General features: G+C 55.2%; 55 protein-coding genes and 1 pseudogene (2 of these 56 cut by a window edge). 30 read left to right on the top strand and 26 right to left on the bottom strand.

Going from position 1 to position 57,015, the window contains the following annotated elements:
* Both N512_RS0104435 and N512_RS0104430 read right to left on the bottom strand, forming a co-directional pair.
* On the bottom strand, positions 1–1,940 hold the 5' portion of the coding sequence (locus N512_RS0104435) for a hypothetical protein (protein ID WP_028779542.1). 772 nt of this gene lie to the left of the window's left edge; only the first 1,940 of its 2,712 coding nucleotides appear in the window; its start codon is at positions 1,938–1,940; its stop codon lies off the left edge, out of view.
* Between the two features lie 176 nt (positions 1,941–2,116).
* Entirely contained in the window at positions 2,117–4,846 is a 2,730-nt protein-coding gene (locus N512_RS0104430; RefSeq protein WP_028779541.1) for a hypothetical protein, read from the bottom strand.
* A gap of 278 nt (positions 4,847–5,124) precedes the next feature.
* Here N512_RS0104430 and N512_RS0104425 point away from each other — a divergent pair, with 278 nt between their 5' ends.
* From N512_RS0104425 to N512_RS0104400, 6 genes are all read left to right on the top strand, one after another.
* Positions 5,125–6,411, top strand: coding sequence for an acetyl-CoA hydrolase/transferase family protein (locus tag N512_RS0104425; RefSeq protein WP_028779540.1), 1,287 nt, complete (start codon positions 5,125–5,127; stop codon positions 6,409–6,411).
* 95 nt (positions 6,412–6,506) lie between these two features.
* The gene (locus tag N512_RS0104420) at positions 6,507–9,755 is read left to right on the top strand and encodes an nSTAND1 domain-containing NTPase (RefSeq protein WP_028779539.1); all 3,249 of its coding nucleotides are present in this window, start codon (positions 6,507–6,509) and stop codon (positions 9,753–9,755) included.
* A 23-nt stretch (positions 9,756–9,778) separates the two neighbouring features.
* A complete protein-coding gene (locus tag N512_RS0104415; RefSeq protein ID WP_028779538.1) occupies positions 9,779–10,135 on the top strand; it encodes a DP-EP family protein in 357 nt (118 codons plus the stop codon).
* Between the two features lie 117 nt (positions 10,136–10,252).
* Positions 10,253–10,993 (top strand): DP-EP family protein, encoded by a 741-nt coding sequence (locus N512_RS23685; RefSeq protein ID WP_051472651.1) that lies wholly within the window; start codon positions 10,253–10,255, stop codon positions 10,991–10,993.
* Between the two features lie 248 nt (positions 10,994–11,241).
* A complete protein-coding gene (locus N512_RS22240) occupies positions 11,242–12,174 on the top strand; it encodes a sensor domain-containing diguanylate cyclase (protein ID WP_051472650.1) in 933 nt (310 codons plus the stop codon).
* A gap of 10 nt (positions 12,175–12,184) precedes the next feature.
* Entirely contained in the window at positions 12,185–12,469 is a 285-nt protein-coding gene (locus N512_RS0104400; protein ID WP_028779536.1) for a hypothetical protein, read from the top strand.
* On the opposite strand, the gene N512_RS22235 is transcribed toward N512_RS0104400, so the two are convergent.
* The gene (locus N512_RS22235) at positions 12,439–13,047 is read right to left on the bottom strand and encodes a histidine phosphatase family protein (protein ID WP_037474210.1); all 609 of its coding nucleotides are present in this window, start codon (positions 13,045–13,047) and stop codon (positions 12,439–12,441) included. The genes N512_RS0104400 and N512_RS22235 overlap by 31 nt on opposite strands.
* 1,379 nt (positions 13,048–14,426) lie before the next feature.
* Positions 14,427–15,986: a POT-type proton-dependent oligopeptide transporter gene (locus N512_RS0104385; RefSeq protein ID WP_028779535.1), complete on the bottom strand. Its 1,560-nt coding sequence runs from the start codon at positions 15,984–15,986 to the stop codon at positions 14,427–14,429.
* Between the two features lie 237 nt (positions 15,987–16,223).
* Here N512_RS0104385 and N512_RS0104380 point away from each other — a divergent pair, with 237 nt between their 5' ends.
* The 3 genes from N512_RS0104380 (at position 16,224) to tsgA (ending at position 19,452) form a co-directional block, all read left to right on the top strand.
* The gene (locus N512_RS0104380; RefSeq protein WP_028779534.1) at positions 16,224–17,396 is read left to right on the top strand and encodes a DNA glycosylase AlkZ-like family protein; all 1,173 of its coding nucleotides are present in this window, start codon (positions 16,224–16,226) and stop codon (positions 17,394–17,396) included.
* A gap of 159 nt (positions 17,397–17,555) precedes the next feature.
* The gene (gene deoD, locus N512_RS0104375) at positions 17,556–18,254 is read left to right on the top strand and encodes a purine-nucleoside phosphorylase (protein WP_028779533.1); all 699 of its coding nucleotides are present in this window, start codon (positions 17,556–17,558) and stop codon (positions 18,252–18,254) included.
* Positions 18,255–18,279: 25 nt separating this feature from the next.
* Positions 18,280–19,452 (top strand): MFS transporter TsgA, encoded by a 1,173-nt coding sequence (gene tsgA / locus N512_RS0104370; protein ID WP_028779532.1) that lies wholly within the window; start codon positions 18,280–18,282, stop codon positions 19,450–19,452.
* Positions 19,453–19,482: 30 nt separating this feature from the next.
* Here tsgA and N512_RS0104365 read toward each other — a convergent pair whose 3' ends face one another.
* Positions 19,483–20,166: a Crp/Fnr family transcriptional regulator gene (locus N512_RS0104365; RefSeq protein ID WP_025011747.1), complete on the bottom strand. Its 684-nt coding sequence runs from the start codon at positions 20,164–20,166 to the stop codon at positions 19,483–19,485.
* Positions 20,167–20,323: 157 nt separating this feature from the next.
* Between N512_RS0104365 and N512_RS0104360 the strand changes: the two genes are divergently transcribed.
* From N512_RS0104360 to mnmD, 5 genes are all read left to right on the top strand, one after another.
* Positions 20,324–20,728: a hypothetical protein gene (locus N512_RS0104360; RefSeq protein ID WP_028779531.1), complete on the top strand. Its 405-nt coding sequence runs from the start codon at positions 20,324–20,326 to the stop codon at positions 20,726–20,728.
* 104 nt (positions 20,729–20,832) lie between these two features.
* On the top strand, positions 20,833–22,878 hold the full coding sequence (locus N512_RS0104355) for a protein-disulfide reductase DsbD family protein (RefSeq protein ID WP_231473514.1): 2,046 nt from the start codon (positions 20,833–20,835) through the stop codon (positions 22,876–22,878).
* Positions 22,875–23,402, top strand: a complete 528-nt coding sequence (locus tag N512_RS0104350) for a protein disulfide oxidoreductase (RefSeq protein WP_028779529.1) — start codon at positions 22,875–22,877, stop codon at positions 23,400–23,402. Before N512_RS0104355 ends, N512_RS0104350 begins: the two co-directional genes overlap by 4 nt.
* Before the next feature lie 11 nt (positions 23,403–23,413).
* Complete coding sequence (locus N512_RS0104340) at positions 23,414–24,151, top strand: DsbA family protein (RefSeq protein ID WP_051472648.1); 738 nt, start codon at positions 23,414–23,416, stop codon at positions 24,149–24,151.
* A gap of 92 nt (positions 24,152–24,243) precedes the next feature.
* Positions 24,244–24,954, top strand: coding sequence for a tRNA (5-methylaminomethyl-2-thiouridine)(34)-methyltransferase MnmD (mnmD, locus tag N512_RS0104335; RefSeq protein ID WP_028779528.1), 711 nt, complete (start codon positions 24,244–24,246; stop codon positions 24,952–24,954).
* Here the strand turns inward: mnmD and rarD are convergent.
* The 4 genes from rarD to fumC form a co-directional block, all read right to left on the bottom strand.
* Positions 24,940–25,833, bottom strand: a complete 894-nt coding sequence (rarD, locus tag N512_RS0104330; protein WP_028779527.1) for an EamA family transporter RarD — start codon at positions 25,831–25,833, stop codon at positions 24,940–24,942. The genes mnmD and rarD overlap by 15 nt on opposite strands.
* A gap of 85 nt (positions 25,834–25,918) precedes the next feature.
* A complete protein-coding gene (locus tag N512_RS0104325) occupies positions 25,919–26,479 on the bottom strand; it encodes a GNAT family N-acetyltransferase (RefSeq protein ID WP_028779526.1) in 561 nt (186 codons plus the stop codon).
* Between the two features lie 669 nt (positions 26,480–27,148).
* Positions 27,149–27,697, bottom strand: coding sequence for a DUF2799 domain-containing protein (locus tag N512_RS0104315; protein WP_028779525.1), 549 nt, complete (start codon positions 27,695–27,697; stop codon positions 27,149–27,151).
* Positions 27,698–27,797: 100 nt separating this feature from the next.
* On the bottom strand, positions 27,798–29,189 hold the full coding sequence (gene fumC / locus N512_RS0104310; protein WP_028779524.1) for a class II fumarate hydratase: 1,392 nt from the start codon (positions 29,187–29,189) through the stop codon (positions 27,798–27,800).
* Positions 29,190–29,328: 139 nt separating this feature from the next.
* Here fumC and N512_RS0104305 point away from each other — a divergent pair, with 139 nt between their 5' ends.
* Entirely contained in the window at positions 29,329–30,309 is a 981-nt protein-coding gene (locus tag N512_RS0104305; protein WP_037474134.1) for a catalase family peroxidase, read from the top strand.
* A 115-nt stretch (positions 30,310–30,424) separates the two neighbouring features.
* On the opposite strand, the gene N512_RS0104300 is transcribed toward N512_RS0104305, so the two are convergent.
* Complete coding sequence (locus N512_RS0104300) at positions 30,425–30,658, bottom strand: transposase (RefSeq protein ID WP_025011755.1); 234 nt, start codon at positions 30,656–30,658, stop codon at positions 30,425–30,427.
* A 508-nt stretch (positions 30,659–31,166) separates the two neighbouring features.
* Between N512_RS0104300 and N512_RS0104290 the strand changes: the two genes are divergently transcribed.
* From N512_RS0104290 to N512_RS0104280, 3 genes are all read left to right on the top strand, one after another.
* Entirely contained in the window at positions 31,167–31,829 is a 663-nt protein-coding gene (locus tag N512_RS0104290) for an OmpA family protein (RefSeq protein WP_025011756.1), read from the top strand.
* Positions 31,830–32,018: 189 nt separating this feature from the next.
* The gene (locus tag N512_RS0104285; protein ID WP_025011757.1) at positions 32,019–32,810 is read left to right on the top strand and encodes a molybdate ABC transporter substrate-binding protein; all 792 of its coding nucleotides are present in this window, start codon (positions 32,019–32,021) and stop codon (positions 32,808–32,810) included.
* Between the two features lie 169 nt (positions 32,811–32,979).
* A complete protein-coding gene (locus tag N512_RS0104280; protein ID WP_025011758.1) occupies positions 32,980–33,363 on the top strand; it encodes a hypothetical protein in 384 nt (127 codons plus the stop codon).
* 118 nt (positions 33,364–33,481) lie between these two features.
* Here N512_RS0104280 and mgtE read toward each other — a convergent pair whose 3' ends face one another.
* From mgtE to N512_RS0104220, 12 genes are all read right to left on the bottom strand, one after another.
* The gene (gene mgtE, locus N512_RS0104275; protein ID WP_028779521.1) at positions 33,482–34,846 is read right to left on the bottom strand and encodes a magnesium transporter; all 1,365 of its coding nucleotides are present in this window, start codon (positions 34,844–34,846) and stop codon (positions 33,482–33,484) included.
* 83 nt (positions 34,847–34,929) lie between these two features.
* Positions 34,930–35,205, bottom strand: coding sequence for an HPr family phosphocarrier protein (locus N512_RS0104270; protein WP_025011760.1), 276 nt, complete (start codon positions 35,203–35,205; stop codon positions 34,930–34,932).
* Entirely contained in the window at positions 35,192–36,046 is an 855-nt protein-coding gene (gene rapZ, locus N512_RS0104265; protein ID WP_028779520.1) for an RNase adapter RapZ, read from the bottom strand. Before rapZ ends, N512_RS0104270 begins: the two co-directional genes overlap by 14 nt.
* Positions 36,043–36,486 carry a PTS IIA-like nitrogen regulatory protein PtsN gene (ptsN, locus tag N512_RS0104260; protein WP_025011762.1) on the bottom strand — a complete coding sequence of 148 codons (444 nt, stop codon included), beginning with the start codon at positions 36,484–36,486 and terminating at the stop codon, positions 36,043–36,045. Before ptsN ends, rapZ begins: the two co-directional genes overlap by 4 nt.
* Before the next feature lie 2 nt (positions 36,487–36,488).
* On the bottom strand, positions 36,489–36,776 hold the full coding sequence (gene hpf, locus N512_RS0104255; protein ID WP_025011763.1) for a ribosome hibernation promoting factor: 288 nt from the start codon (positions 36,774–36,776) through the stop codon (positions 36,489–36,491).
* Between the two features lie 31 nt (positions 36,777–36,807).
* Positions 36,808–38,271: an RNA polymerase factor sigma-54 gene (locus tag N512_RS0104250; protein ID WP_028779519.1), complete on the bottom strand. Its 1,464-nt coding sequence runs from the start codon at positions 38,269–38,271 to the stop codon at positions 36,808–36,810.
* A gap of 95 nt (positions 38,272–38,366) precedes the next feature.
* Complete coding sequence (gene lptB, locus N512_RS0104245) at positions 38,367–39,095, bottom strand: LPS export ABC transporter ATP-binding protein (protein ID WP_025011764.1); 729 nt, start codon at positions 39,093–39,095, stop codon at positions 38,367–38,369.
* The gene (gene lptA / locus N512_RS0104240; protein ID WP_028779518.1) at positions 39,092–39,625 is read right to left on the bottom strand and encodes a lipopolysaccharide transport periplasmic protein LptA; all 534 of its coding nucleotides are present in this window, start codon (positions 39,623–39,625) and stop codon (positions 39,092–39,094) included. Before lptA ends, lptB begins: the two co-directional genes overlap by 4 nt.
* A complete protein-coding gene (gene lptC, locus N512_RS0104235; protein WP_025011766.1) occupies positions 39,612–40,172 on the bottom strand; it encodes an LPS export ABC transporter periplasmic protein LptC in 561 nt (186 codons plus the stop codon). The genes lptA and lptC overlap by 14 nt, the downstream gene beginning before the upstream one ends.
* Entirely contained in the window at positions 40,169–40,720 is a 552-nt protein-coding gene (kdsC, locus tag N512_RS0104230; protein ID WP_025011767.1) for a 3-deoxy-manno-octulosonate-8-phosphatase KdsC, read from the bottom strand. Before kdsC ends, lptC begins: the two co-directional genes overlap by 4 nt.
* Positions 40,720–41,697: a KpsF/GutQ family sugar-phosphate isomerase gene (locus N512_RS0104225; protein WP_028779517.1), complete on the bottom strand. Its 978-nt coding sequence runs from the start codon at positions 41,695–41,697 to the stop codon at positions 40,720–40,722. Before N512_RS0104225 ends, kdsC begins: the two co-directional genes overlap by 1 nt.
* Positions 41,698–41,727: 30 nt before the next feature.
* Entirely contained in the window at positions 41,728–42,690 is a 963-nt protein-coding gene (locus N512_RS0104220) for a calcium/sodium antiporter (protein WP_028779516.1), read from the bottom strand.
* Between the two features lie 285 nt (positions 42,691–42,975).
* Between N512_RS0104220 and mlaF the strand changes: the two genes are divergently transcribed.
* From mlaF to N512_RS24495, 8 genes and pseudogenes are all read left to right on the top strand, one after another.
* Complete coding sequence (mlaF, locus tag N512_RS0104215; RefSeq protein WP_028779515.1) at positions 42,976–43,803, top strand: phospholipid ABC transporter ATP-binding protein MlaF; 828 nt, start codon at positions 42,976–42,978, stop codon at positions 43,801–43,803.
* Entirely contained in the window at positions 43,790–44,575 is a 786-nt protein-coding gene (gene mlaE / locus N512_RS0104210; RefSeq protein WP_028779514.1) for a lipid asymmetry maintenance ABC transporter permease subunit MlaE, read from the top strand. The genes mlaF and mlaE overlap by 14 nt, the downstream gene beginning before the upstream one ends.
* A 43-nt stretch (positions 44,576–44,618) precedes the next feature.
* Positions 44,619–45,092, top strand: a complete 474-nt coding sequence (gene mlaD / locus N512_RS0104205) for an outer membrane lipid asymmetry maintenance protein MlaD (protein WP_025011770.1) — start codon at positions 44,619–44,621, stop codon at positions 45,090–45,092.
* A gap of 10 nt (positions 45,093–45,102) precedes the next feature.
* Complete coding sequence (locus tag N512_RS0104200; protein ID WP_028779513.1) at positions 45,103–45,759, top strand: MlaC/ttg2D family ABC transporter substrate-binding protein; 657 nt, start codon at positions 45,103–45,105, stop codon at positions 45,757–45,759.
* Entirely contained in the window at positions 45,756–46,043 is a 288-nt protein-coding gene (locus tag N512_RS0104195) for an STAS domain-containing protein (RefSeq protein WP_028779512.1), read from the top strand. The genes N512_RS0104200 and N512_RS0104195 overlap by 4 nt, the downstream gene beginning before the upstream one ends.
* A gap of 7 nt (positions 46,044–46,050) precedes the next feature.
* Positions 46,051–46,308, top strand: a complete 258-nt coding sequence (locus N512_RS0104190) for a BolA family protein (RefSeq protein WP_025012084.1) — start codon at positions 46,051–46,053, stop codon at positions 46,306–46,308.
* A gap of 9 nt (positions 46,309–46,317) precedes the next feature.
* Entirely contained in the window at positions 46,318–47,577 is a 1,260-nt protein-coding gene (murA, locus tag N512_RS0104185) for a UDP-N-acetylglucosamine 1-carboxyvinyltransferase (protein WP_028779511.1), read from the top strand.
* A gap of 151 nt (positions 47,578–47,728) precedes the next feature.
* Positions 47,729–47,908, top strand: a pseudogene (locus tag N512_RS24495) (IS4 family transposase); the annotation flags it as partial.
* Positions 47,909–47,967: 59 nt separating this feature from the next.
* Here N512_RS24495 and N512_RS22225 read toward each other — a convergent pair.
* The 4 genes from N512_RS22225 to N512_RS0104165 all read right to left on the bottom strand — a co-directional run bounded on the left by N512_RS22225 (position 47,968) and on the right by N512_RS0104165 (position 54,060).
* Entirely contained in the window at positions 47,968–48,531 is a 564-nt protein-coding gene (locus N512_RS22225; RefSeq protein ID WP_028779510.1) for an imm11 family protein, read from the bottom strand.
* 74 nt (positions 48,532–48,605) lie between these two features.
* Positions 48,606–50,279 (bottom strand): hypothetical protein, encoded by a 1,674-nt coding sequence (locus N512_RS0104175; RefSeq protein WP_028779509.1) that lies wholly within the window; start codon positions 50,277–50,279, stop codon positions 48,606–48,608.
* A 12-nt stretch (positions 50,280–50,291) separates the two neighbouring features.
* Positions 50,292–52,643 (bottom strand): PEGA domain-containing protein, encoded by a 2,352-nt coding sequence (locus tag N512_RS0104170; RefSeq protein ID WP_028779508.1) that lies wholly within the window; start codon positions 52,641–52,643, stop codon positions 50,292–50,294.
* A 10-nt stretch (positions 52,644–52,653) separates the two neighbouring features.
* Positions 52,654–54,060, bottom strand: a complete 1,407-nt coding sequence (locus tag N512_RS0104165; RefSeq protein WP_051472647.1) for a glycerophosphodiester phosphodiesterase — start codon at positions 54,058–54,060, stop codon at positions 52,654–52,656.
* A 369-nt stretch (positions 54,061–54,429) separates the two neighbouring features.
* Between N512_RS0104165 and N512_RS0104160 the strand changes: the two genes are divergently transcribed.
* The 4 genes from N512_RS0104160 to N512_RS0104145 form a co-directional block, all read left to right on the top strand.
* Complete coding sequence (locus N512_RS0104160; protein WP_037474204.1) at positions 54,430–55,194, top strand: cobalamin-binding protein; 765 nt, start codon at positions 54,430–54,432, stop codon at positions 55,192–55,194.
* Positions 55,195–55,457: 263 nt separating this feature from the next.
* Complete coding sequence (locus N512_RS0104155) at positions 55,458–56,720, top strand: efflux RND transporter periplasmic adaptor subunit (RefSeq protein ID WP_025008866.1); 1,263 nt, start codon at positions 55,458–55,460, stop codon at positions 56,718–56,720.
* Positions 56,721–56,730: 10 nt separating this feature from the next.
* Positions 56,731–56,979 (top strand): hypothetical protein, encoded by a 249-nt coding sequence (locus N512_RS0104150; protein WP_028779505.1) that lies wholly within the window; start codon positions 56,731–56,733, stop codon positions 56,977–56,979.
* A gap of 35 nt (positions 56,980–57,014) precedes the next feature.
* Position 57,015 carries a 1-nt sliver of an ABC transporter ATP-binding protein gene (locus N512_RS0104145; RefSeq protein WP_028779504.1) on the top strand. 722 nt of this gene lie beyond the right edge of the window, so just 1 of its 723 coding nucleotides falls inside the window; the start codon is cut by the window's right edge — 1 of its three bases falls inside, at position 57,015; its stop codon lies beyond the right edge, outside the window.

The following is a 57,015-nucleotide window of genomic DNA, read 5'->3' as shown; positions in this document are numbered from 1 at the left end:
GCAGTTTCATCGCAATAGCCGAGGGCATCCAACAGCTTTTGTTGAGCCAGCCAATGGCTGCGGCCTATCATGCTGTTATCTTCGGGATCGCCTTCGGCAAAGCTTGCCAATCGCTCCAGGTAACGTTGCCAGAAGCGCTCGTTGGCCGGCGCATAGCGCGCGATACGCCTGTCTTGCAGCAAAGTATGGGCATCCAGCTGCGCCTCGCTGACTCCCAGTACCAGCAGCTTTTGATGCAGGCTCTGCTCTGTCTGCGGATCATCTATGGCGGCATATCCTTCATAGTTTGCGTAAAACTGACTGATGCGGCTGATAAGCACCATAGGCGCCAGTTTCAAAAGCAGTTGCCAGTGGCGCTTGGCCAGGATCTGCAGTTCGGTGTGGGCCTGTGGTAGTTGGCTATTTAACAGGAAAAACAGGCTGAGCAGGCCGCGCTGGAAACCATCGTCCGGGAAAAACAACCAGTAGGCCGCTTGATGCTGGCTTATCTGGCTTCCACGGGTTCCGCCATCCTTGCCGAGTAGCGATTCGGCAACGGCGGCCATAGTGTCAGCATCCTGCTGCTCCTTGGCCTCAGTGAGCCAGGCCTTGAGTGTCAAATGCTGCGGATTATCATTATTGAAGCGGCCACCATGCCGATTGAAGACACGCATATAGGCAGTGAGGAAATGCTGCTCCAGCCAACCAAGCAGAGCCTGGGTTTCTGCCGCTGTGCACTCGGGGCGGCCGAGCCGATAGGCGGCATAGGCGACGCCTCCCAGATGGGTCGGCAACTTGTCCAGTGCCGCCGGCAGACGATCGGCAATGGCTGCATCCAACTGTGCGAAGTCACTTTGCTTGCAGGTATGGCTAAGCAGGAAAAAAGGCAGCTCTTCCAAGCCGGGTAGTTGGCAGTCGCCTTGAGTTTGCCCGGAGCTCTTGCCACTTTCCTGCTCTGCCTGGGCGTTGCCGGTATCGGTTTTATCCTGCTGCCAGGGGGCGAGCCTGTCGTCCATCAGCCAGGCTTCGGCAACCTGTGCCTTGGGCTCAAAGCCGAGCGCATCCTGCAGCGCCAGCGCCTCATCTTCCACCCTGTGCCCCAAGATCAATTGCTGCTTGACCTGATCCCGCCACAGCTCAGTGTCTTCAAGTTCCGCTTCTACCGGCCAGTCGTCCAGGCTGTAGAAGAATTCCAGTATTGGCTGGGTTTCTTCCAGCGTTTGTTCATCGGCATAGGCCAGCATCGGGGTTTGCTCCAGACGTTTGAGCAGCTGCGCCTTAAACCAGGCGTAATCGTCAGGATGCTCGGTAAAGTGTTCCAGCAGGCTGGGGTTGACTGGATCACCCTCGGCGGTTTGGAAAAAACAGCGGCGGCTCTGTTCGCCATCACAGTGCAGATAGGCGTTGATCAGTTCGCGGCGCCAGCCGAACTCCTCTACCAGTTTGCCCAGCAGTTCCACGGGTGTGTAGCCGCTGTCCAAATCCCAGTAAGGCACTAAAAAGGCGGCCAGATAATGACTCAGTTCGGGATATTGCCTGGCCAGCATGTAGAGGGCTTCTACCCCGAAGACGTTGTAGTCATCGAGAAAGAGATCGCTAAAGTCATTGCGGCGGCGGGAGAAGGCCACCATGGCCTCGGCAGTGGCCTTGAGCTCGTCCAATAGCTCGGGAAAGTTCAGCGCTGCGGCAAACAGCACGGCTTCAGTGCAATATTTAAAGGTGTGGTGCGCTCGAGCGGCGCTGAGTGCATGCACCAGCAAGTTGCGGTTGTCGCCGGCATCGTCATTGCTGAGCGGCCGCTGTTGCTCGTTGACAAACTCGATATTGAACAGCAGGGAGCCTTCAAGACGAAAGGCGCTGCCATCGTGCAGGTGTTGCCGGTATTGCTGCAGCGCCTGGGAGATGCTAACGGGATCTTGTGGCTTGAGGCTAATGCTGAGGGTTTTGTCGAACTGGGACATATTGCTTCCTTGATTTTAAATTAACGCTTTTGCCGGTCGCTGCCTGTGCGGCACTTCCTGTTAAACAACCGGCGACCGCGCCGTGAGCCAGGGCGCGGGCAGTTATCCTGTTATTAGTTGTTTATTGGGGTGTTCCCAACTGCTTTTTTATCTATGCCTTCCTTAAGAGCCTGCTATTAAGAGCCTTGCGCCAAATCTTTGGCCAGTTGCCGGACCGTGGCAGACTCGTCTTGCAGGAAGGAGCTGAAAAGCTCGGCGTCAACCCCGGCTTGCGCCAGCAACTTCAGCAGGCGTACACGTTCGTCTATGGTCAAGAGCTGCGAGGTCTCCGGCAGTCGGCCCTCATCGGCTAAATGTTTGAGGAAGGGCGCCGGGGCGCGGCCTTGGCTTACGGCGAAATAGACAGTGCTTTGCGGCGCTACGCCTATGCTGTCGAGCCAGGAGAGGGCCCAGTTTTCCTTGGCACTCTGAAAGGCTAACCCTGTGTCATAGTCGCTGTGACGCTTGTGTCCTACGCTTTGATCTTCCCAGCGCTGCGCCATCGAGAGACCACCCTCGGCAATGAGGTGGTTGACATAGGCCATCTCCACACTCGGCCGGTGAAGCCAATACAGGCTTTGGGTTCCAAGGCCTGCGAGAAACAGGGCCAAAGCTCGCCCCTGCGCTTCAGGCAGCAGCCAGACAAAGTCACTGAGCTCAGCCGCATCGGCGGGGTCGTCCGAGCGGCAAGGCGCCCAGTCCTGCAACTCGGCCGTGGCTTGGGGCGTCAAGGGCTCAAGCCCTTCGCCTGATGTCAGATAAGCCTTGAGTTGGCGGCAGAGGTTTTGCGCCTGCTCTTCGGGAAATGATTTGCTGAAGCTTTGCCGCAGGCAAAGATCAAACAGTTCGAAAAACGCCTGTGGCAGAGGCGTCTCGGGGAAGTTGGCCTTGAGATGGCCAAAAAAGCTCAGCCTCGGCAGCTCGCGGCTTGTGTGCAGCGCTTGCAACAACTGCTGCTGTTGCTGCCAGAGGCGGCGGCCTATCATGCTGTCATCCTCTGGGTCGGCTCCGGCAAACCGGCTCAGCCTGGTGATATAACCTTGCCAGAAGCGTTTATCGGCCGGGCGATAGGCAGCCACCTGTTGTTCTGTCAGCAGGGTATGAGCATCGAGCTGCGCCTCGCTGACACCCAGCTTGAGCAGGTTTTGCCGCAATTCGGCCTCGATATGCTCATCGTCAATGGCGGGATAGAAGGCGTAGTCGGCCCAGCAATAATAAATTTTTTCAATCAGTTGTAGCGGATCCAGCGTCAGCCATAGCTGCCAGTGCCTTTGTGCCAGGGTTTTCAAGGCCTGCCACTGCGGCGCTTCGAGCTCCGGGGCGCAGAGCAGGAAATACAGCGCCAACAAGCCGTTTTGGAATCCTTTATTGGCATTGGACCACAAGAGTGCAATACGCTTTCCGTCCTTACAGGTATAGAGTATCTCAGAGGCAATTTGAGCCATCTTGGCAACATCGCCCTCTGTCTCTATATCCGTGAGCCAGCTCTTGAGAAGGCGATGTTCACGCCTTTTCTTTTGGTACTCTCCGCCCTCATAGAAGATATGATGCTGAAACTGTAATGGCAGCTGCTGCGCCAGCCAGCGAAGCAGCGCCGCGGTCTCGTTGGCCTTGTCGGCTTCCGGGCTTAAGCTGTGGGGCGAGTTCAGGCGGTTCAGGCAGTTCAGGCGATAGGCGGCATAGGCGCAGGCGCCAAGGCTCTTGGGCAGTTCGGCCAGCGCACTCAGCATCGCCTCTCCCACTTCGGCATCCAGCTCTTCCAGCTCACCAATCCTGAGATAGTCTTCCGGCTCTTCCAGGTCATAAAATAGCTCGGCATAGTCAGAGTCCGGCTCGTTATCATACTGATCCCAGTCATCGTCCTCTGCCAGAGCCTGCTCTTTCCCGGTTTGCCATAGACAATGACGGTCGTCTTCCCGCCAGGCCTCTGCCACTATTACCAGAGGTTGGCTCTGCTCGCTCAGCTGCTCCAGCAAGGAAAGCGCTTCATCCTCTACCCGGCGACCCAAGATCAATTGCTGCTTGACCCGATCCCGCCACAGTTCAGTGTCGTCAATGTCAGCCTCTACCGGCCAGTCGCCCAGACTGTAGAAGAACTCCAGTACCGGCTGGGTTTGTTCAAGCGGTTGTTCATTGGCATAGGCCAGCAGTGGCGTTTGTTCGAGACGCTTGAGCAGCTGCGCCTTAAACCAGGGGTAATCGTCCGGATGCCCGGCAAAATGTTCCAGTAGGCTGAGGTTGACTGAAGCACCCTCAGTGGTCTGGAAAAAGCAGCGGCGATTCTGCTCGCCGTCGCAGTGCAGATAGGCGTGGATCAGTTCGCGGCGCCAGCCGAACTCCTCCACCAGTTTGCCCAGCAGTAACACAGGTTGGTAGAAGCTTTCCAAGTTCCAGTAAGGCACCAGAAAGGCGGCCAGATAATGGCTCAGCTCGGGATATTGCCTGGCCAGCATGTAGAGGGCTTCCACCCCGAAGACGTTGTAGTCATCGATAAAGAGATCGCTGGAGTCATTGCGGCGGCGGGAGAAGGCCACCATGGCCTCGGCAGTGGCCTTGAGCTCGTCCAATAGCTCGGGAAAGTTCAGCGCTGCGGCAAAGAGTACTGGTTCGGTGTAAAAGCTGAGTCTGTGATCCCGGCGGGCAGTATCGAGGGCGTGTTCCAACAAGGGGCGGTTGGCACCGGCATCGTCACGGTTAAGCGGCCGCAGCTGCTGATTGACGAACTCGATATTGAACAGCAAGGAGCCATCGAGTCGAAAGGCGCTGCCGTCGTTCAGGTGTTGCCGGTATTGCTGCAGTGCTTGGGCTATGCTGGCGGGATCTTGTGGATTGAGGCTGACGCTGAGGGTCTTGTCGAACTGAGACATACTACTTCCTTGAAACTTGAGTCCTGCCCGGGCGCAGCTACTCAGTGGAACCTGCAGCTGCAGCCTGGGGCCCGGCTAGTCTAACGACTGAGACCTTGAGGGTAAACGCCTTATCCGCCGCAGCGGCATTTTTGTGAAATTGGACGTGGCTTGAGGCCCAGTGTGGCGTAGCGCCCACTTTCCACCGGCAAGGGGCCTTGGCTGGCCACAAGGGATTGCCCTTCACAGAGCAACTGGCTAGGGTTAGGAGCAAATCACCGAGCTAATAAGGAAGCAGCATGGCGCCAAGAGTTTGTTCCAGTGCATTGGAAGCGGTATCCCTGATAGGGAATGATGAATTCATCTGGACCCACTCTATGGGGGCTACGCCCAGAGTCTTGCTGGAGGCGCTGGCACAGCATGCCATGACGCGGCAGAACCTGACCTTGCTGCAACTGCATACCGAGGAAGCCGAGGCGTTGAGTGTGCCTGAGCTCAAGGGGCATCTGCGCCATCGCTGTTTCTTTGGCGGCGCCCCGACCCGCGCCCTGTTGGCCAGTGGTGAGGCGGATTATGTGCCTGTCTTTTTATCCGAGGTGCCCAAGCTGTTTCGCTCCGGCGAGCAACCCATAGATACGGCGCTGGTACAGGTGTCACCGCCTGACAGTCATGGCAACTGTTCGCTGGGGATCAGTGTCGAAGCCAGCCGCGCCGCTTGTGATGTGGCCGGCCGGATCATAGCCCATATCAACCCGCAAATGCCGCGCACCCATGGCGACAGCTTTGTACCCTATGACCGCTTTGCCGCCGTGTATGAACAGAGTTCGCCTCTGCCTGAACACCCCATGGCCGGAGCCGATGCCATCAGCCAGGCTATCGGCAAGCATGTGGCCTCTCTGGTTGAAGACGGCGATTGCTTGCAGATGGGCATAGGTGCCATTCCGGATGCCGTATTGGGGCAGTTGGCAGACAGACGAAACTTAGGGATCCACACCGAGCTGTTTTCCGACGGCATTCTGGCGCTCTATCGCTCCGGGGCGATTAACAACAGCCGCAAGAAGGTGCATCCGGGGAAGTTGGTCACAGGTTTTGCGCTTGGCAGTCGCGCCCTCTATGACTTTGTCGATGACAACCCCGAAGTGCTGTTTCTGGATATAGAGCAGGTTAATGACACCTCGGTTATCCGCCGCAACCCGCAGGTAATGGCCATCAACTCGGCGCTGCAGGTGGATATTTCCGGCCAGGTGTGCGCCGACTCCATAGGCACCCGAATCTATTCCGGGGTAGGCGGGCAGATGGACTTTATTCGCGGCGCCGGTCTTTCTCCCGGCGGACGCTCGGTTATCGCCCTGCCGAGCACGGCCGCCAAAGGCGCGGTTTCCCGTATCGCGCCTGTGCTGAGCCCAGGTGCCGGGGTAGTGACTACCCGGGCCCATGTGCACTATATTGCCACCGAATATGGTTGTGCCAACCTCAGGGGCCGCAGTATCCGCGAGCGGGCCAGAGCCTTAATCGACATAGCGCATCCGGATTTTCGCGAATCCCTGTGCCGGGAGACATTCGAGCTCTGGGGTTTGAGTATTTGAGTTAACGCTCATTACGTAAAATTTAACGCTGTTATCATGGTGTTAACTTTGTATACCGGGTAAGATGCGGTCAATCTCTTATCGCGGTAGGTTCCATGAGCGACAGCAGCTTCTTTTTGGGTGATTGGCAGGTCGATCCCGGCAGCAATAGTTTGCGGCTGGGAAAGCGCCTGCGGCAGTTGGAACCCAAAGCCATGGATGTGCTGCTGTATCTGTGTCGTCGCAGCGGCGAGGTAGTCAGCAGCGATGAGCTGCTGGATGCCTGTTGGCCCGGCAGCGACACGGGCGATAACCCGCTGCACAAGACCATCAATCAGCTGCGCCGGGCGCTGGATGACAAGGCCGGCGATCCTTCTTTCATCGAAACTATCCGCAAACGCGGCTATCGAGTTGTAGCCGATGTCCGTTTCCCCATCGGCCACGAAGCCAGTTTGCCTTCGCTGGCCTGGAGCCTGGGCTCACCATTTCCCGGGTTAAAACCCTTCAGCGCCGATTATGCCGGGGTGTTTTTCGGCCGCAGCGAACAGATCAACGCCTTACTGGAACGCATAGCCCGGCAGATTAAACATGGTCGCGGGTTTTGCTTGCTGCTTGGCCCCAGTGGCAGCGGTAAGTCATCGCTGATCAACGCAGGCATTTTGCCCAATCTGGCTTCGCCTCAGGGCTTTCACGGCATAGGCCTGGCCTGCTATTCGATACTGGATTTGGCCGATGTCGCCGAAGATCAACTGCTGCTGGAATTGGCCGCCGCCATGCTCGATTGGGAGCTGGACGATGCGCCGGTATTGGCCGGCTACAGCGCCGAAACGCTGGCTCATGCACTGGAACAGGATATCGACAGCCTCTGCGCCCAACTCTGCCAGGCGCTGCCGTCCCAAAGTTGGGAGAAGCCCAGGTTCGGCCTGTTTGTGGACCGTCTGGAAGTGCTGCTGTCTTCGCCGCGCTTCTCGGTCGCCGCCCGTGAGCAGGGGCTGGCGCTGCTCGACACCCTGGCGCGTTCCGGAGCCGTATTGCTGCTCAGCGCCTGTCGCAATGAGTTCTACCCTCAGGTGGTTGCCAGCCCCAGCTTGATGGCGGGCAAGGGCAATGGCGCCCATTTCGATCTCTTGCCGCCCAGCCGTCAGGAACTGCTGCAGATGATACGCTTGCCGGCCGCAGCCGCAGGCTTGAGTTGGGAATTTGACCCTGAATCGGCACTGGGCTTGGATGAGCTGCTGTGCCGTGAGGCCGCCAGTAACCCGGATGCTTTGCCCATGTTGCAGTATATGCTGCAGGCCCTGTATCTGCAGCGCAGTGACGACAACCAGTTGCAACTGGCGGTATATCACCGCCTGGGTGGGCTGGCCGGGGCTATAGGCCAGGCCGCCGAAGATGCCATCGCCTCCTTGTCGAGCTCGCAAAGGGCGGCCCTGCCGCGGGTGCTGTCGCTGTTGGTGACCCTCAGGGAAGATGAGCAGTCGGTCACCAGTCGCAGTGCCAGATATTCCGAATTGGCCACGGATGCCGAGCGCGCCTTGGTTCAGGCCTTGGTCGACAGTCGGCTGTTTGTCTCCCATCTGGAGGACAGCGAACCCGGTTTCAGCATAGCCCATGAAGCCTTGCTCAGACGTTGGTCCAGGGCCAGAGACTGGATAGATAGCCACAGGGAAGGGCTGGCGGCCAAGGCCAGGCTGTTCCATCAGGCCAGACGCTGGCAACAACAGCAGTGCAGCCGCGATTTTCTGCTGCCCCAGGGCAAGCCGCTGACCGAAGCGCTGGTGCTGAAAAACGATCCCCTGCTGGAGCTGGATCCTGTCAGCGAAAGCTATGTTGCCGCCTCCAGCGCCAGAGGGCAGCGTCAGCGGCGCCTCAAGGGCGCGACTTTCATGCTTTTATGCCTCTTGACCCTCATCTCGGTATTCATGAGTTATCGCAGCGTTGAAGCCGAGCAGCAGGCGCAGGCCAAGCGCCTGGCGGCCGAAGACTTGCTGGGCTTTATGGTGGGCGACTTTGCCGACAAGCTGCGCAGCATAGGCCGGATGGATCTGCTCGATGGTGTCAGCAACAAGGCGCTGGATTATTTTCGCGAGGCCGACGGCAGCCTGAGTGAGGCGGCGCTGTTTCGCCATGGCCAGACACTGGAAGCCATGGGCGAGGTGGCCTATTCCCGTGGCCGGGTGGATGAAGCGGAAAAGGCGCTGCTGGCCGCCAGAGACAAACTCTTGCCGCTGCTGTCCGGCAGTACAGATCAGCTGGAGCTGTTAAAGACCCTTGGCGCCAATGCCTTTTGGCTTGGGCAACTCAAGTATGACCAGAGCGATTGGCAGGGCACCCGCCCCTGGTTCGAGGCTTATCTGCAACACAGTCTGGCCATGTACCGACTGGCGCCGGACAACAGCGAAGCGCTGATGGAGCTCTCCTACGCCCACAATTCACTGGGGTCCTTATCGATGGAGCTGCAGGACTTCAGCAAGGCGCGCCAGGGCTTTGAAGAGTCGCTGCGGCTCAAGCTGATCGCGCTGGCCGAGTCGCCGGATGATCCCCAGCTCTTGGCCGATGTCGCCGATACCCGCTCCTGGCTCGCCAGTGCTGCCAGTGCAGATGGGGATATCTTGGCGGCGTTGACCATTCATCAACAAATCCTGGCTGAACTGGGAGGGGATGAACAGATTTCCGAGGCCTATTTGGCGGAGCGGCTGGTCGCCAATTTGAGGGTATATGTGGAGTTGCTGACTCGCATTGACAGACAAGATGAGGCATTTCGGACTGCAGCCTTTGCTTTTAAGGTTGCAGAGCAGGCATTGAAACAGGACCCGGAAAACATGCTTTGGCGTAGGGATGCTTACCACCTTCAGATATATATGCTTGCGTTAAAAACAGATACCTCGTACTCAGACATCAAACGGGAGTTGGTTGATCTTGAAAGTGAGATAAGGCAGGACAACATTTTGACTGAGCTATCCCGGCAAGAGTTGAGTGGATTGCTTTACTTGGCGGCGTCAAGACAACTTGAAAAAAATGGGAATTATGGTGCCGCGAGTGTTTATGTTACTCAGTCAATCTCAGCGTTTGAAAAGCTATTTGAAAGAAATCCGGAACAGGTTTCATACCTTGTAAAAATATCGGATGGGGAAATACTAAAGGCGAGCCTTTTAAAAGCATCAAACCCAACTGACATTATGGTTTCTGAGTATTGTCAGAAGGTTGCTACTCGTCTGAGTTCTTTTATCGAGAAAGATAAAAGACCAGGGTTTGTTATGCCTTACTTAAAATCGTTAGATTGTCTTGATGACCAAAAAACTGCTCGGCAGCTTTTTGCCGAGTTAAAAGCCCGTGGCTATCCTGAGCTGGATGGCTATCAGTAACCTGTACAACAAGGATGAAAGTTATGTCTGTACCCGTAAAAAATATCATTGTCACCATTACTCTGGATGATAACCGCGTGCCTCAGTTTGCCTATGAGCCGGACGGCCCAGTAGTGGTAGATGAACCCAACACTCATATTATCTATAAGCTGCAAGACAAGACAGATATGGATCTGGCCTTTGTCGGCGCTTCCTTCGATACTCCCTTCGACGGGATTATCGATGCAGTCAAGGCCGAGGCCCCGGACATGTTGATACTGATGGATACCAACTCTGTGGTAGGCGATACAGGCTTTAGGCTGATCCTCAGCAACAGTAGTAATACTCTGCTGGTTTCCAGTCAGGATCCTCAGGTCATTAATAGACCTAAATTACTTTGATCAAAAGATATCAATCCGGCTTGATTGTATTAACCTGGGTGGCTTCTGTCCCGGAGCTACCCAATCAGTTTTTCATCTCCACATAAGGCATATGGAGCGAATTGACATGGAGTCGTTATGCGTATTGCTTTGATGGCCAGCGCGTTGCTGGCAAGTTTTCCCCTGGCACTGAGTGCCGCTACTCAGGCCGAGATCGATCTGGCGATGGCACCGGTAAAGAGTGACGCCGAGTTGCAACTCTTGCTGGCCGAGCGTTCGCCGTTGGAGTCCTTGGGGCAGTCTTTACCCGCCTTTATCAATAGTTTGGTGTTTGACGAGCAGGGGTTGGTGAAGCTGGATCGCCGGCTGTTGCAACAACCACTGAGTGCTTCGGAAGTCTATCGGATCCTGGTGCTGTTTGGCTGGCAGTCACGGATGGCCGAGTTTGACCAGGCGGCGCAACTGAGCCAAATCGACAGCCTATTGTTGAGGCCGCGTTTACCTTACTGTGATGTCAGTGAGCCCGTGGTGCTGAGTGTTACTCTGGATAGCGCCCGGCAGGCGGGCTTTCACTATTCGCAGCAGGGCGTGGAGTGCAGTGGTGATGTGGTGGTCAGTGAACCTGCGGTGATCACCTACCAACTGTTGAACCTGGATAATTCTCCGGCCGGGCTGAAATTTGTCGGTGCCGCCTTCAGCAATCCCTTCGATGGTCATATCGATCGGGTCGAGGTCAGCGCCGATGGCCTGACGCTGCAGCTGTATGACCCTATGCGCAACCCAGGCACAGGCAAGTATCAATTCCTGTTCAGCAGTGAGGAATCGCCACTCTTGCTGGCCAGCCCGGATCCGGAGGTTATCAATAAACCGACCAACTGAGTTAACAGCTGAATCAGTTCTCCGGTCTTTAAAGACCGGAGTTTATTTGCCTTCTTCGAGTTTTGTTTTACCTATTTCCCCTCCGTGACTTCGTGTCAGTACTATTCTACTCAGCCGAAGATCTAAATTATTAACTATATTTTTCAATTAATTACATCGTAAGCTTATCAGAAGGTTTGCCTTGTACGTACGCGCTAGAGTTATCCCTGTCGAAATTGAACAACCCGCAGGTCGGGAGGGAGAACAGCATGGCAGGCCCCTACAGCAATGAAGCTGGTTTTAGTCAGTGTGAGTGTGACAGCGAGGCTCTGGCGACCCTGATTGAGTGCATGCAGCAACCTATGGTGCTGGCCGATGGTGAGGGCAAAGTGCTGGCGGTGAACTCTCCGGCAGCCGAGCTGCTGGGTGACCAGAGCGAAACCTTTACCGGTGAATTTTGGCATACCTGGTTGGCGGCCCCTTACCGTAGCCGCTACGCCAGCATGTTCAGCAGCCAATACGGTCGCCAGGTACCGCTGCAACATGGTCCCTGGGAGGTATTGCTCAGACGTGTCGATGGGGTCGAGCTGCCGGTGAATCTGTCGCTTTCCTTTATTCAGGGCTTGTTGCCGCTGTTTGTGATTGGTTTGCATGATCTCAGCGGCCATAGGGATGAGATTAAACGCCTGTCTACCTTGGCGGCGACCGACTATTTGACCGGACTGGCCAATCGCCGCACCTTTACCGAGACACTGGAACGCCAGTGGCAGCAGTGCGTCGATAAGCACAAGCCCATCAGCACCTTGATCATAGATGCCGACCATTTCAAACAGTTCAACGATCAGCATGGTCACCTGATGGGGGACGAATGCCTGAAATTGATGGCCAAGACCATAGCCGCGGCGTTGCCATCGCCCCTGTGTTTGGCGGCGCGTTTTGGCGGTGAGGAGTTCGCGCTGGTGTTGCCCGGATTCAACAGCGCCATGGCCTGGGTGGTGGCCGAGCAGATAGCCGAGGCCATTCGTAGCCTGGACTTTGTCAAATTGGGGCTGAGCCGTGAGGTTTGTGTCAGTGTCAGCCAGGGGATTGCCACTGAGATCAATGGCCAGTACCGCACGGCCGAGGCCATGCTCAGCGCGGCGGACACAGCCCTGTACCGGGCCAAGAGCGATGGCCGCGACAGGATCAAGTTATCCGCCTGAGGAGGAGAGGATGAACTGGTATGTGATGACGCTGATGCCCAGTGCCCGGGAGCGGGCCGACTGGTTTGTCGATATTCAGCTGCGGCGCTACAGCCATTCGCCGAAAAAAGCCGCCCTGAGACTGTGGAAGGGCTATTGCACCGAGCCTTTGGTCAGGCAACTGCTGAGCGATTTACAACAGATAGCCGCGGCTGAGGGGCAACTCCCGGCGGAAGAGCAGCGCTATTTGCAGGCCTTGTTGGGCCACTTCGACTGGTTGGCGAGTCAGCAACAGATGCGTTTGAGTCTCTCCTGAGCCTCACTGTGAAAGTGATAGAGGGCATCCTGAGGTTTGTCCTGACGCCAAAGTGCCTTGTTATCCAGGCCCAGCAACAGGGCGCGCAGGATAATCCCTGTCAGGCCGTGCGACACAAGGATCACCCGCTCCGGGGTTGCCGGATCGGTCAGCCAATGTGCCAGCCGCTGTTGCACCTGGGGTAGTGTTTCTGCGCCCGGGCCCTGCAGATACCAGTCATTGCGCCCGGCAAGCTCGGGTCTGGCGGCGTGGATATCGGCGACCCGGGTCTGCTCCCATTCACCTAAACCGCATTCAATCACCCTGGGCTCGGCGATAATGGCGCCGGGATCCCGGCAAAGCACCTCTGCCACCAGAGCCGCCGTTTCCATGGCCCTTCCCAGCGGGCTGGAAACCAACTGAAATTCTTGTTCAGGATTTCCTGCCGATTGCCGCAGCTGTTGTTGCAAGGCAACACCATAGGCCTTGGCCTGCGCCCTGCCGAGTTCGGTCAGCGGTGAGTTACAGTGTCCCTGCAGCTTACCGGCGGCATTAAACTCAGTCTGGCCGTGGCGTAGTATAAATATTTCCTTTGGCATGGCGATCAATTCCCGATACTGCTTAAACGGTTGGCTGCAAAAGAGGGTACTCCCCGGCTGCGGAAGGAGCAAGTTGGAGCTGAATACTAGTGGCACACTTGCCATGGGCTTCCTGTCCATCTGCACCGCAGGTGATGGGCAGCAGCTTAGCCAGCAGCTAAACCCAAGGTCATTGGTGTGTTTTTGCCTGAAGCCGTGATAGCCGCTGTACCAGCGGCCTAAGGTCGTGGAGCAAATGCATCCATGCACAAGGGCCAGTTCGCCATCCCTGGCTCTCGCTCGTAGCCGGTCGCTACGCGACACTCGCCGCCCCACACCCGAGGAAAGGGGGCTGTATCGACTCGCCCCCTTTCCAAACCCCCAGCGACCCGCGACGCAGCGGAAAACCCCTTGTGCTTATGATGCCAATTCGCTATCGCGCCAGACGCTCAGAGTCACATCCATGTGACTCTGGCCCAGCTCAACATCCTGTTTCGCGCTCGTTAGCTCGTCGCTAGGTGACACTCGCCCCTGATTCGACTGGCGCGGCTTCGGCATCCAGATCCTTCCATGGATAAAGGCCAGCTCGCCTTCCTTGGCTCGCGCTCATAAACACACTCGCCACTGGCGAGCATTCGCCCTCAGCCACGTTATTTGCGCCAACGACTTTCGGCGACACCGAGGGGGAAGTCGGTGCAATTCTTCCTCCAACGGTGTCGTATTTAGCTGCATATGTACGCCTAATTCCAGGCACAGGTGGAACTGTGACCGTCGAAAACAGGGACGTTTTCGTCGAGGCTACAGGGACGTATTCACGCCGAGTCACAGGAGCGCCTGTGCGAGAGCGCACCGCAGGTGATGGGCTGCAACTTAGTTGGCAGCTAAGACCAAGTTCATTGGTGAGTTTTGGCTTAAAGCCATGATAGCCGCTGTGCCAGCGGCCTAAAGTCGTGGAGCTTCGCCCCACACCCGACCAAGCGGGGATCAACAGCAATCCCCTCTTGGATCTCCCCTGCCGCCCCGCACGGTGTCGAAAGCCCCTCGGCCTAATGGCGCAAATCACTACCGCTTCAGACGCTCATCCCTGATTCGACTGTCGCTGCTTCGGCATCCATGCCTCAGCCACGTTATTTGCGCCAACGGCTTTCGGCGACACCGAGGGGGAAGTCGGTGCAATTCTTCCTCCAACGGTGTCGTATTTAGCTGCAGATGTACGCCTATTTCCCAGGCACAGGATTGTCTGTGTAAAAGGTTGTTCTTGGCGCCGCCGCTATCGGGGGAGGGAATAACTTGGTTTCCGGCGGTTTTTTTCATCAGCAATGAAAAAGACCCAACTCACGTTGGGTCTTTGGGGATTTTAAATCAACGAGGTTTTGCCGCTCAGGTTGGCGGCAAACGCCTTAACCCTGTTGCGGTTCCACTTCCCGATAATGATCCTGCATGGTGTAAGAGCGGGCGTAGAGCGCAAACACCAAGGCGGCCAGCAGGGCGAAGCCGGCGAAGAAGAACATCTGGAAGGCGGTGACACTCAGGCCGGTTTCGGCAATCTGATTGGTCACGGCATCGCTCTTGACGCTGGCGTTGGCCAATAGCACCCAGAGATTGCCCACAGTGACCGAGAGGGTCCAGAAACTCATGATGCTGCCTTTCATCGACTTGGGTGCCTGGCTGTAGGCAAATTCCAATCCGGTGGCAGAAACCAGTACTTCACCGAAAGTCAGCAGTGCATAAGGCAGTACTTGCCAGGTGATGGACATGGGGGTGCCGCCATCCATCATCAGCTGAATGCTGCCTATCACTATCCAGGAAAGGCCGGAGAAGGCGATACCTGCGCCCATTTTACGCAGGGCATTGAGGCGCACGCCGCTGCGCTCCAGCATGGGGTAGAGCACAAAGTTATTGAAGGGGATCAGCAGCATAACCAGCAGTGGGTTGAGTGCTTGCATCATGGCCGGCTCAAACCAGTCCGGCTTGACCATGTCGTTGGCCTGTAAAATCCAGGTAGAAGCCTTTTGATCGAACAGCGACCAGAAGGGAGTGACCAGAGCAAACAGGATTAAGATGCGGAATACGGCGCGCACACCGTCCACTGCTTCGAGCGGGTGTTGATTGCGGGCTCGCTCAAGCTGCATGGAGGCGCCTATGCCGACAAAACCCATCAAGAGCACCATTGCCAGACACAAGGCGGTCACCACTCCCAGGCTGTTGTATTGGGTGAGGGAAAACAGCGCCAGCAGTATGCCTATGGCACTCAGCAGCAAACCTGTATTGGCCTTGCCGGGTACGGGAGTGAAGATGGCGCTCTTGAGCACCGGCAGGAAACCGTGTGGATCTTTGGGCTCGGGTTGCTGGTGGACATAACGTTTACGGCCGCCCCAGAAAAATACCGTGGCGATAAACATCAATACCCCCGGGATACCGAAGGCCACTGAAGGGCCAAAGAATTTCAGCAGCAGCGGCATCGACAGCGAGGCGAAGAAGGAGCCGAAGTTGATGGTGAAATAGAACATGTCGAAGGCTTTTTGCGCCAACGACTTATTGCTCTGATCGAACTGATCGCCCATGAAAGAGGATACCAGCGGTTTGATGCCGCCCGACCCCAGGGCTATCAGAAACAGGCCCGAGTAGAAGCCGGTTTTGCTGGTTTCGAAAATCGCCAGGAAGGCATGGCCAATCACATAGACTATGCTGAGCCACAAAATGGTGTGGTATTTACCGAAGAAACGGTCGGCCAGCCAGCCCCCCAGGAGAGGGAAGAAATACACCCCGATCACAAAGGAGTGGAACACATCTTTGGCTTCGCCCTGACGCAGTTCTTCCGGCACAGACAGCAGCAGAGCGGTCATCAGGAAGGGAGTCAGAATATTGCGCATGCCGTAAAAACTGAAGCGCTCGCAGGCTTCACTGGCAATGATAAAGGGGATCTGCCGCGGCCAGCGTGCAGAGGAAGGTGAGCTCATAATGTACCTTGGTTATTGTCGATTCTAATAAAGGTTGCAGCTATATGCGCATAATCCGGCTTTCCATTCAACTCCGGCCATGAACAAAACCGTTTTTTTTGTGAACTGAAGTGCAAATTTGCGTCGAAAGCCATGAAAAGGGCAAACTGATTACTCGCATTGGCAGCGGCATTGAGCTGTCATCATAGCGCCACGTTAAACCAAGGCTATCGGGAGCCAGGCACCATGGATACACCCTTGTATGGACCATTGACCATCGATGAATGGCTCAGGCTCAACCTGCAGCGCCAGGGCTTGTTGCAACCGGCGGCATCGGCGGCGGCCGTGATCCGTCAGCTGGGCTATGTGCAGATAGATTCCATTAATGTGGTCGAGCGGGCCCATCACCATGTGCTGCACAGCCGGTTGCCAGGTTATCACCCCGAGCATCTGCAACAGGCTATTGCCGCTAAAGAGGTGTTCGAGTACTGGGCTCACGCCGCGGCCTATCTGCCTATGAGTGACTACAGGTACAGCCTGCAACGCAAACGGCAACTGAGCCAAGGGGATAAACACTGGTTTGAACCGGACGAGCCCTTGATGCGGGAAGTGCTTGCCAGAGTGCGCGCCGAGGGGCCGCTCAAGGCCAGTGATTTTGAACACCCAAGTGATCAACGTGGCAGTTGGTGGGACTGGAAACCGGCCAAGAAGGCGCTGGAACAGCTGTTTATGCGCGGCGAGTTAATGGTGGTGCGGCGCGAGCGGTTTCAAAAGGTTTATGATTTGGCTGAGCGAGTACTGCCGCCGGGCATAGATACCCGGGTGCCCGACGATGAGGAGTTTGGCCTGTATCTGGTGAACCGCTTTCTCAATGCCAACGGTTTTGGCTCAGAGGCTCAGTTTGCCTATCTGCGTAAAGGCATGCGGCCGGTTATCAAGCGGGTGTTGGCCCAGGGGCTGGAGGCCGGCGAACTGCAGCAATTTAAGGTCGATGGTCAGCAGTATTTCTGCCCGGCAGAGCTGAGTGCGGCGCCCATGATCCCGGAGCGGGTCTGGCTGCTTAATCCCTTCGATAACCTGGTTATTCAACGTAACCGCTTAAAGCAATGGTTTGGCTTTGACTATCAACTGGAAGTGTACCTGCCGCAGGAAAAGCGAATCTACGGCTACTACAGCCTGGCCATCCTCTGGCGCCAGCAGTTTATCGGCCGGGTCGATGTCAAGGCCGACCGGCCGCGCCAATGTCTGCTGTTGCAAAACCTGGTGTTGGAGCCTGAGTATGCCAATCGGCCTTTGGATGATGTGTTGCTGGCCGAACTCGCCAGGGCCATTGCCGACTATGCCCGTTTCAATGCCTGTGAACGCTGGAAACTGGTGCGCAGCAATCACAAGGGGTTGAAGCAGCTCTGGCGCCGTTTGCAAAGTTTATAGTGCCGACTCGGCTCTGTGCCTGCCTCACAATGGCCCTGTAGTTGGCGGAGAGGAGTGTGGCATTTTGGTAAACAAATACCCTGCAAGCGGACTTTTGTCCTCAAGGCTTTTTTGGCGCCGCCGGTAGACTCGGGTCAGTTTTTATCCGAGGAACAGCTTATGACAGCACATATCAACGCCGCCAAAGGCGATTTTTCCAAGACAGTTATCATGCCCGGCGATCCTTTGCGGGCCAAATACATTGCCGAGCACTTTCTCGAGGATGCCCGTGAGGTGACTTCGGTGCGCAATATGCTGGGTTATACCGGCAGCTGGCAGGGTAAACCGGTTTCCGTAATGGGCCACGGCATGGGGATCCCCTCCATGGTGCTCTATGGTCATGAGCTGATCAACGACTTCGGGGTTGAGCGCATCATTCGGGTGGGCAGCCTGGGGGCGACCCAGCGTCAGGTGCAGATGCGTGATGTGATCCTGGCTCAGGCGGCGGGGACAGATTCAGTCACCAACGCCAAGCGCAGCGCAGGTTATCATATGCCGACTTCGGCCAGCTTCCCGCTGCTGCTCAAGGCCTGGGAACAGGCCAAGGCCCAGGGGCTGAATGTCAGGGTGGGCAATGTGTTCAGCGGCGATCTCTACTATGACCCGGATGAAGATCTGATCCCGGCGCTGGAGCGCTTCGGCATTCTGGGGATAGATATGGAAGTGGCCGGTCTCTACGGCCTGGCGCAGCAGTTCGGCATCGAGGCCTTGGCGATTCTGACCGTATCGGATCACTGCCTCACAGGTGAAGAAACCAGTGCCGAAGAGCGCCAGCTGTCGTTTAACCAGATGATCTCGCTGGCGCTGGCCGTGGCCTAACCTATGTGTCGATGGATGATAAAAAATGAATAATAAAATCACACTGACGGCCATCAGTTTTCTGGCCAACTTTATCATGGCGGGTTTCGCCTCTCAGTTCGGTATGTTGATAGAGCCGATAGCCACCCGCTTCGGAGCCGATGTCAACGATGTGGCTTCAATCTTCTCACTGCTGAACGGCGGCGCCCTAGCGGGCACTGTTGTGGCCTTTTTGTTGATTGAAAAGGTCGGTATCAAGCCGATGACACTGCTGAGCTATGCCGTTATCTTCCTGTCGGCGCTGGCGCTGCATTTTGGCTCTTCGTTGACCGTGGTTATGGTGGCCATGACGCTGGTGGGTTTGTGCGGCGGCATCGGCCTGTGTATCGCTGGTACTCTGGTGGTGTCCCTGTGGCAGGAGCGAATCCAGTCCACCATGCTGGTGGTGCAGGATGCCACCTTTAACGTGGCCGGGGTGGTGTTTCCGTTGATCACCACTTATGCCCTAACGCACTCCATGGCCTGGAGTTACAGCTATCTGGCGGTAGGCCTGGTGGCCCTGCTGACTCTGGCACTGGCGGCCTTCACCTCATTCAGCCGGGTGCAGGGCCAGGGGAAACAGGCGCAGTCCGCTCAGCGTTCCGAGTGGAACTTCGGTATTATCAGCGGCGGTCTGGGGCTGTTTCTGGGCATGCTGGCGCTCTATACCTTCCTCACCTGGGCGCCTATGTTTGTGAAGCAGAAGTTTGATATTCCGTTTGAAGAGGCGGGCAATATCATCACCCAGTACTGGTCGGCGGCGTTGGTGGGCGCCTTGATCTCAACCCTGATAGTGACCCGGATGCAGATCCGCCACTTCCTGCTGATGATCATCTCATTGGCACTGCTGCTCACCAGTTGGATTGTCAGCAGTGGCGATCTGGAAACCCTGGGATACCTGACCTATGGCTACGGCTTTGTCTGCGCCGCGCTCTATAACGCCTTTATCGCCTATGGGGTTTCCTTTGTGAAACAAGCCAGTAGCCGCAATGTGTCCTTCATTCTGATCAGCGGCAGTGCCGGTGCCATGTTTAGCCCGGCGATCAGCTCGATGGCGGAAAAGATAGTGGGCTTGCAGACCGTCATGTACGCCATTCCTGTGCTCTACGGGGTGATCTTGCTGATGCTGCTGGTGTCCAATTTTGGCTTTAAGCGTCAGGCCGAGGCGGCGGTGGCCTGAGCCTGAATATCTTTTCAGCGAATAGGGGAGCTAAAGCTCCCCTTGTTCGACAAAAGCCTGCAGCGCCTTGAGATCCATTATCTCCAGCTTGCCCTTGCTGCGCCGAACCAACCCGGCATCTTCCAGCGATTGTATCGCCCGGCGGTAAACCCTGGCGGTAGTGCCGAAACGCTCGGCCTCCAGATAGCCCTTGTTGAACCCAGATACCGGCAGATCGTCCAGCTGTTGGTGGTAGAGGTCGTAGGCAATGTTGTAGCTGATGGGGTAGAGCATTCGCCGGGTGAAGATGTCCACTGTGTCCTGATAATCTATGGCGATGGCACTGGCGAAAAACAGCGCCAGCCTGGGGTGCTCACCCAGGGCTTGTTGCAGCTTGTCGGCGGGAATAATGCCGCAGGTCAGGGTGGTTTCTGCCAGAATATCCAACTGACAGGGATATTGGGTGAAAAACTCCATTTCACCGAATAGCTGCGAGTCGCATTTCAGTGTGCCGAGTTGAAAGTTGCGGCCGTTGCGGGCGCTGTAGCTCATGGCGATTTTGCCACTGGGCACCAGTACCAGTTGATTCAGCTTCTGTCCCTGTTGCATCAAGGCCTCTCCCGGCGCAAAGCGGCGCTGCTCGCTGACGCAGCTGAGCAATACTCGCTCCACCAGAGGGTAGTCTGATTGCCACTCCTGGGAGTATCTGCCTTGGGTAAGAGGTTTAAGCTGCATCTTGGGGTCGCAAACTGTGGCTTGGTGGGTTTGATTATCCTGCCAATAGCGCAGATGGCAAGCAAGGATTGGTTGCAGCAGCAGTTTCAGGATTGACCTTTGTCACCAATCATGGAACCCTATCGGCATTCTTAAACCATACAGAGCAAAGTGCAGCATGGGGTTTTCACTCGGTGTGAACCGCTTCTCCCTCAGAGACAGGGCGCTGGTGTCATTGATCATCAGTCTGCTGGTGATTCTGCTCTGTTTTGGTCAGCAGCTTTCGCTGTTTGGTTCCTGCCCACTCAAGGCCCAGCATCAGTTGACGCAAATCGGCGTTGATACTGCGCCGACCCACGCCAATGATGCGGGCAAGGCGCAGCTCAATGAAGAGCCCTGCCATCTGTCTTCCCATATGCTGAATCTGCAACCTGTGGTACTGCAACTGGGACTCACGGCTCTGTTGCTGTTTCTGCTGTTGCTCAACTGGCTCGGCAGTACCCGACCTTTCAGTGTTTATCTCTCCCACCCCATAGTCCCCAAACGAAGGCGACACTCAGTGTTGTGCGTGTATCTGGAATGAAAACATCCTGAACTCTTGCCGGCTAACACCGGGTTCTGATGTTTTGTTTTGGAGCTAATTTCATGTATTTAAAAAGAATATGGCATGCCTTCGCGGTATGTTTGATGCTGCTCAGCCAAGTAGTCTTGGCAGAGCCGCTGAGCAGTGGCTGGCTCAAGCACCCGGATCATCCTCCGGTTAAGGTGCAACTGACGCTGGCCGATGTCGATGCCGGCCAAGTCGGTGAACTCAACGCCCTGCTGGATGTGGCCCTGAGCGGCGACTGGAAAACCTACTGGCGCGCGCCGGGGGAAGGCGGGATCCCGCCGACCCTGGACTGGTCCGCCTCGGAGAATATTGCCGCGGTCGACTGGCACTGGCCCTTGCCGCAGCGCTATGTGTTGCAGGGTATAGAAACTCTGGGTTACAAGGGAGATACCCTGTTTCCACTGACTATTCGCCTCAAGGATCCCGGGCAGCCGTTTCGGCTCAAAGGCACCCTGACCCTGTCTTCCTGCACCAATGTCTGTGTGTTGACCGATTACCCTGTGGAGCTTGGCGGTCAGGCCGCCGGGCTTAAGGCCGATGATGGCTTTTTGCACCAGTGGGGCGAGGCGATGGCCAAGGTGCCACAGGGCGATGGTGGCGCGGTATTGCAGTCGATTGTCTGGGATGAAAAACAGCAGTTGCTGCAACTGGCCATAGAGGCCGCGAGCCCCTGGCAACAGGCAGATCTGTTTCTGTTCGGCGAGGATGAGACAGTCAGCGAGCTAATCTTCTCCCGGCCGCAGATCCAGACAGATGGCAAACGGCTGACCGCCACTTTCGGGGTTAAACACTGGCTGGGAACGCCGGATCTGGAGGGCAAGCTGCTGCTTATTAATCTGGCCGACACACACCTTTCGGCCGAACTGAGCGGTGCCATCGCCACAGGTCATGTTGCCAAGCCGCAGCCAAGCCTGCCGCTGTGGAGCCTGTTTCTGATGGCGCTGGCCGGTGGCCTTATTCTCAACATCATGCCTTGCGTATTGCCTGTGCTGGGCATGAAGGTGCACGGGGTCATGATGAGCAGCCAGGGCAGTCGCAGTCAGGTTCGCGGCCATTTTATGGCTTCGGCACTGGGTATTTTGCTGTCCTTCTGGTTGATTGCCGCCGGTCTTAGCCTGCTGAAGTTGTCCGGTCAGTCGCTGGGCTGGGGGATACAGTTCCAGCAGCCCTGGTTTATCGGTTTTATGGTGCTGCTGACCTGGGGCTTCGGCCTCAACCTGCTGGGGGTGTTTGAAATCAACCTGCCTTCCAAGTGGCAAACCCGTCTGGCCGGTGCCGGTGATGATTCGCGCCTCGGCCACCTGTTGCAGGGGATGCTGGCCACGCTGCTGGCTACGCCATGTACCGCGCCGTTTCTCGGTACTGCGGTGGCCTTCGCCCTCGGCGCCGACTATCCCATGCTGTTTGCCCTTTTCAGCGCCATGGGGCTGGGAATGGCCTTGCCCTGGCTGATGTTGGCGTTGTGGCCGGCGTTGGCGCAGCGTTTACCCAAGCCCGGGCGCTGGATGAGTTGGGTCAAGCCTGTGTTCGCGCTGATGATGCTGGCAACCTGTCTCTGGCTGCTGAGTCTGCTGCAAAGCTTCTTCTCCGTTGCGGTCATCTTGGGGCTGGGCGCCTTGATGTTGTTGCTGACACTGGGGCTGCTGGGCAAGCGTTACGGCACTCAGGTAATGGTGTATGCCATTGGCGGCAGTTTTCTGTTTGCCAGCCTGGCGCTGGGGGTTGGTTATCTGACTAGGGATGCCTGGGTTAGCCCTTTGCCTTCGGATCACCACTGGCAACCGCTGAATTTGGTGCAGCTCAAACAGGCAGTCGATGAGGGCAAGACAGTGTTTGTCGATGTCACGGCCGACTGGTGCATTACCTGTCAGGCCAACAAGGTGGGGGTGCTGCTGCAAAACCCTGTCTATGATGCCCTCGGCGATGACAGAGTGCTGCTAATGCGCGGTGACTGGACCAAACCCAGCGAGGAAATTACCGCCTACCTCAAGGCCAATGGCCGCTTTGGAGTGCCTTTTAATCAGGTCTATGGCCCGGGAACCCCCGCCGGTAACCCATTACCGGTAATTCTCAGCAGCGATGGAGTATTGGCGGCCTTGGCCGAAGCGGAGAGCAGACAATGACCCAGGAAAATAAACCGGCCCACAAGGGGCTTCAATGGCTCAAGACCCTGCTCGGTTATGGGTTATTCATTCTGGTGGTGAGTGTTGCCCTCGATGCCTTTCGCAGCCGTGAGATGCCGGAAACCCTGCCGCTGCAAACGGTTCAGAGCCTGGCCGGCAGTCAGCTGGATATTGCCGCCATGAGTATGGAACGCCCGGTCATTCTGTACTACTGGGCCAGCTGGTGTGGCGTCTGTCCCTTGGTGTCCGGCACTGTAGATGGTTTCAGTGACAGTGAGCAGGTGGTGACCGTGGCGCTGCAGTCGGGCAATAACACCCAGGTTAAGCAGTACCTGCAAAACAAGGGCTACGGCTTTGAGGTGGTCAATGACCCCAGCGGCGCCTTGGCGCGCTCCCTTGGCGTATCGGCGACACCGACGCTTTTGTTTATCTATCAGGGCGAAATCCGCAGCAGCACCACAGGAGTCACCAGTTGGCCGGGGATCTGGCTGCGACTCTGGCTGACAAAAATGAATTTAATTTGAGGAATAACAAGATGAAGTATTGGATAGTATTGAGTGCCTGGCTGCTGGCGGCCAGCGGCAGTTTACAGGCGGCCGAGCAGAAGCTGAGCCAACAAGAGGAACAGCAACTGGGGCAGATCCGCAGCATTTTGCTCAAGCATCCGGAGATCATTCCCGGCGTGCTCGGCAGCATAGAGTCTTATGTGGAGCAGCGACAGTTGCAGCAGCAAGCGCTGGCCAAGCACAAGGACTGGCTGTTCAACAACCCGCAGATGCCGACCATGGGCAGCAGCAAGCCTGAGTTGCAACTGGTGGTGTTTACCGACTACAACTGCCCCTACTGTAAGCGGATGGAACTGGAATTTGCCAAGCTTTTAAAGGAGTTCCCAAACTTACAGGTGGTCAATGTGTTTGTACCATTGAGGCAGATAAAGGCCCAGGGCACTGAGCTTTCTTCCGGCGCCTTTGCCCTCGAGGTTTGGCAGCAGGATCGCAAGGATTTCCCCCGGGTACATGAACTCTTGATGGCCAAGAATGGCATGCACACAGGGAACTCACTGCAGCAGGTCGCCAAGGCCACGGGCACAGAACAATACCTCAAGCCCAGCTCGAGCGCCGACGAGTTGATGCATACCAATGTGAGAGTCTTCTCTGAACTGGGCTTTGGCGGCACGCCGACTCTGCTCATAGGTGATGAAGTGATCCCCGGCTATATCGACTATGCCACCCTCAAGGCCGTGGTGCAGCAGGTGCTGGAGCGCCAAGGGTAATTGGCTTGCGGCAGTTATCGCCTTTCTGGGATAATTGCCCGTCGCCGGGGCGCTCGCCCCGGCTTTCCCCGCACAGATGATTAAGAGTCGAGATGAAACACGTAAGCCTGCAGCTGACCGAAGATGGGTCACACACTCTATTTAATGCCGAGCTCAATGAGACCTACCACTCCCACAAGGGGGCGTTGGCCGAATCCCGTTATGTGTTTATCCACGCCGGGCTCGAGCAGGTGTTGCAGGACTTTGACCATCTGGCGATTCTGGAAGTGGGCTTTGGTACCGGGCTCAATGCCCTCATGACCCTGGGTAAGGTACTGGAACTGACAAAGGCGCGTCAGCACAGTGGCTTGGCGCCGCTGCCGGTGCGCTATGTCACCATAGAGCCTTATCCCTTGTCCGCCGAGCTGATTGAAGGGCTGAACTACAAGGGCATGCTGCCCGACTGGTATGCGCCGCTGTTCGATGCCTTGCACGCCGCTCCCTGGGATCAGGATGTGGAAGTCATGCCGGGTTTTGTGCTGCGTAAGGTCAAGGGCAAGCTTGAGCAGCTCGAGTGGCAGGGCGAACCCTTCAACTTGGTGTATTACGATGCCTTCGCCCCCAGTAAGCAGCCGGATGTATGGGCGCTGGATAACTTCAAAAAGTGTTATGGGTTGCTGGAGCAGGGCGGCTTATTGGTGTCTTACTGCGCCAATGGCCAGTTCAAGCGAGATCTCAAGGCCGCCGGTTTTCAGGTAAAAGCTTACCCGGGAGCTCTTGGCAAGCGCGAGATGACCCGCGCCTGGAAGTTAGACCCGCTTTAAGCTGCGACGCAGCCCGGGCAAGGCCTCCAGCGAGCACAGCAGCAGCCCGGCCCAGATGAGGGAGAAACTCACCAGTTTCACCTCATCAAACACCTCTCCAAAGATGACCACCGCCAGCAAAAATTGCAGGCTGGGCTCAATGTATTGCAGCAAACCCACCATGGACAGACTCGTGTATCTCAGCGCTAGGCTGAATAGGATCAGCGGCGCCAGCGTCACGGGCGCCGAACCGATATAGAGCATAATGCCTTCGCTGCCGCCAACCAGTGCGGCGCTTTGCTCTGTGGCCAGCAGATAACAGAGGTAGCCCAAAGCAAAGGGAGTCAGCAGCAGTGCTTCCAGAGTAACCGAGGTGAAGGAGTCAAAGCGGATAAACTTTTTCAGCAGCCCGTAGAGGGCAAAAAAGCTGCCCATCACCAAAGACAACCAGGGCAGGCTGCCATATTGATATACCTGCCAGCCAATACCGGCAATGGCCAGCACCACGGCGGCCAGTTGCGCCTTGCTCAGCTTGTCGCCGAGGAACAGTACCCCCAGAGCGATGGCAAACAGAGGGTTAATAAAGAATCCCAGGCTGGCCGCCAGTACCTGACCATGGGTCAGGGCCCAGGTGAAGCTGACCCAGGAGATACACATGATAAGCCCGGCGGCAAAGCACAGCAGCAATGAGCGTTTATCGCGCCACAGCGCGCCAAAGGCTGGTAATGGTCGTCTCAACAGGACAAAGACCAGCAGCATAAAGGGCACAGACCAGATGACCCTGAAGGCCAGCAACTCGAAGATGGCCGCATCCGGCAGCAATTGATAGTAGAGGGGTAATATTCCCCAAAGCACGAAAGAGAAGGCCGCCAGAGCGTTTCCCTTGAGAGAGCTGGACATGATTTTCACCGAAACAACACAATACTCGGATATGGCGGTTATTCTGGCATGGCCCTTATAAAAGGGAAGTGAATTAACTCACTGTTTAAAAAATCTTTTCATTCTGTTTAAACCAGTGACGGCGCTGGAGTTGCATTTCCAGTAACTCAGCATCAGAAGCGGGAAAATCATTCGTTTCCGTTGTCGCCAGCTGGCCTCGGGCCACTATCTCAAACCCCAGAGCCTGATAGCAGCGGCGGGCCGCGAGATTGTCATGGAACACAGCTAGGCTTAGATGCGTAACCTTGGGATCGGCAAAGGCGCGCTCTATACCCTGGCGCATTAATTCCCGCCCCAGCCCCTTGCCTCTATGCTTGGGGGAGCAGATCACCCGGCATAGCCGGATCTCATCGGGTTTTCTGGCCAGCAGTTCCAGATAGCCCAGCAGCGAGTCGCTGTCCAGGCTAGCTTGGTCACTGGCTTCGACTCTTGTCAGCGCCAAAGGAGCGAGGTTTGCCTGGGCTTGATGTTGCTGTAGCTTTGGTGGTGACAGCGGCCAACCCAGCCCTGGGCCTGCCCAGCGCAGACAAGCCTCTGCCGACTCTATCCAGGAGAGCAACAAACCGGCCCATTGCGGCTGAAAGGGTTGCAATATGCAGTCGGACATTGCGCGTTTCCTCCTTTGAGTTCAACTTGCCAAGTTAACCCAGGGATGGGGGAAGTGCCAGAACTGTTGGCACCAGAAAGGGGTTGTGCAGCTGGCGCTGCGGTTATCAGGGCTTCCAGCTAAAAGTATCTAAGCTAGTATTGCCCGAGCTTCCGGCAACGGTGTAACCAATCACCTGCGGTGCGCTTTTCGCACAGGCGATCCTGTGACTCGCTGCGAGTACATCCCTGTAAGCTCTGCCTCGCCATCCCTGGCTCGGAAGGTCACAGTTCCGCCTGTGCCTGGAAAATAGGCGTATGTCTGCAGCTCAAAACAACTCTATGTGGGAAGAGTTGCACCAATTCCCCCTTCGGAGCCGCCGCTGGCGTTGTTGCAAATTGGCGTAGCCGAGACAGGGATGTCGAGGCTCGAAGGTCGAGCTGGCCGTTATGCATGGATGCACTTGCTCCACGACTTTAGGCCGCTGGCACTGCGGCTATCATGGTTTTGAGCCCAAACCACCAATGAACTAGGTTTTAGCTGCTAGCTAAGCTGCAGCCCATCACTTGCGGTGCAGGAACGAAATTAGGACCTATTTCGACGGTCACAGTTTTATCTGGGGCTGAAAACAGGCGCACAGATTAAACTCATGAGTTTTGGCGCTGGATAGCTTGATATCGAAGGCGAGCCTCAGAATTGCCATCTGAACTGCACATCCGGTACATGAAGATACCTGAGCTCGTTCACCAGGTTATCTTTTTCATTCAGCAGCTGTTTTTTCTTCTCCAGGGTGCTGGCCTTGTCTGTCATGGACACCAGCTTCTGATCCAGATCGCGGATTTGATAGTCTATCTGACGCAGACGGCTGCGGATCTCATCGGCGCGTTTATTGAGCTGGTATTGGCGGTAGCCGGCATTGTACTGTTCGACAAAGGCGTTACTGGAGCAGACCCCGGCATAGCCTTCACCCGCCAGACCGACACGGTAACCATTTTCCGGCTGACAGTAATTTTGCAGTCCCTTTAGATAGCCTTCGCGCCAATCGCTATGATTGACCCGGATACCGAACTCGGCACAATCCTCGGCATAATCATTGATTCTGCTGGCATGAGCGCCATTGTTGCCATCCTGAAGCCCCAGGGAAAACCAATCTGAGTTTTGGCATTGGTTGAGGTCGAGTGAACTGCATTGGGTCAGCATGAGCGCGCTCAGTGCCAACAAGATATTTTGGTATTTCATTCTGTAAATTACTGCGTATCAGTTGAAAATGCCGACCATATGGCGGTGAATCGGCATAATACAGCGATTAGCTCTAATGCAGATACGTTTTAATGCAAATTTACAGTTTAACCTCGAAAGGGCCCAACATGTTCGCCGGATTGACCCAAGTATCAAACTCGGCCTCTGTCACCAGTCCTGACTCCAACGCAGCTTGCCTCAGACTAATGCCTCTTTGGTGGGCGTCCTTGGCGATTTGGGCAGCCTTGGCATAGCCTATGTGAGGATTGAGGCTGGTGACCAGCATCAAGGAGCGCTGCAACTGCTTGGCGATCATCTGGCGGTTGGGTTCCAGCCCCGAAGCGCAGCGCTCATCGAAGCTCAGACAGGCATCACCCAGCAATTCGGCGCTTTGCAGCAGATTGGCGGCGATGAGCGGCCGAAAGACATTGAGCTGAAATTGGCCGTTGCTGGCACCTATGCTGACGGCGAGATCGTTGCCCATCACCTGAGCCGCCACCATGGTCAACGCCTCGCACTGAGTCGGGTTAACCTTGCCTGGCATCATGCTGGAGCCGGGTTCGTTGGCAGGCAACTGCAGTTCCCCTATACCGCAACGGGGGCCGCTGGCGAGCATGCGAACATCATTGCCTATCTTCATCAGGCTGACCGCCAGGCGCTTGAAGGCGCCGCTGAGTTCCACCATGGCATCGCTGGCACTCAGTGCCTCGAACTTGTTGGCCGCGCTGACAAACTGCTCACCACTGAATGACGATATCAATTCGGCGGCTCGCTCGGCATAACCAGCGGGAGAATTGAGCCCAGTACCCACGGCTGTGCCGCCAAGAGCCAATTCACGGCAGTTTGCCAACGCCTGCTCTATGGCGCCTATGCCTTTATCCAACTGAGTCACCCAGGCACTGATCTCCTGTCCCAGTGTCAGTGGGGTGGCATCCATAAAGTGGGTGCGGCCGGTCTTGGTAATATCGGCGAACTGTTGTGACTTGCGTTTAAGGGTATCGCGCAGTGCACCTATGGCCGGCAGTGTGTGCCTGCAGGTCTTGAGCACTACAGCGATATGCATGGCGCTGGGGAAGGTATCATTGCTGCTCTGGCTGCGATTGACATCATCGTTCGGGCTCAGGCTGATGGCCTTATTTGCCAGAGCCATGCCTCGATTGGCTATCACCTCGTTGAGGTTCATATTGGTTTGGGTGCCGCTGCCGGTCTGCCAAATGACCAGTGGAAAGTGCTGCTCCAGTTGGCCCGCCAAGATTTCATCGCAAACTCTGGCGATGATCGCAGCCTTGTCCTTGGGCAGTTGCCCAAGCTCGGCATTGGTCTGGGCTGCGGCTTTTTTCAACAGGGCGAAGGCGTGGATGATGGCCTTTGGCATACTCGCTTGCGGGCCTATGGGGAAGTTTTCCAGACTGCGCTGGGTCTGGGCGCCCCAGTATTTGTCTGCCTCTACCTTGACCTCGCCCAGGGTGTCTTGCTCAATCCGATATTGCATTGCCGCCTCCTGTCGTCTGTTGCCGTCCTCAGCATAGCATGGCCTTTGGGTCTCTCCTGAAATAATCCGCTGGGTTTCCCGGTCTGGATTGGGCGGCCTGTTTCAGGCCTGGATTCTGATTTTTACAAAAGGAGTAAGCATGAGAGTATCGGTTTGGTCTGCGTTATTGCTCTTGGGGACTCAGTTGGGTGTTTTGGGCTCCAGTTCGGTAATGGCGGCTCAGGCAAATGATTTTATTCAAGTATTTGAAGCACTTTCCGGTAAACATCCGGGAGAACGTAAGGGGCATGCCAAGGGAATTTGTACCATTGGCAGTTTCCAGCCAGGTGCAGGGGAGCCCTGGCTCAAGGAGTTACCTCTGTTTGCCACAGAGCAAGCACTGCCCGCTCAGGTACGTTTTTCCATGGCGGGCGGCGATCCTTTTGTGGCCGATACCAGTCGCAGCCCAAGAGGGATAGGCGTACGCATCGAACTGCCAGACGGGCAGGTGCATCAGTTGGCCGGGCTGAGCACGCCAGTGTTTCCTGGAAAAGATCCCGACAGTTTTCTTGGTTTGCTGCGCGCGTCATTGGCTCAGCGTGAGGGGGAAGCCGGCGCGGTTGCACGCTATTTACAGCAGCATCCGGATGCCGCCCGCCAGGGGCAGTGGCTCAAGCAGCACAATCCGCCGGCGGCCTATACATCGGTCAACTACTTTGGCATTCACAGCTTTATCTTTGGTAATGAAGACCAGCAAAAGCGCTTTGGTCGCTGGGAGCTTTGGCCTGTGGACGGAGAGCAGCCTCTGACGGATGCCGAGCTGGCACAATTGCCGAATGATTTTCTGCAGGACAGGTTGATGCAGAGGCTGAAAACAGGACCGGCTCAGTTTGAGCTTAAACTGACCCTGGCCGAGGAGGGGGATCCCTTACTGGACCCTTCACAGCAGTGGCCGGATAACCGGCCCAGAGTCGCCCTCGGGCGTCTGACCATAGACTCGGTTGCGGCTTCGGCCTGTGACAAGCTGAATTTTGATCCCAATGTGCTCAGTAAAGGGATTGCCGACAGTGATGACCCTGTGCTGCGGCTGAGATCCGCGGCTTATGCTATCTCTTTCGGCAAGCGTCTAAGCGGCCAGTAACGGCAATAAAATGACAGGAACGAACCTTAAAAATGTAGCGCTTTATAGTTGTTATATGTACATTTTTTATCGTTGGGGGCGATAACAGTGTGTCAGGTTCGCTCCTGTCGAAACTTTAACGGATTAGGGTAAACTCCTGGCTCAACTGACGAATGCGCTGCTGCAGTTGCAGCAGTTCTCCCATCAGCCGGGATTGCCTGGGCCTGCTTGTTGTTTCATTCTGTGCCAGCCATTGATAAACCTGTTTGGTGGAGATCCCATGCTGACGGGCAACGTCAAACATGAGCCTGCCGTTTTGGGTCACTTCCTTAATGGCTTGCTGTCGCAGCTTCTGCTCGTTAATTTCCATACTGCCTCCTTGATGGTTCAAGAATGGTTTTCCAGAGCTGTGATTCCACCTCTGCTATTCCACATCCCATTGGCTGTAGCCCAAGTGCTTGAGGCAATGCCAGAGTGAATGCCAACTGCTGCGCATTTTCATCAGTGTTTTCATAATGACTCCTGAACAGTGGAATACTGCTTTATAGGTATGTAAGAAACATGCCAGTTTTTAATCTTCATTTAACTTGTTGATATAAAAGAAAATTGATTCATTTCATTATTAGGTGTACCTGCCTGGCGCCACCCAATAGAGTGCAGTCTGCTCTATTTTGGGGTTTTACTTGATGTCAGCGCCGTGACACTTGGCTGACAATCCGGGTCAGGAAATGTCGGATTTGACTGAATCTATGCTGAACGCCGTGCGGATTTGCCGCCTCTATGGCCTCCGGGGGATTGTCTGCTTGAGGTGCTGCTATATACTTTGGCGCCAGGTAGGTTCCGCTTAGCTTGGAACAAGCAGACGAAGGAAAAATAACATGAAAAAGCGCGCTTTTCTGACAGCCCCTCTGTTGCTGGCAATGCTGGCAACTGGCTGTACCACTGTGAATCCTTATACCAATGAGCAACAGACTGCCAAGGCGACCAACGGAGCATTGATAGGTGCCGTAGCCGGCGCGGCCATAGGTGTGGCCTCCTCCAGCAAGAGCGACAGGGGCAAGGGTGCCCTGATCGGGGCAGCATCCGGCGCTGCCGTAGGCGGTGGTATAGGCTATTACATGGATGTGCAGGAAACCAAGCTGCGTCAGCAACTGGCGTCTACCGGTGTCAGTGTGACCCGGGTGGGCGATACCATAGTGCTCAACATGCCCAATGAAGTGACTTTCCAGGTCGATAAGACAGATCTCAGTAGCGGCGCCATGCGGGTATTGGACAGCGTAGTGCTGGTGGCCAAGGAATATGACAAGACTCAACTGAATGTAGTGGGTTATACCGACAGCAGTGGCTCTGAGTCCTACAACCTGAGATTGTCACAGGTTCGCGCCAGTGAGGTTGGTAATTACTTGATCCGTAAAGGTGTATCCGGACAGCGGGTATTGACCCAAGGCCGAGGTGAGGCCAGCCCAATCGCTTCCAATGCCACCCCTCAGGGACGGGCACAGAACCGTCGGGTAGAGATTATTCTTAGTCCTCTCGGCTAAGATTTTAAGTTTAAGGGTCGCTTAGGCGGCCCTTTTTATTGGGTCAAATTGTCCCTTTCTTCGGTTTTCCCTGTCAGGTGGCGTGATCTTGAGGGGAATTTATGACAAGTTTTGCCGTGGTGCGTTGATTTGTGATGCGGTTTGGTTGAGTTTAGCGGCATCTGTATCTTATACACCGGAGAAAAATAAATGAAAAAGAGCGTCTGCTTACTCGCCCTGTTACTGCCCGCCTTCTCTCAGGCGGCGGATCTGGAGTTCAGGGCCGCGGGAAGTTTGAAGACCGCCATGACGGATGTTATCGCCAGTTATCAGGCCGATGGCGGCGTTAAGGTCAATGCCCAGTTTGCCCCTTCAGGCTTGCTCAGAGGCCGAATTGAAGAGGGCGAAAAGGTCGACCTGTTTGCTTCGGCCAATATGAAACACCCACAGAAATTGATGCAGGAAGGCAAGGGCGCGCCTGTGGTGATGTTTGCCCGTAACCGCCTGTGCGCCCTGGCGCAAGATAATGTTCCTCTGACGACAGAGAATATGCTGGATACTCTGCTGGACAGTAAGATCAAGCTGGGTACCTCCACTCCCAAGGCCGACCCTGCCGGTGACTATGCTTTCAAGGTGTTTGACCGCGCCGAAGCTATCAAGCCCGGTAGTCAGGCCAAACTGGCGGCCAAGGCTCTCAAGCTGACCGGTGGCGCCGACAGTGCCAAGGCGCCGAAAGGCAAAAATCCCTATGGCTGGGTGATGGCCAACAAACAGGCGGATGTATTTTTAACCTACTGCACCAATGCCGTATTGGCCAAGAAAGAAGTGCCTGATCTCAAGATAGTGGCGTTGCCCGAGTCGCTGGCAGTGGGTGCCAACTATGGCATGCTGGTGCTGGATAAGGCCGACTCTGCCGCCTGGCCTCTGGCCATGTATATTCTGTCTCCCAAGGGACAATCCATTCTGGCCTCTTATGGCTTTGAAGCACCGCTTAAGCCCTAAATCTCTATCCGGCGGAAGCGGGTTTTACTCTGGAGATATGCGAGTCAGTTGCTCTGAACTGACTCGCACTCTCTTTATAGGTATTTCACGTTTTTTTGGCCAAATCAGCTTGCACGGGCAATTATTATCCTTCTAAAGTAGGGCATTATGTCCTTGTCAGGGGGGGAGCATGCTCGAAACCAAAGGCTTACCGATAGCGACAGATTATCTCGGCGACGAGGTGAGATTTATCCGCCTTTGTTATGACAGTCAGGGCTTGGATATTGAACTGAGTGTTGAGGGCTGCCGGGCATTGGTGCACTTTGACTCTGTGGTTGGCTTTCGGATGCTGGATGAAGGCGATCTGATGGAGTTCTGGACCGAGTGCAGCCTCTCCAATGGCTGGTTGTTCCGTATCTCCAACGGTGGCTGGTATCGCCAGGAGGCCGAACGCAGCGGCTTTATGGCCAGCGCCAATCTCAAGTTGCAGGAATATCTACTGGTGAGCCGCAATGAGTGTGTCTCTGTCTTCTGTGAACAGGATGAACCCAAGGTGCACTGGCTTAAAGACTGACCCGCTATCTTCCACAGTCAGAGGACGAACCTGGTCGCCCTCTGCTATTTCTGCAATGCGTCAAGGCCAGAGCTTCAGGCTATCAACACCAAGCCTTCAGCCCATTAGAACCTGAGCCTCAGCTCATTAAAACGAGAGTCGCCAATCCCAGGAAGGCGAACAGGCCTATTACATCCGTCACAGTCGTCAGCACCATGCCGCCGGCCAGCGCAGGGTCTACATTGAGCTTTTTCAGGATCAGCGGAATACTGGCCCCGGCGAGACCGGCTACCGTCATATTGATCAACATGGCGCCGCCAATAAGGGCGCCGAGTGCCAGATCGCCTTTCCAGATCCACACGGCAGTGAATACCAGCGCCGACCACAACAGGCCATTGAGAAAGCCGATGGCTAATTCCTTGCCGATAAGCCAGCGGGAGTTGCTCTGGCCTATGTGGCCGAGGGCGATACCGCGGATCACCAGCGCCAGTGTCTGGTTGCCGGCAACGCCGCCCATGCTGGGCACTATGGTCATCAGAATTGCTATGGTGGCAAATTTTTCCAGCGTGCCTTCAAACATATTGCTGACCGAGGCGGCCAGCAGGGCGGCAAACAGGTTGAAGGTCAACCATAAAGAGCGGCGAAAGGCGCTCTTGAACACGGGGCCGAAGGTGTCTTCATCATCGTCCATCCCCGCCATCCCCATCATGGAGTGTTCGGCGTCTTCTCGGATAACATCCACCACATCATCAATGGTGATTCGACCAAGCAGATGGCCTTCACTGTCGACCACTGGCGCCGAAACCCAGTCATGGCGTTCAAACAGCTGGGCCACTTCATTGTCCGGCATGGTGACGGGAATACTCTCAAGCTCGGGATCCATTATGCTGCGGATCCCGGCGGTGGGGTTACAGGTCAGCAGGCTGGAGAGCTTGACGCCACCGAGCAAAACATCGCGTCTATCTACCACATAGAGGGTATCAGTGGCTTCGGGCAACTCGCCTCTTTGACGCAGATAACGCAGCACCACATCGACGTTGACGTCCGGTCTCAGGGTCACTGTATCTGTGTTCATCAGACTGCCGGCACTGTCTTCCGGATAGGAGAGCGCCTGTTCGACCCTGGCCCTGTCTTGGGCACTCATGGAGTGCAGTACCTGTTTGTAGAGGGTATCCGGCAGGCTTCGCAGCACATAGGCCAGATCATCGGTATCCATACCCGCGGTCGCTCGTGCCAAGCGCTCAGGACTCATCAGGCTGATCAGCTGGTCTTTCATATCCTCACCCAGCTCTTCGAGGATCTCACCGCTCTGTTCCTGATCCACAAGTTGCCAGAGTACCTGACGGGTACGTGGCGGTGAAGATTCGAGAATAAAGGCGATATCCGAAGCTGTCATTCGCTGCAGCATGTCGCGCACATGCACGAACATACCACTGCTAAGAGCTTGGTTTAGTTGAGTAAGACGTTGTTCTGTCAGCTCTTGGTCGAGCGCTTCTATTGGCATGCAGTTCCCCCTGTGATGCAAAGCGAGGATATGTTACCTCAAGACAGGGGTGTTATAGAAACAAAGAGTGCAGCGCTAAGGCTTTAGCTGGCTTCGTCGAAACGGGCGTTGATCAGGGCGCAGATAGCGTCCATCGCGGGTTCGGCATCCGGGCCTTCGGCGATGAGGCGAATACTCTTGCCTTGACCGGTTTCCAGCATCAAGAGCCCAAGCACACTGGCGGCCGAGGCTTTTTTCTCGCCTTGGATCAGGGTGATATCGGCTTCGAACTCGCTGGCCAGCACCGCCAGCTTAGTGGCGGCGCGGGCATGCAGGCCCAGCTTATTGACTATGGTGACTTCCCGCTCAACCTTTGCCATTATTCAGCTCCCGGTGACGGGCCTGTACCTTGTGTTTGCTGTTGCCAAAACGCTTGGCGAGCTGCTCAGCGACATAGACAGATCTATGCTGGCCGCCGGTGCAGCCTATGGCTATGGTGAGGTAACTGCGGTTGTTGCGTTCCAGGTGCGGCAGCCAGGTTTCCAACAGATTTTCTATCTGCCAGATAAACTTGTTCACCAGTGGCTGGCGGCTGAGAAACTCCTGCACAGGTTCATCCAGCCCGGTCAGTGGCCTGAGCGCCGGCTCCCAGTGGGGGTTGGGCAGAAAGCGCACATCAAACATGAAGTCGGCTTCCTGAGGCATACCATGCTTAAAGCCGAACGACTCGAAGTTGATCACCAGTTCTTTATCGACACTGCCAAGCAGAATTTCCCGCACTGTGTCACTGAGTTCATAGATGTTCAGCGCCGAGGTGTCTATGTAGTGATCCACCAGTTTCGACATGGGTTCCAGCAGCTTGCCTTCGAGCTTGATGGCGTCCTGCAGTGAGACTTTGCTCTTGGACAGGGGGTGCAGTCTGCGGGTTTCGCTGTAGCGCTTCAGCAGCACTTTATCGGAGGCGTTGAGGAAGAAGCTGGTCAGTTGGGTGTTTTCCGGCAAGGCCGCCAACTGTTGTTCCAGCACCTTTTCCTGATCCGGCATATTGCGCACATCTATGCTGATGGCGACCAGATCATTGCTGCCTCGGAGGTTTTCCAACAGGCTGCCAATCATGGGCAGGGGGAGATTATCCACACAGTAGTAACCCAGGTCTTCGAGTACCCTGAGGGCAACGGATTTTCCGGAACCGGAGCGGCCTGAGACTATGGCGAGTTTCATCCTGTGATCACCTGATAGAGTTCTGTTTCGTCGCTGGATTTACGCAACTGCTTGAGTATCGCCTTATCGCTGAGCTTTTCAGCCATGGCGGATAGGGTACTCAGGTGTTGCTGACATTGATCTGCGGGCACCAGGAGAGCGAACAGTATGTCCACCGGCTGGTTGTCTATGGCATCGAAGGCGATAGGCTCTTCGCATTTTACCAGCACGGCAATCGGCTCTGTAATGTCCGGTAGTCTGCCATGCGGAATCGCAATACCATTACCTATACCTGTGCTCCCCATCTTTTCGCGGGCCAAAAGGCTTTCAAAAATCGCTTGAGAGGAAAGGGTGGGGTACTGGGCGCTAGCGAGATCGCTAATCAGCTCCAGTACCTTTTTCTTACTGCCCGGAGTGGCACAGGTAGTGCACTCCGGCCGCAGGATGGTACTCAGTTCCATCGTTAGTGTTTTGTCAGCTTTTCTTTGTGTTTAATGACCTGACGATCCAATTTATCAATCAGAACGTCGATGGCGGCATACATGTCGGCATGTTCAGAAGTTGCATAGACTTCGCCGCCTGTGAGGTGGATCTTGGCTTCGGCTATCTGTTGCAGTTTTTGTACATTGAGCACAACATGCACATTATTGATCTGTTCGAAATGGCGTTCAAGTTTAGAAAACTTACTTTCCACGTAGTCACGCAGTGAGTCGGTGATCTCGATATGATGTCCTGTCAGGTTGATTTGCATAGAAAGATTCCTCCAATTTCCAACTGTGGATTTATAAACTCTTACGCTGGTTCGACGGTGGTATCATCATAGCCTCGCGATACTTGGCTATGGTGCGTCTTGCAACGTTGATTCCCTGTTCTGCCAGAAGTTGCGCCATCTTGCTGTCGCTCAAAGGCTTCTTCTGGTTTTCCGCTGCCACGAGCTTCTTGATAAAAGCCCTGATCGCCGTGGAAGAGCATTCTCCGCCATCTTCGGTGCCGACATGGCTGGAGAAGAAGTACTTCAATTCAAATATTCCCCTGGGGGTATGCATATACTTTTGCGTGGTGACCCTGGAGATGGTCGATTCATGCATCTCGACCGCCTCGGCAATATCGTTGAGTACCATGGGTTTCATGGCCTCTTCACCATATTCAAAAAATCCCTGCTGGAGCTGCACTATACAGTTGGCCACCTTGAGCAGGGTTTCGTTGCGGCTCTCCAGGCTCTTGATAAACCATTTGGCTTCCTGAAGATGACCACGAATAAACTGGCTGTCTGATTGACTGCGGGCGCTACGAGCCATGGCAGCATACTGCTGATTGATCCCGAGTTTGGGCATACAGTCCGGGTTGAGTTCTACTACCCAGCGGCCGTTTTTCTTCCAGACGCTGACATCAGGGATCACATATTCCTCGTCCATCGGCTGCACCAGCAAGCCGGGGCGGGGATTGAGACTCTGGATAAGGTTGATGGCTTCACGCAGCTGATCTTCCTTGAGCTTGGTCTTGCGCATCAGGGTGCGGAAGTCGCGGGCGGCAATGAGATCCAGATGTTCGTCAATCAACAAGCGGGCGTCGGCCAGATGCGGGGTGTCGGCGTTGAACTGTTGCAACTGGATCAGCAGGCATTCGCGCAGATCTCTGGAGGCGATGCCGACAGGATCGAAGTGCTGGATCCGCTTGAGTACTGCCTCGACTTCATCGAGCTCAATCTCAGGGTTGCCCATGGCTTCGAGGATCTCCTCTGTGCTCTGGGTCAGATAACCCTGCTCGTCGATGGCATCAATAATGGCGGTGGCAATGGCGTCGTCGGTATCGGAAAACGGGGTCAGGTTCTTCTGCCATTCCAGATGTTCATAGAGCCCTTCGCTGGTTTCCCCCTGGAAGGGCATATCATCTTCACGGCCCATGGCCGGCCCGGAGGCACTGGCGGCGGTAAAGACTTCGTCCCAGGTGGTATCCATAGGTAATTCATCCGGCATAGACTCATTGTTCAATGCCTCTGAGGTTTCTACCGTGGAACCATCTTCCTGCTTGGCGCTCAACTCGCCGGCGTCGTTTTCCTTGTGGTTGTCGTCGATAGCGTCATCCTGGTTGTCCTCGGCCATTTCCAACAGAGGGTTGGCTTCCAAGGCTTCCTGGATTTCCTGCTGCAGCTCAAGGGACGACAGTTGCAGCAGGCGAATAGCCTGTTGCAACTGAGGTGTCATGGTCAACTGTTGACCCAGTTTGAGCTGGAGTGACGCTTTCATTATACCGCTAATCCCTACTCGTTATTTTTCAAGGAAAAAATTCAATAATAACAAACTATAATACCCGGAATTGCCACCGGATGACATGATCCTAACTATAGCCTGAATTGTTCGCCTAAGTACACAGCGCGCACTTGCTGGTTGTCCAAGATTTCAGCGGGTGTGCCCTCGGCGATCAACTGCCCATGGCTGACTATGTAGGCTCGCTCACAAACGTCGAGTGTTTCGCGAACATTGTGGTCTGTGATCAGCACCCCCAAACCGCGGGATTTAAGCTGTTCGATGATTTTCTTGATATCGATAACTGAGATGGGATCCACACCGGCGAACGGCTCATCCAGCAGAATGAACTGTGGATTGGCGGCCAATGCCCGGGCGATTTCCACTCGGCGGCGTTCTCCGCCGGAGAGGGACATCCCCAGGCTGTCACGTATGTGGGTAATATGGAATTCTTCCAGCAACTGTTCGAGTTGTTCCTCGCGCTCGTCGCTGTTGAGTTCTTTGCGGGTTTGCAGCACGGCCATGATGTTGTCATGCACCGACAGCTTGCGGAAAATACTGGCTTCCTGTGGCAGGTAGCCTATGCCTTTACGGGCACGCAGGTGCATGGGATCCAAGGTCAGCTCGTCGTCGTCAATGAAGATACGGCCCTTGTCACTCTGTACCAACCCAACCACCATATAGAAGGTGGTGGTCTTGCCTGCCCCGTTGGGGCCCAGCAGCCCCACGATTTGGCCGGTATTGACCGACAGGCTGACGTCTTTGACGACGTTGCGTTTCTTGTAACTCTTTGCCAGATTCTGTGCCGTCAGGGTGCTGGTCATTGCGGCTCCTGCTGCTGTTCTTTCTTATTGAGATCCTGATAGTTTTCCGGCTGGATAACAGTGGTTACCCTGTCTTGGCCTTTGCCGCTGCTTTCCGCTTCCAGCTGCTGCTTGTTGATGTCGTAGACTATCTTCTCTGCGGTCACTTCGCTGCCGTCTTGTTCTACTTTGGCCTGGCCCAGCAGGGTCATGATACGACTGTCTATGTTGTAGTGGATCTCTTTGGCCTTGGCACTGGCCAGACGGCCGTCTTCCAGTTTCTGGGTATAGGTAGCGGGTGAGCCCTTGGCCACCAGGATCCGCTCGCCACTCTTGTCTTCTGTGTAAGCCGTGAGTTCATCGGCCAGCAGTTTTAAACTGCCCTGGGTGACTGTGACAGGCCCGCCGTATACCACACGCTTGTTTTTGATATCGGCAAACTGATTAGCGGCGCTGATCTCTACTTTTTGCAGCAGATCTTCTTCAATGGCCACTGCCGACAGGCTTGTGATGCACAAGAGGGCACCGATAAAAAGCTTACTTGGTTTCATAGGTTCCTTTCACCTGACTGGTCAGCTTCACTTGCTGAGCATTGAGATCGGCGTACAGGCCGGATCCCTTGATATTAAAGTCTTTGCCTTCGATCAGGATCTCGCGATCTGAGGTCATGATCATGGTGTCCAGATCCAGCTCCACATAACTGGTTTTCAGGCTCTGGATCGGTTCATTGGGGCTAATGGCGTCGATGATAACATTATTTTCAAGTACCACTCGGTTACTCTTGCGATTGAGCCTGCCTTCGTTGGCAGACAGACGCCACTGTGCCTCGCCCTTGTCCGGATAGACCAGATAAACCGGTTGGTTGAAGAAGGTCTTTTCACTGGCTTCATAATGTTCCATGTGCGCCGCGGCGACCCTACTGGCGACATTGCCCTGCTCATCAAAGTTGACCGAGCGCAGGTCATCGGCGACAAAGTCAGGCCGAACCACATCTACAGGCGCCTCACTCTGTTGAGCGTTGCGCTTGTTCTGCACCTGCCAGTAAAGGATAAGTGCAGTGGAGAAAAACAAAATAATGGCCAGGGTGACCCTATTCATATACTCATTCCGTGGGCATTTTCAAATTTGTCCTGACTGAGCAGGATAAGATCCGCCAGCTCCCGGAGTGCACCATGGCCGCCGGCAATCTGAGTGACCATGTGGCAGTGCTGCCTTACCCAAGGATGGCCATCGGCTACGCAAACCGCCAGCCCCACTTGCTTCATCACCGGCAAGTCGACAATGTCGTCACCTATATAGGCCACTTGTTCAGGCTCGAGGTCATAGTGCTTAAGCAGCGCCTCATAGGGCTCCAGCTTGTTGTCTATGCCTTGATAAATCTTGTCTACCCCCAGGGCCGTCATGCGGTTTTCGACTATCTGGGACTTGCGGCCGGTGATCACCGCCACCTGAATGCCGCAGGACAGCAGCGAGCGCACCCCATAACCATCGCGGGTATGGAAGGCCTTCAGCTCTTCGCCGCTGTTGCTCATATAGATGCGGCCATCGGAGAAGACACCGTCAACATCACAGATAAGCAGTTTGATTTTGGCGGCTCTTTGCCAGTTATCTTCGCTTATGGGCCCGTAGAAACCTTGATGACTCATCAGATAACCCCCGCCTTGACCATATCCAGCATATTGAGAGCCCCAATCGGCTCATTGGCGCCATTGATGACAATAAGACCGTTGATGTCATTCTCGTCCATCACCTTCAGCGCCTGCGCCGCGAGGATATTGTCACCACTGGTGATGCAATCACGGGTCATGACGTCGCTGATTTTTGTAGTACGCAGGTTGACTCCGGCGTCTATGACACGTCTCAAATCACCATCGGTGAAGATACCCACGAGTTGCTTCTGCTGATTGACCACGGCGGTCATACCCAGGCCCTTCTTGGAGATCTCATACAGGGCGTCGGTGATACAGATATCTTCTGTGACCAACGGCAGCTCTTCGCCTTTGTGCATCACATCGCTGACCTTGAGCAGCAGCTTGCGTCCTAAAGCGCCGCCGGGATGCGACAGGGCAAAGTCATCTTTGGTAAAGCCCTTGGCTTGCAGTAGCGCGACCGCCAGGGCATCTCCCATCACCAGGGTGGCCGTGGTGCTGGAGGTGGGCGCCAGACCCAGCGGGCAGGCTTCTTCAGGCACCTTGATGCACAGATGCAGCTGCGCCAGCTTGGCCATGGTGGATTCGGGCTTACCTGTCATGGAGATCATAGGGATCCCCTGGCGCTTGATGACGGGCATCAGGGTCAGAATTTCGCTGGACTCGCCCGAGTTGGAGATAGCCAATACGATATCGTTTTCACTCAACACCCCAAGGTCGCCGTGGCTGGCTTCGCCCGGGTGAACGAAGAATGCCGGGGTGCCCGTGCTGGCGAGGGTGGCAGAAATCTTGTTGCCTATATGGCCCGATTTCCCCATCCCCATCACTATCACCTTGCCGCTGCAGTTGAGGATCAGTTCGCAGGCTTGGGCGAATTCGGGGGAATCAACAAACTGGTACAGGTTGTCCAGTGCTTGTTTCTCGATATCTATTACTCTGCGGCCCCATTGGCGCAGTTGCTTAGCTTCTGCCATAGTTGTCTCTCGTCTTTTTGCCCTTCATCGCTAGTGGGATTGAAACAGGCTGTATTGATAGCCGATGAAGCTTATCAGTAGTAAGGCACCGTGCCAGCGTTTGAGTTCACGTTGTTTGCCTGTGCTCAGCACCAGGAGTGCCAGGGCACAACTGGTGCCCAAAACCATATAAAAGTCGCGTCCGGTCGCCGCGGCATCGATTACCCCCGGGGCTATAAGGCCGGGTATTGCCAGTACCGCCAGTATGTTAAACAGATTGGAGCCGACAATATTGCCTATGGCCAGGTCGTCCTCTTTCTTGAGCACACCGGCCACACAGGCCGCCAGTTCCGGCAGGCTGGTGCCTACGGCAATGATGGTTAGACCGATAACCAGATCAGACAGTCCAAAAGACTTGGCGATGCCTACGGCACCGTCCACCATCCAATCCGCCGACAGCGGCAAGAGTACCAAGCCTATTATCAACCATAGTACCGCCTTGGCAGTGGGCACATCTTTGGGGATCTCGGCATCGGCTTCGTCGGCGAGTGGATCCTTGTTCTTATTGGTCAGCGCATGCCAGATAAGATAGCCCATCAGGCCGAAGAACAGCGCCAGTAAAATAACCCCTTCGCTGCGGCTAAGATACTCATCGTGCAGGAAGTAACCCGCCAGCACTGTGGCACCCAGCATCATGGGGATCTCCCGCTTCAGGGTCTTGGAGCTGACGGCGATAGCCCCAAGCAGAGCGGTTAAACCCAGGATCAAGCTGACATTGGCGACATTGGAGCCCAGCACATTACCCACGGCCGTATCCGGCATGCCGGCCATGGAGGCGCTGGCGGCAACGAACATCTCTGGGGCCGAACTGCCCATGGCCACTATGGTCAGTCCTATCAACATGGGGGGTAACCCCAGGTTACGGGCAAAAGCCCCGGCACCATAAACGAATTTATCGGCACTCCAGACCAGGACGGACAAGCCGGCGAGCAGCAAGAAAATATTGAATAACATGCAGTAAACAAAGCTACGGATTCTGGCGTGCATTTTCGCCGTATTTGCTACAAATTGAAAGTATCACGGCGCGATACTATTGATTCAGTTGTGCGCTTATCCTCAATTGCGTACAATTTATCGCTTATCTTTGGCTTGGCCATACGGGTTACCGGGCGCCATTCAGCGTCAATTCAGTAAGCCTGCGGCAGTATCAAGCCTTATAACGGCGGGCCTTATGTGCCATGGCAGCTACAGCTGCGCCGTAACTTGAATTCCACTAGACAAGGTCTCCATTTCATTTTGATGCCGGAATCCAGCAAGCAGCAAAATCCTTCTCCCCTGGTCGAGGTCAACAATCTCGGCTTCAGTCGTGGCTCGAGGGTGATTTATGAGCAGATAAGCCTCACGATTCCCAGGGGTAAAGTCACTGCCATCATGGGGCCCAGCGGCATAGGCAAGACCACGCTGCTGAAGCTCATTGGTGGGCAGTTGACTCCGGATCACGGCCAGGTGCTGTTCGATGGTCAGGACATTCATAAGCTGAGCCGCCACGAGCTGTTTGAAGCCCGTAAGCGGATGAGCATGTTGTTCCAGAGCGGCGCCCTGTTCACCGACATGAATGTGTTCGATAACGTGGCCTTTGCACTCAGGGAGCACTCAGGGCTGCCGGAAGCTATTATCCGCCGCATAGTGTTAATGAAGCTTGAAGCCGTAGGACTTCGCGGCGCGGCGCAGTTGATGCCAAGCGAACTTTCCGGCGGAATGCAGCGCCGGGCTGCCTTGGCCCGCGCCATAGCACTCGAGCCGGAAATGGTGCTGTATGACGAGCCCTTTGCCGGTCAGGATCCCATCTCCATGGGGGTGCTGGTGAAGCTTATCAAAGAGTTGTCCGATGCTCTGAGCCTCACCTCTGTGGTGGTTTCCCACGATGTCAGTGAAGTGCTGAGTATTGCCGACTATGTGTATGTGATCGCCGATAAGCGCATCATAGCCCAAGGTACACCGGCCGAGCTTAAGCAGGCCGACAATCCACAGCTAAGGCAGTTTATCGACGGTATGCCGGACGGCCCCGTGCCTTTCCACTATCCGGCGCAGGATTATCAGAAGGAGTTGCTCGGTGAGCTTGACTGATTCGATAGCCAATCTTGGCCGCAATGCGCTGAGTCTGGTGACAGGGCTCGGCAAGGCGGGGGTGATGCTTTGGGGCGCCCTGATGCAGCTGCCACGGCCACGCAAAGGCTTGCCACTGCTGATAAAGCAGGTTTATGTCGTCGGCGTGCAGTCCATGGTGATCATTTTGGTTTCCGGACTGTTTATCGGTATGGTGCTGGCGCTGCAGGGCTACAACATATTGGTGGACTTCGGCACCGAAGAGAGCCTGGGTCCCATGGTAGCGTTGAGCTTGCTCAGGGAGCTTGGCCCCGTGGTCACCGCCTTGCTGTTTGCCGGCCGCGCCGGTTCGGCCCTGACCGCTGAACTGGGGTTGATGAAATCCACAGAGCAGCTCTCCAGTTTGGAGATGATGGCGATAGATCCGTTACGGCAGGTGATCGCGCCGCGCTTCTGGGCCGGGGTGATCAGCATGCCGTTGTTGGCCTTGATGTTTACCACTGTGGGTATCTATGGCGGTTATCTGGTCGGGGTCGAATGGAAAGGCATAGACAATGGCGCCTTCTGGTCGATTCTGCAGGCCGCGGTGGAGTGGCGGCAGGACATAGTCAACTGCCTGATTAAAAGTTTTGTTTTTGCCATAGTGGTGACCTGGATAGCCCTCTATCGTGGTTATCAGGTGGTGCCTAATCCGGAAGGGATTAGCCGCGCGACCACCCAGACTGTGGTGCAGTCCAGCCTGGCGGTATTGGCGTTGGACTTCTTATTGACGGCGCTGATGTTTGCCCGCTGATTTTGGCGCCGGCGCATAATGGATGATTAACTCTGGTGACTCTATGTTGACACGAAAAATTGAATTTATGGTGGGACTCTTCCTATTGGCGGGTCTGGCAGCCTTTCTGCTGCTGGTATACAAGGTGGCCAATGTGGAGGTGCAGTCCTCTAGCAATACTTACACTCTGACGGCCAAGTTCAGTAATATTGGCGGCCTTAAAGTACGCTCGCCGGTAAAGGTTGGCGGCGTGGTTGTCGGCCGGGTCAGTAAGATCACCCTGGATCCCAAGCAGATGGTGCCAGTGGTGACTTTGACCATGGACAAGCGTTACGACCAGTTTCCCGAAACCAGCAGTCTGGCTATCTTGACCTCGGGCTTGCTGGGTGAGCAGTTCCTCGGCCTGACGCCAGGGTTTATGGATGACGATATCGCGATTTTGCAAGATGGTGATCGCATCGATGATACCCGTTCGGCGCTGGTGCTGGAGGATCTGATCGGACAGTTTTTATATAGCATGGGTTCAAAGGACAACTAGGAGCACTGAGATGTTTAAAGGGATAATCCGTAATCTGTTGGCCGTCGCCTGTCTGGCGTCTGCAACTGTGGCACAGGCGGCCGATATCGATACCAGCAACCCTTATATCATGGTGGAGCAGGTTGCCGACAAGACATTCGATCGCTTCCATCAGGACAAGAGCATCATCGACAGCAATCCGGATCACCTCAAGGTGATTGTTCAAGAGGAGCTGATGCCTTATGTGGATTACAAGTACGCGGCTTACAAGGTGATGGGCCAATATCTGCAGCAGACCACCAAAGAGCAGCGTGATGCCTTTGTTGATGCTTTTGAGGGCTACCTGGTTTCCACCTATGCCCAGGCCTTTACCGAGTACACCAATCAGAAAGTGGAATTTGGCCGCGCCATCGACTTCAGCCAGGAAAAGATAGTCGAGGTGAATGTACAGATCATTGAAGCGGGTCGTCCGCCCATCAAGTTGCAGTTCAAGGCGCGTCGTTTGAAGGACGACAGCTGGAAGGCCTTCGACCTGGTTGCAGAAGGTGTCAGCCTGCTGGCCTCCAAGCAATCGGAAGTCACTACACTCATTCGTCAAAAGGGCATAGATGCCGTGATTGAGATGCTTAGAGAGCGCACTCAGGCTCACGTGGATCCTAATGGCCCTAAAGGCAAGGATGCGCTATGAAGCTGGAGCCACAGGGCGATAGCTGCAAATTGAGCGGGCGTTTGACTCAAGAAGAGGTCGCCCGCTTGTGGAAGACGCGTAAGACACTGCTGCCGGACGATGTGCGCCGGTTAGAACTCAGCGAGCTGACATACTCGGACAGTGCCGGCATGGCGTTTCTAATGGAGCTTGTCAGTCTCAGAAAGGGGGAGCTGACCCTGGCTTCTCCCTCGCCACAGGTGCGTAAGTTGATCGCCCTGTATGATTTGGATGCCTTCTTTACCACAGAGGGCCAAACTAGGTAAGTTTCCAATGGATACCAAAGAGATAGAACAAATATTAAAGGATTCACTCTCGTTGACGGAAGTTTATGTCAGCGCCGAAGGCAGCCATTTCAAGATAGTGGCCGTGGGTGAATGTTTCGATGGCATGAGCCGTATCAAGCAGCAGCAGGCCATCTATGCGCCCCTGATGGACAAGATCACCAGTGGTGAGATGCACGCGCTCAGTATCAAGACTTTTACGCCTACCCAGTGGCAGCGTGAAAAAATCTTCAACATGCCAGCCTAGAGTATCAATGTGGATAAACTGAAAATTCAGGCAAGCGGTGCGCTTGCCGGTAACGTGGTGATCTCCGGCGCCAAGAATGCTGCCCTGCCTATTCTGATGGCCGGGGTGCTGGCCGAGTCGGAGTTTCTGGTTTCCAATGTGCCCAACCTGAGGGACGTCAGCACCAGCTGTAAGCTGCTACGCTGTCTCGGCGCCGACGTCACCGAACTGGGGCAGGGCCAGATACGTATCGATGCCAGCGGTATCAATGAGTTTTGCGCCCCTTATGATCTGGTGAAAACCATGCGCGCCTCAATTCTGATCCTGGGGCCCTTGCTGGCACGTTTCGGTAAGGCGGATGTGTCTCTGCCGGGGGGCTGCGCCATAGGTGCCCGGCCGGTGAACCTGCACCTGCATGGCCTCGAGCTGATGGGCGCCAAGATAGAAGTCGATGAAGGCTATATCAAGGCGCGGGTCGATGGTCGCCTCAAGGGCGCGCATATCTTTATGGATATGGTCAGTGTTGGTGCCACGGAGAATCTGCTGATGGCCGCGGCCTTGGCCGACGGTGAAACCGTGATTGAAAACGCCGCCCGCGAACCCGAAGTGGTGGACCTGGCCAAGTGCCTTATCGCCATGGGGGCCAAGATTGAGGGCGCCGGAACCGCCACTATACGGATTCAGGGAGTGGAGAAGCTCAATGGTTGCCGTTATCGGGTGATGCCGGACAGAATTGAGACAGGCTCGTTTCTGGTGGCTGCCGCCGTGACCCGTGGCCGGATCCGTTGTCTGGATGCCGATCCCGGCTCGCTGGAGGCTGTGTTGGCCAAGCTGGAAGATGCCGGCGCCGAAATCCTTACCGGCAGCGACTGGATAGCCCTGGATATGAAGGGCAAGCGTCCCAAGTCAGTCAATATCAAGACTCTGCCTTATCCCGGTTTCCCAACCGATATGCAGGCGCAGTTCTGTGTGCTCAATGCACTGGCAGAAGGCACAGGCACTATCACGGAAACCATTTTTGAGAACCGCTTTATGCATGTGCCTGAGTTGAACCGTATGGGCGCCAATATGGAGCTGGAAGGCAATACCTGTATCATTCACGGTATTGAGCAGCTCAATGGTGCTCAGGTGATGGCGACCGATCTGCGGGCGTCGGCCAGTTTGGTGATAGCCGGACTGATGGCCGAAGGCACCACAGTGGTGGACCGTATCTATCATCTGGATCGGGGTTATGAGCATATCGAAGATAAGTTCAAGGGCCTCGGTGGCTCGGTAGAGCGTATCTCCTAACCCGATTGCTCGGTCAGTAAAAAACCACCATGAGGATAATGCCGATCAGTTAAGACAGATAGCTTGAGGATCTAACTGAAAGGATCAAAATCCGATGACTCCATGTCATCGGATTTTTTTATGCAACTTTCAGAAACTTTGGCGCGTACTCATATCAATCGTCTTACCTCAAGCGGTGGATTTCGTTGCTCGCAGCGCTGTCACGCAAGCGGCTGGGCTCTGATGCTGTTCAATATGTTTGTAAGTGAAGTGGCAGGATCTGGCATGAGAGAGCAGAACACCCACATTGGCGTGGACTCAACTTCTATGGGGCGATGGTATCGTGTGGCGATAGAGCTGATCGCTCAAACGGGACTGAGTTCCCTTCCCGTGATCTATTATTTGGAACAGTTATTTAGGTGCTTCTTCAGATGTATCAAATGAGAAAGCCACAATGCTGGTGTTTATCTTTCCTTCCTCGTCCAGGCGTATGAGGGCTTCAAGTAGTTCAATAGAGAAGAATGTTTTCGTCATTCCTATCGGTTTGAATACATGTCTTTTACTTTCGGGAAGTTTGTTGATTTTTTCAGCCGATAAGAAAAACCGGGTGGTAGCGTTGGTTATTTTGATGCTGTTTTCGGTATCGACGGCATCCACCAAGTTGTCTACTGCCAGTATATAACGATCGGATAAAACCCCTGTGCCGGCGCAGGTTAACTTGGAGGGATAGACTTCGACCCCGTAAGGGTCAAAGCTCATTATTAATTCGGCTATCTCCTTGGTAACATTAAAAGCGCCCCCTCTGATTAAGTCCAACGCTTCAATATCGAGGATGTCAGTGTCCTGCCATACAATCTCATTCAGACAACTTGTTGGGATAAAGTGATTGTCATCATAAAGTGACGACCGAATATCGACCGCACTAAATAGTGATTCCCCTTCATTCATCTCTTCGTTTATATAGGCTACTTGCATTCTCAATTCTCTATATTTTTCTCTGGGGCAAAAAAGCCACCTCGTGAGGTGGCTTGGGGGAGTATAAACCGGCGTTAGCCCATACGTTTAAGCTTTTCCTTCAACTCTGGGATAGCGCGGGTAAAACCGTCGATATGGTCGGTCAGGCGTGACAGCAGTTTACGCTTACGCTCTTGGTTACGCCGACCATAAAGTAGGGTCCAAACAAGGAGTACTGCACTGACCATGATAAACACCACCAGGGTCAAGTTGTGTCTAAAGAAGGAGGTACTGTAGATGGGATCCAGCAGCGGGAAGTAGAGCATATCGAACAGCGGATACCAGATATGATCCGGGCCCCAGAAGTTGAAGACCAAGGCGGCAATCGCCAACAAGATCCAGGTGCCTGCGCCGTTGAGCTTGCCGTATTGCTGGAAAGATGTGTTGTTATAACGTTTGTTTTTGGTCAGGTTGTAGGCGTACTCACGGTTATAGTCATCAACGCCCAATTTGGCCCTTGAGCTGGCGTAAATCATCCAATCGCCCACATCCAGATCCCCCAACAGATCTTCGCCGAAGCGCATCTCCCGCACTTCACCATCGGCCAGTTGCAGCAAGACTTCGCCATCAACGTTGGAGCTGCGGCTGCGATGGCTGCTGGTTTCAGTGTCTGTGGTGCTGTGGGAAAATCTGTTACCCACATAATGGTCTGTGGTGGTGGTTTTAGTGGTGGTGACCGTGAAGTCATCGACACTGGCGCTGGCACTTCTGTCGAGCACTTTGCCCATGATACAAGAGACGCTGACTTCACCCTTTTCATCGCCGGCCAAGACATGCTTGTGCAGATAGGGCTCACGGTAACTCAGGCTGTATTGCCGCATCATGGCCTCTTCCTCATCGCGGACGCTGAGGCTGTTGGCGGCCGTTGCCGGTGCTTGCTGCTGCGAGCTGCCACACTGAACACAGTAGCCGTGCTCGCCGTCGATGCGACTCTGGCATTTGAAGCAGAAGATATCCGAGTCTTTTCTCGGCCGCTGGGCGATATGGTAGCCCAACGCTTCTTGGGTGACAGACAACAGGCGTTTCATCGCCAGTTGCAGCGCCTCGTAGCGGCGCAGTTCCCTGGTGTGTTTCTTCTGGTTGCGTTGACGTTCCAGAATGAAACACACCACAGACAGAACCACGGCCACCCCGATAGCGATTTCTGTGGGTTGCTTGGCACCAAAGTACAGCAACAAGGCGCTGGCAATCCCCAGCAGCAGCCACCAGAAGGCGCTGGATTGGCTACCCGGCTCATAGTCGGGCACTATGGTGGAGCGTTGACCGTCGGCTTCATGACTGATAGCGGCCGGAGCCATATGGTTATGGCTGACCAGGCGTTTGGCGTCTTTACCTTCGATGCGGTAATTCAGGGTGTAGTCTGTAGGATAAAACAAGGTCAGCACATCGCCGCGGCGAAGCTGGTCGTAGAACTTGTTCTCGGCATTGACACTGACCCGCTCTATGTTGCCGTCCTTGTCTTCCAGCTCAAGCCACCAGTAGCTGTAGGTGAGGTTATTGCCACTGTCTACCCGGCGCCGCTTGTAGAGGAAACTGGAGTTGACCCGGCCGGTGAAGGTCCTGGCGCCGGAATAGTGGGGGTTAAGATCTTTTAGGATCTCAGGGGCGACATCCTCAATGTTCTTCAGTTTGGGCTGCTCAGGCAGGGACTCTCCGCAGTGACCGCAGAAGTTTTCCTTGGCATAAATGGGTTGATTGCAGTGGTGCATTCAGTTTCCTTGTCAATGGGGTAAAAGACGGATTGTCAGTGTTTGTTCGCCGCCATTCAGGCTGTGCCATTTGCGGTAGGTCTGATAACCGGGGGCGCTTACCTGCACATCGTAGTTGCCCGGTTTAAGCCGGATCCCCGGGTGATACTTGGGGCCGATGTTCATGATCCTGATATTTGCGTTGTTCACATTGGTTTCGACCTTGAGGCGTGTCTCGGTCGGTGCCAGCTCGCTGGCCTTGAGTGGCGCTGGAGTGCTCTTGTGCAGCAAGTCTATCTTGGCCAGTGAATGCGCCAGTGGCGAGAAGGCCTGATAGATACCCGTGTGTTGCTCAAAGCTCAGCCCCAAAGGATGCAGCAGCGGCTGGGCGTGCAGTGTCCAGCGCAGGGCGTAGGCAAAGCCGATATTGCCGGACTGTTCCACCTTGGTGAGGAAGTAGTTCACCGGGCTGGTATCATCCTGGGTGTAGCGGTTTTGCACCAAAAGTACCGGTAAGGTCAGCAGTAACAGGGGCGGCAACAGCTTGGCGGTCAATGCCAGCCAGCGGCGTTTGCCGGACTCGGCACTTTCATTGGCATTCTCATCTATGCCGGTACTGTCTTCGCTGCCACTTGCTTGACTCGCGCCGGGGCGGAACAGCTGCAGCGTCTTCAGCGGCAGTTTGATAAAGGTCATACAGATCAAAAACAGGCTGAGTGACATGGAGATGGGCGGAATAATCACAGATCGCAGCGCCTGCTTACCTTGTTCGGCATAGCGGCCGCCATCGGCAAATTCACGCTCTGATTCGGCCAGCATCTGCAGGTAACTCTGGGTACGCTTCTGGATGTTGGGATCCAGCACATGGCGTTTGAAGTTGGCCTGGTTCCAGTCGGCGCGAACGTTCGGCACATAGAGATCGCCCATGCGTGCGGCTATCTTGCGTTGGATCTGCGGATGCAACTGGAAGGCGTTCCAACTTAAGTTGATGGGCAAGTCCAAACCGCGTTTACGCATCTCGCTCTGCCAGCGGGCATCGGCTTCGGCCTTAACCGTCTTGGCCACGCTTTGACTAAACAGCGGACGATTGCTGATATGCCAGCTGTCAGGCAGTTTCAGCCCCTTGGCCTTGAGGGCCCGGCGCAGTTTCACCTGAGTCACAGGATGCACCCTGAAGTCGGCCAGTGATGCTATGTTGAACGGATAGCCGGTTTCCTTTTCAAACATCGCCTGGAACTTGGGATGGGCCAAGAACAGGCGCTGGTAATGATCCGGATCGTCTGTGTACTTGTAGCGCTTGTCCTTGAGACCGCCATCGCCACCTGTGGCCAGGCTCAGCGCCTGCATGGCGGTGCCGACACCGGCGGTCATCACCCCGAACAGGGCGCTGGACAGCAGGTTTTCGCCTGTGCTGATATCTTCGACTATCAACCAGTAGTTGGGATCTATGTAGCCGAGCCCCGCCTTGGAGATCATTGTCTTGTAGCGGGCGTTTTCCCGTTCTATACATTGATAGCGACGTTCTTTCTGGGACGACTTTTTGTAGCGTTCCTGACAGCGGTTGGTGTCTTCATGGTAGGCGAAGATCTTGGGGCCGTATTCCTGGGCCCTGGCACCGGCCTTGGCCACATGGGCCTTTTGCGCCTGTTGATACTTGCCCCAGCCCTGATTGACCTCCTGCTCTATGTTTTGCCAGTAACCCATCTCCCGCTCCGGGATCCCGGCCAGAGTCTGGTTGTAGCGGTTGGAGCCTTCGGCATAACTGCGATAGCTGGCCGACAGCTCATCATAGAGTTGACCAAAGTCGTGATAGTGCTGGTCAAAGTCGCGATAGGCCCGCTTTTGCACGAAGTTGTGAATGATCTTCTGCTTGTAATCATCCAGGTTATCGGTGAGGTTGTGGTCGGCATAGGCCAGGCCGCCGAACAGGGCCAGAAAGGTCAGGTTTTCAGAGCTGTGCAGCTCTTTGGGGTCGTAGTTGAGACCTTCGACTTCGACCGCGTTAACCGCCAGGGCATCCCGCAGCGCCGCGCTATAGGCCGCGTATTGACGCTGCTCCGGGGTAGAGGGTTCAATCAACCATTGCTCTATCAGGTATTTCTGGCCGAAAAACACGCTGGGCCAGACACACAAGGTGAGCAGCAACAGGGTCAGGCTGCCTCTCAGGCCGGTTTTGAACAGCCGTGCCGGCAAGAGATCGGCCAGCAGCAGGGTCACACCTATCCCGGAAATGGTGCGGCCGTAAATCTCCAGGTGTTCGAGTTGCTCGGGCTTGGGTGTGCCCAAGCCCACCAAAGAAACCAGTTGGGCGTTGAAGATGGCCTCTGGGATCAGATAGGCGGCGCTCAGCAGCAGGAAAAATACCCGCCAGGACAGTTTTTTCATCCTTGGTTCCTCACTGCTGCTCGCTGCGGCGCAGCTCTATTTTCACTGCGTCATCTGCGGTGAGGTCTACTTGGGTCTGGTTTTCTCTGGGGCCGGCCTGGGTTTTCATGATCACAGGAACAAAGCCGCCGCCAGACTCGGACGCCTTGCCTTTATTGGCCACAGCGCCTGTCTTGAAGGACTTCAGTTTGCCATCCACCGCCGGATACAGACCGTTGGGCCAGTAGGTTTCCAGCAAAGAGAGCTTGGAAAGATCCAGATCCTTGGGCAGCGTGGCCAGCTTGCGGGTCAGCTCAGTACTGCCTTGATAAGGCAGCATGGGCGGCAGGGCGAAGCGGCTGCAAAAACCATAGAGGCTGTCGTCGATAATCACAGAGTCGGGCAGTTGACTGCGCTTGAGTCCCAGCAGGCTCTGTTCGTGGTAATCATGACCATTGATGGTATAGCTGGCCACAGGAATGCCGCGGTTATGGGCCACCGATTTGAACCCAGAGGCGTTTTGCCGATAGTGGCGTATGTCCAGGGCGATACCGAAGTTGGACTTGAGCGCCTTTTTCAGCTTATTGAGTCCGGCCGAGGAGTCATAACGCTTTTCCCGGTAGCGGCGGTTGGCGTAACCCTGAATGTCCTCCAGCATGGATTGATTGCGCAAAAAGATGGGGTCTTGACCTGCGCCGCGTTTCATATCAGCCGCCAGTTTGTTCATCGAGGCCTTGGCCGGGCTCTGGATAAAGGACAGGAATACAGCGTCGTTTATCTGCCTCATTTTTTTGAGGTTTTCCAGCTCCAGACTGCTGTAGAAGTAGCGCCCCTGGCCTATGATACTGAAGGCCAGATAGTCGAGCATCTCCAGATCCCGGCTGCCGGCGCGACTCTTGATCTCAATATTCAGCTTCTGTCCGCTATGGGCATAGCGACTGAACACCTGCGCCAGTTGGCGAAAGTTGGGCGGTACCGTATCTGTGAGGGCGCCGGTTTGCATGTCCCGCTGGCGCAGATAGCCCCACTCTTTCTCATAGCGAATCGACTCTATCTTGCGGCGCTTATTGTCTATGGTGCCGGTTTCACGTCCGGTACGGCCATCGTGATGAATGACCCAGACATCATCCCGGGTCAGGCGCACATCGATTTCAATCACATCAAACTGGTTATCCAGGGCATCTATGACGGCTTCCAGCGAGTTTTCCGGAAAGCGTATCGAGCCTCTGTGGGCCTGAAGCTCCAGGTTGCTGCACTGCCTGGCCCCCAGATAATTGATGTTATCCAGTGGTGACAAAGTAAAGCCTCTGGCGTTGAAGGCTTGTTCCAATGCCAGTTTCTGCGGATCCACGGGTTGAGGTTCTGGGGCGGATGGGGTGCTTTTACAGCCGCCAAGCAGGCCGAAACAGCAAAATATCAGGACGAAAAAGAGACGCACAGGGGTTCCTTGGTGCTCTATAAGTATTTATAAATTAAGGGTATTAAAATTAATTATTTACCGTCGGTCAACCTGTAATGCCAATGTTTAACAAGTTTTACTTGTGCTGTCTCAAAACTGAACATTGGCTGACTTTTAATTGGTCAAATCGTCCGCTTTTTTGCGGCCGCATAACCAGGGACGCGCGTTTTACTCACAACTTGCTTGAGGTATGCTTGAAGCACAATTGTGAATAACCAAGGAAACCAGGTGAACCGACTGATACTCTGCCTGCTTTGCAGTTTGGCTCTGAGCCCTGTCGCCCAGGCCAAGTCGCCCGACAAAGCAGTCAACAAGGGGGGCAACAAAAGCGTCAGTGCCAGGCCGGCTATGCGCATAGTGGCGCTCTCTCCCCATGCGGTGGAGATGCTGTTTGCCATAGGCGCGGGGCAGCAGATAGTGGCCACCACAGACTATGCCGATTTCCCCGAGGCCGCCAAGGCAATTCCCCGCATAGGCGGTTACTACGGCATACAGATAGAAAGAGTGATAGAGCTGAATCCGGATCTGGTGGTGGTCTGGGATACAGGCAACCGCAGCGAAGATATAGAACAGCTGACCAAGCTTGGGTATCGCATTTACGGCAGTGACCCCAAGACCTTGGAAGGCATTGCCGAAGAGCTGGAACAGCTAGGGCGTCTCACCGGTCACAGACAGCAGGCCGGGGAAGTGGCTGCCGACTACCGGCAGCAATTGGCAACTTTGCGCCGGGAGAATGCCGCCAAGCCGGAGATCAAGGTGTTCTATCAACTCTGGTCCGAGCCTTTGATGACAGTGGCCCAGAACAGTTGGATCCAGCAGTTGTTGGAAGTCTGCCATGGCAACAACGTCTTCAAGGACAGCAGCTCTCCCTATCCGCAGGTAAGCATGGAAAATGTGCTTCTCAGTCAACCCGAGGTGATCATCAAGACAGATGAAAAGGGCGATGGCAAGCGGTTGAACTGGAGCCAATGGCAGGAGATCCCTGCGGTGAAAATGGAACAAATCTACACACTTAACGCCGATATTCTGCACCGGGCAACTCCAAGGGCGCTGGAAGGTGTTGAGGCTATCTGCAAGGTGCTCGACAAGGCCCGCGAAGGGCAGCGGCTATGATAATCATCATCCCGGCTTCGGCGCCAGTCTGGTAATCCTGCTGCAGGCATTTTAAGCCCGTCCTCTATTTATTCTTCTGTTACTAAGTGTCCGCCAGGCGGACACTTTTGCAAAAAGCGGACAGTATCCGCTTGTCCGCGGACACAAATAAAATCTCCACTGCTTTCCAACCAATTGATAACTATGACTATCTAAACTTGGCACAAGCTTTGTAAACCTAGTTGCAACAAGATGGTCACAAGCTCAATTGAGGAACAAACGGGATGATTAAGGATACCAGCGGACAAGACAAGCAAGTGGCGCCGAGTTTAGCGCGTCGCCTCAAGTGGCCGGCTACCCTGGGCGCGGCAGTATTGTTGCTGTCGGGCCTGGTGTGGGCCAGTGTCAGTGGCAGCGGTGTCAGTGAATCCATAGATCGCAGTGAGCTGCGCTTCGCCACTCTGGAGCGCGGCACTCTGACTCGGGATATCGCCACTACAGGCAAGATAGTCGCCGCCAACGCGCCAATCCTCTACAGCCCGGAAGGCGGCACTGTGACTCTGATAGCCAATCCGGGGGACAGGGTCGAGCAGGGCCAGGTGGTCGCGACCATAGAAAGCCACAGCCTGACCAACAGCCTCAAGCAGCAGCAGGCCCTGCTCGATGGGATGAAGAGTGCCCTGGAACGGGCCAAGTTGGATGCCAGACGTAATCAACTCAAGGCGAATCAGACACTGGATATGGCCAAGGTGGATCTGGAGGCCGCAGACAGGGAGAGCCGCCGCGGCGATCAACTGATCGAAACCAGCCTGATCTCCAAGATAGATTACGAGAAGAGCAAGGATGAGCTGCACAAGGCCAAGTTGCAGTATGCCCATGCCCAGCAGGAAGCCGCACTGATGAAAGACACCCTGACCTTTGAGCTGCAAAACAAGGCGGCCGAGGTCAATCGTCAGGCACTGGTGGTAGCCGAGTTGGAACGTCAGGTGGCAGCACTGAACATCACAGCCCCAGTGGGCGGCATCATAGGTAACTGGCTGACGGAACAAAAAGCCCGTATCGCCCAGAGCCAGCCGATCCTGACCGTAGTGGACTTGAGTGCCTTCGAGGCTGAGTTGGCAGTGCCGGAAACCTACGCCGATGAACTGGGGCTGGGGATGGATGTGGAACTCAACTTCGGCGGCGTGATGGTGATGGGCAAGTTGGCCTCCATCTCCCCCGAAGTACGTAACCGCGAAGTCTCTACCCGGGTCAGGTTCCAGCAGGATACCGCTTTGCACCTGAGGCAGAATCAGCGCCTGTCGGCCAGGGTCTTGTTGGAAAACCGTGCCGATGTGCTGATGGTCAAGCGCGGCGCCTTCGTGAACAGTGGCGGTGGCCGCCTGGTGTACCGTCTTCAGGGGGATATTGCCGAGCGCACCGAGATCAAACTCGGCGCCCGCAGCATGAGCCATATCGAGGTGCTGGAAGGCGGCGAGGTGGGCGACCAATGGGTGATTTCCAATATCGATCTGTTCAATGACGCCGAGCAAGTGCTGGTTCGCTGAGGAGAGAAGAATGAAAACCGAAAACTTCAACACCGAACGTCTGGTGGCGGCCCTGGCTCTTATGCTGTTGCTGGTGGCGACTCTGGTCTATACCCGAGATACCTCGGACTGGTTCCTGCTGGGACTCAATCTTATCGAAGCCACCACAGTCAACTCTGTGTCGGCCGAGCCGGGGCAAGTTGCCGATGTCAGCCATACCGCGATGGCGCCGGGCCAGTGGCTTGGGCAATGCCTGTCTGCCCTGACGAAACTAAAATAACCCACCGAATAACGCAAAAATAAGGAACTAAAACCA

Source organism: Shewanella sp. 38A_GOM-205m (assembly GCF_000518445.1).
GTDB classification, from domain to species: Bacteria; Pseudomonadota; Gammaproteobacteria; order Enterobacterales; family Shewanellaceae; genus Shewanella; species Shewanella algae.
Note: the sequence above shows the minus strand (reverse complement) of the source record. Positions and strands in the feature narration are given on the sequence as shown.

Coding starts and splice junctions, on each gene's coding strand:
- N512_RS0104430 (WP_028779541.1), bottom strand. CDS start 4,846: ATGTCTCAGTTCGACAAGACCCTCAGCGTCAGCCTCAATCCACAAGAT.
- N512_RS0104425 (WP_028779540.1), top strand. CDS start 5,125: ATGGCGCCAAGAGTTTGTTCCAGTGCATTGGAAGCGGTATCCCTGATA.
- N512_RS0104420 (WP_028779539.1), top strand. CDS start 6,507: ATGAGCGACAGCAGCTTCTTTTTGGGTGATTGGCAGGTCGATCCCGGC.
- N512_RS0104415 (WP_028779538.1), top strand. CDS start 9,779: ATGTCTGTACCCGTAAAAAATATCATTGTCACCATTACTCTGGATGAT.
- N512_RS23685 (WP_051472651.1), top strand. CDS start 10,253: ATGCGTATTGCTTTGATGGCCAGCGCGTTGCTGGCAAGTTTTCCCCTG.
- N512_RS22240 (WP_051472650.1), top strand. CDS start 11,242: ATGGCAGGCCCCTACAGCAATGAAGCTGGTTTTAGTCAGTGTGAGTGT.
- N512_RS0104400 (WP_028779536.1), top strand. CDS start 12,185: ATGAACTGGTATGTGATGACGCTGATGCCCAGTGCCCGGGAGCGGGCC.
- N512_RS22235 (WP_037474210.1), bottom strand. CDS start 13,047: ATGCCAAAGGAAATATTTATACTACGCCACGGCCAGACTGAGTTTAAT.
- N512_RS0104385 (WP_028779535.1), bottom strand. CDS start 15,986: ATGAGCTCACCTTCCTCTGCACGCTGGCCGCGGCAGATCCCCTTTATC.
- deoD (WP_028779533.1), top strand. CDS start 17,556: ATGACAGCACATATCAACGCCGCCAAAGGCGATTTTTCCAAGACAGTT.
- tsgA (WP_028779532.1), top strand. CDS start 18,280: ATGAATAATAAAATCACACTGACGGCCATCAGTTTTCTGGCCAACTTT.
- N512_RS0104365 (WP_025011747.1), bottom strand. CDS start 20,166: ATGCAGCTTAAACCTCTTACCCAAGGCAGATACTCCCAGGAGTGGCAA.
- N512_RS0104360 (WP_028779531.1), top strand. CDS start 20,324: ATGGGGTTTTCACTCGGTGTGAACCGCTTCTCCCTCAGAGACAGGGCG.
- N512_RS0104355 (WP_231473514.1), top strand. CDS start 20,833: ATGCTGCTCAGCCAAGTAGTCTTGGCAGAGCCGCTGAGCAGTGGCTGG.
- N512_RS0104350 (WP_028779529.1), top strand. CDS start 22,875: ATGACCCAGGAAAATAAACCGGCCCACAAGGGGCTTCAATGGCTCAAG.
- N512_RS0104340 (WP_051472648.1), top strand. CDS start 23,414: ATGAAGTATTGGATAGTATTGAGTGCCTGGCTGCTGGCGGCCAGCGGC.
- mnmD (WP_028779528.1), top strand. CDS start 24,244: ATGAAACACGTAAGCCTGCAGCTGACCGAAGATGGGTCACACACTCTA.
- rarD (WP_028779527.1), bottom strand. CDS start 25,833: ATGTCCAGCTCTCTCAAGGGAAACGCTCTGGCGGCCTTCTCTTTCGTG.
- N512_RS0104325 (WP_028779526.1), bottom strand. CDS start 26,479: ATGTCCGACTGCATATTGCAACCCTTTCAGCCGCAATGGGCCGGTTTG.
- N512_RS0104315 (WP_028779525.1), bottom strand. CDS start 27,697: ATGAAATACCAAAATATCTTGTTGGCACTGAGCGCGCTCATGCTGACC.
- fumC (WP_028779524.1), bottom strand. CDS start 29,189: ATGCAATATCGGATTGAGCAAGACACCCTGGGCGAGGTCAAGGTAGAG.
- N512_RS0104305 (WP_037474134.1), top strand. CDS start 29,329: ATGAGAGTATCGGTTTGGTCTGCGTTATTGCTCTTGGGGACTCAGTTG.
- N512_RS0104300 (WP_025011755.1), bottom strand. CDS start 30,658: ATGGAAATTAACGAGCAGAAGCTGCGACAGCAAGCCATTAAGGAAGTG.
- N512_RS0104290 (WP_025011756.1), top strand. CDS start 31,167: ATGAAAAAGCGCGCTTTTCTGACAGCCCCTCTGTTGCTGGCAATGCTG.
- N512_RS0104285 (WP_025011757.1), top strand. CDS start 32,019: ATGAAAAAGAGCGTCTGCTTACTCGCCCTGTTACTGCCCGCCTTCTCT.
- N512_RS0104280 (WP_025011758.1), top strand. CDS start 32,980: ATGCTCGAAACCAAAGGCTTACCGATAGCGACAGATTATCTCGGCGAC.
- mgtE (WP_028779521.1), bottom strand. CDS start 34,846: ATGCCAATAGAAGCGCTCGACCAAGAGCTGACAGAACAACGTCTTACT.
- N512_RS0104270 (WP_025011760.1), bottom strand. CDS start 35,205: ATGGCAAAGGTTGAGCGGGAAGTCACCATAGTCAATAAGCTGGGCCTG.
- rapZ (WP_028779520.1), bottom strand. CDS start 36,046: ATGAAACTCGCCATAGTCTCAGGCCGCTCCGGTTCCGGAAAATCCGTT.
- ptsN (WP_025011762.1), bottom strand. CDS start 36,486: ATGGAACTGAGTACCATCCTGCGGCCGGAGTGCACTACCTGTGCCACT.
- hpf (WP_025011763.1), bottom strand. CDS start 36,776: ATGCAAATCAACCTGACAGGACATCATATCGAGATCACCGACTCACTG.
- N512_RS0104250 (WP_028779519.1), bottom strand. CDS start 38,271: ATGAAAGCGTCACTCCAGCTCAAACTGGGTCAACAGTTGACCATGACA.
- lptB (WP_025011764.1), bottom strand. CDS start 39,095: ATGACCAGCACCCTGACGGCACAGAATCTGGCAAAGAGTTACAAGAAA.
- lptA (WP_028779518.1), bottom strand. CDS start 39,625: ATGAAACCAAGTAAGCTTTTTATCGGTGCCCTCTTGTGCATCACAAGC.
- lptC (WP_025011766.1), bottom strand. CDS start 40,172: ATGAATAGGGTCACCCTGGCCATTATTTTGTTTTTCTCCACTGCACTT.
- kdsC (WP_025011767.1), bottom strand. CDS start 40,720: ATGAGTCATCAAGGTTTCTACGGGCCCATAAGCGAAGATAACTGGCAA.
- N512_RS0104225 (WP_028779517.1), bottom strand. CDS start 41,697: ATGGCAGAAGCTAAGCAACTGCGCCAATGGGGCCGCAGAGTAATAGAT.
- N512_RS0104220 (WP_028779516.1), bottom strand. CDS start 42,690: ATGTTATTCAATATTTTCTTGCTGCTCGCCGGCTTGTCCGTCCTGGTC.
- mlaF (WP_028779515.1), top strand. CDS start 42,976: ATGCCGGAATCCAGCAAGCAGCAAAATCCTTCTCCCCTGGTCGAGGTC.
- mlaD (WP_025011770.1), top strand. CDS start 44,619: ATGTTGACACGAAAAATTGAATTTATGGTGGGACTCTTCCTATTGGCG.
- N512_RS0104200 (WP_028779513.1), top strand. CDS start 45,103: ATGTTTAAAGGGATAATCCGTAATCTGTTGGCCGTCGCCTGTCTGGCG.
- N512_RS0104195 (WP_028779512.1), top strand. CDS start 45,756: ATGAAGCTGGAGCCACAGGGCGATAGCTGCAAATTGAGCGGGCGTTTG.
- N512_RS0104190 (WP_025012084.1), top strand. CDS start 46,051: ATGGATACCAAAGAGATAGAACAAATATTAAAGGATTCACTCTCGTTG.
- N512_RS22225 (WP_028779510.1), bottom strand. CDS start 48,531: ATGCAAGTAGCCTATATAAACGAAGAGATGAATGAAGGGGAATCACTA.
- N512_RS0104175 (WP_028779509.1), bottom strand. CDS start 50,279: ATGCACCACTGCAATCAACCCATTTATGCCAAGGAAAACTTCTGCGGT.
- N512_RS0104170 (WP_028779508.1), bottom strand. CDS start 52,643: ATGAAAAAACTGTCCTGGCGGGTATTTTTCCTGCTGCTGAGCGCCGCC.
- N512_RS0104160 (WP_037474204.1), top strand. CDS start 54,430: ATGCGCATAGTGGCGCTCTCTCCCCATGCGGTGGAGATGCTGTTTGCC.
- N512_RS0104155 (WP_025008866.1), top strand. CDS start 55,458: ATGATTAAGGATACCAGCGGACAAGACAAGCAAGTGGCGCCGAGTTTA.
- N512_RS0104150 (WP_028779505.1), top strand. CDS start 56,731: ATGAAAACCGAAAACTTCAACACCGAACGTCTGGTGGCGGCCCTGGCT.